Below are 57671 nucleotides of genomic sequence, written 5' to 3'. Positions count from 1 at the left end.
TCGCCGGCGGTCACCGTCACGATCCAGCTTTGCTCGGCGCTGCTGTACAAGCCAAACGCCGCCAGCTCGGCGTCGTCGGCATGGGGGGCGATGACCAGCACCCGCTTGTCACGGTAGTCGGGGTATTCGAAGGCCCACAGCACGGGTTCGCCGAGCAACCGGCAGAACCGTCCGCGCAAGCGCAGTTGCCCTTCGGACAGCACCGACGCCTGCCCGGTGAGATTGAGATAACGCAACCCGTCGACACCCCGCTCGAAAGTCTGACGATCGGGATTAGTGCCCCCCGCCAACTCGACCACGGGATCGAAAAAGCGTCCCAGCCAGGTGCTTTTAATGCGCAGTGCCAACACCAGCGTGGCGTCGTCGACCAGCATGACGCCCTCGTCCAGGCGCAACCGTTCGCCGTGCAGATGGACTTTTGGTTGCTGAGTGTAGGGCGCAAAGCTGTATTGGTAATCATCGCCTGGGGAATAGAACAAATGGTCGGCGAACCAGGCTTCATGGGCTACCCAGCCCAGCACCGCAATGACCAGCGGCAACCACCAGGTCACTAGCCAGCCAAGGGCCACTAACACGAAAAAGGCGATAAGCAGGCTCAGGCGCTTGTTGCGTCGATGGCGCTTTAGCAGCAGCTGTTTACGGCTGGTGGGCTGATTCATACAGTGAATACCGGGACAGGATTACACCAGCGATCCTTGTATTCCCGATCGGCTCGCCCGAAAGAGAATCGCAAGGGCTTGTCCAGCGCCCGGGCATGCTCCCAGGCACTTTGCGTATTGAGGAAACTCAGCACGCTGCCGGGACTGAATTCGCGGGTTTCAGGATCGACGCCACCGTTGATGTACTCGACGCTGATCCATTGCGGCGCTTCCACCCGGTAGACCAGTTGAATCGCGATCGGCGCATCATTGAGGAAAATGACCGAGCCAATCAGCAACTCACGCAACAGCTCGATGACCTCTGCCATGCGCTCGGCACCTGTGGCCGGGAAACCCCATCTGCGCTGGAACAGATCGCAGTAGATCGCTGCCAGTTCGCCGCTGGAAAACTCGGTGACTGGTCGCACGACGCCGCCGGCCTCTTCCAGAAGACGCAATTCACGGCGCTGGTTATAGCGGAACTTCTTCGACAATTCTTCAGGGGTGCGGGCCATGGCCAATTGCTCGGCTTGCAGCCTGATACCGGTGAACCTTCCTTCGCTCATCGCGCACAGGTAGCGTGCACGATGGCGCAGCGGCGCCTGGGCATCGGCGGCGGCCGGCAGGATCAGTTCTGCATTGCCCAGGTCGAACAGGCCTTTTTTACCCCGTCGCTTGAGCACATCCTTGGACAGCGCCAGGTCGCGACCCCAGGTCGGGATAGCAGCCTTGATTTCACCTTGCTGTTCCCATGCCAGATAACGCACCGGGATATCGGCCATGTGTGCCAGGCGTTCAACGACCATCGGATGGGTTGCGACACTGCCGCCATAACGATGCCAGGCATCGGCATAGGTCGCGGCATCGATTACTGCCCAGCCACGTTCGCGCCAGCCTTGAAGTCGGTTGAGCATCAGCCCCTCTTTGCCAGTTCGGTAACACGCGGCAAACGCCAGAAAGCGTCACCCACCGCGCGATCGGAGAAGCGTTCGCGCAAGCGATCAGTCATCAGTTCCGCGCATTGGCGGCGCTGGTGATCGTCCATCGCGGCCAGGTGCTGCAGCCCTTGGGCCAGATGCTCGGCATCACCCAGGGGGAACAGGATACCGACACCTTCGACCACTTCCCTGGCGCCGCCCGCTGCAGTGGCGAGCAGCGGCACGCCGGCGGCCATGGCTTCAAGCAGCACCATGCCGAACGGCTCATGATCGGAACTCAGGGCAAACACATCGAAAGCACGGAAATAACGACGAGCCTCGGGCACCTGGCCCAGGAACAGTACCCGGTCACCGACTCCCAACTCGCGGGCGAGCGCCTTGAGGTCCTGCTCCAGGCGACCGGTACCGAGGATCACCATCTGGCTGTTCACCGGCAAGCCAGGCAAAGCCTTGGCAAAACCGTGCAACAAGGTGGCCTGGTCCTTGTCGGGATGCAGGCGCCCGACGTTACCGACGATCCACGCATCCATCGCCAGGCCAAGGGTCTCCCGGGCTACCTGCCGCGACAGCTGGCTGTCTTGCAATGCCTGCACGTCGATGCGGTTGTAGAGCGTCTGGATTCGGGAATCCGGCCATTTCGGCAGGCATTTGCGCATATCGTCGCGCACGGCATCGGACACCCCGAGCAGGCTCAGGCGCTTGCGAAAAATATGCGCAAAAAGTTTGCGGGTGCCGCGCTTGTAATCGCCAAAGGCATGGTGCACGCCAATCACCGGCAACGAGGTACCGAGCAAGGCGATATAGATCGGTTTGAAGCGGTGGGCGATGCAGAAGCTGAAGTTGCGCGACGCGGCGATCTTGCGCAGATCCCGGATCGCGCCCAACTTCAGGCCACGAATGGACTTTGAACTGTACTCCATGAATAACACTTCATCGGAAGCACAGCCCGCAGCGACTTCGGCATCGGCCGTCCCGGTAAGAAACACCGTGGTCACCCGATAACCGGTCCCCGCGAACAGGCTGGCGTACTGCCGGGCGCAGTCCAGAAACGGCCCGTCATAGCCGTGACAGAACTGCAGCACATGGCGTTCAGCCGAGCGTGTCATATGCGTCAGCGCCCTCTTTGACCACCAGAATGTCTTCCATGATCAGATACTGCAGGTCGGAACCGAAGAACATGTTCAAGGCGTCGGTCGGTGAGCAAATCATCGGCTCGCCACGACGGTTAAGCGAGGTGTTGAGCGACACACCGTTGCCGGTCAGCACTTCCAGCGCCTTCATCATGTCGTAGTAACGCGGGTTGTATTCGCGCTTGAGCACTTGGGCCCGGGAAGTGCCGTCTTCGTGGACGACTTCCGGCACGCGGGTCTTCCACTCTTCAGCCACTTCAAAGGTGAAGGTCATGAACGGCGCCGGGTGATCGATCTTGATCATCTGCGGTGCAACGGTGTCGAGCATCGACGGGCAGAAAGGCCTCCAGCGCTCGCGGAATTTGATCTGGTGGTTGATGCGGTCAGCCACGCCAGTGGCACTCGGGCAACCAATGATCGAACGACCGCCCAACGCACGCGGGCCGAATTCCATCCGCCCCTGGAACCAGGCAACCGGATTGCCATCGACCATGATCCTGGCGATATTTTCCGGCATGTTCTCGAGCTTGCGCCACACCGGCTTGCTCGGGTGACGGGCGCATGCTGCCAGCACGTCTTCGTTGGTGTAGGACGGGCCGAGGTAGACGTGTTCCATCTTCTCGACTGGCACACCACGGGCGTGCGACACATAAGCCGCGGCACCGACTGCGGTACCGGCGTCGCCCGATGCAGGCTGGACGAACAGTTCCTTGACGTCGTCGCGGGCGATAATCTTCTGGTTCAGCTTGACGTTCAACGCACAGCCGCCAGCAAAGGCCAGCTTGCCGGTTTCCTTGAGCACGTCGCCCAGATAATGGTCGATCATCTGCAGCGCCAGCTTCTCGAACAGCGCCTGCATGCTCGCGGCGTAGTGGATGTAAGGCTCGTCGGCAATGTCGCCTTCGCGCTTTGGACCCAGCCACTCGATAAGTTTCGGCGAGAAGTAGAAACCTTTGCCTTTCTCTTTGTAGCGGCGCAGGCCGATCACGTTGGCGTAATCGGTGTTGATCACCAACTCGCCGTTCTCGAAGGACGCCAGGCGGGAAAAGTCATATTTGCTGGCATCGCCATAAGGCGCCATGCCCATGACCTTGAACTCTCCGTCGAGCATCTCGAAACCGAGGAACTCGGTGATCGCGCCATACAGGCCGCCCAGGGAGTCAGGATCGAAGAACTCCTTGATCTTGTGAATCTTCCCGTTCTCGCCATAACCGAAGAAGGTCGTGGCGTACTCACCCTTGCCGTCGATCCCCAGGATCGCGGTTTTCTCCTTGAAACCGGAGCAGTGGTAGGCGCTGGAGGCGTGGGCCAGGTGATGCTCGACCGGCTCGATCTTGATTTTCTTCGGATCGAAGCCCAGTTGCTCGAGGCACCAGACAATTTTGTTGCGATAACGCTTGTAGCGACGGTTGCCCATCAGGATCGCATCAAGTGCGCGATCCGGGGCGTACCAGTAACGCTTGGCGTAGTGCCAGCGAGCCTCGCCGAACAGGCTGATCGGGGCGAACGGAATCGCGACTACATCGACGTCGGACGGTTTGATGCCCGCCTGTTCGAGGCAGAACTTCGCCGATTCGTAGGGCATGCGGTTCTTTGCATGTTTATCGCGCACAAAGCGCTCTTCCTCAGCCGCCGCGACCAGCTTGCCGTCGATGTACAAGGCTGCGGAAGGATCATGGCTAAGGGCGCCGGACAGGCCAAGAATCGTCAATGCCACTGGGGTCTAGCCTCTTTAGTCTGCATGCAGGCGCAATGCGCCTCAAAAAATTGATGTGCCCTCGCAAGCGGCGAGAGACAGCTAAAGGGCGGGATTATAGCGTAAACAAGGCGGGAATGACCCAGCGCTTATTTGACTCGGACGATCAAGATCAAAAGATCGCAGCCTCGGCAGCTCCTGCAGCCGGGCGCGAAGGCGAGACCGGCACAAATCTCCGTAGGAGCTGCCGCAGGCTGCGATCTTCGCGCCTTATCAGACGCTGGAGATGTCTTTGGGCAGACGCTGATCGATGAGTTGGTAGAGGGCGCTGCTTTCTGGCCAGTTGCGCATGAATCGCGCCCGATCCCGCGCATAGGCCGGGGCGAAGCTGCCTGGCGAGCCGTGCTGGCACATGGAGTCCAGGTCTATCAATGCCCAGCGATCCTGATGCCAGAACAGGTTATGGCCTTTGAAATCGCCATGGCTGATGCGCTCGCCGATCAGTTCGGCGAACAGATGATCCAGCGCCAGCAGCTCGGCCTCGGGAGCGTCCCCGCTATCAACATAGGGGGCAAAACGTTCGATGATATCCGGACCTGGAAGGTATTCGGTAACCAGATACGCCCGACTGCGCAGCCAGAAAAAACGCTTCTCCAGCAAGGCCAGCGGCTTGGGCGTGGCAATGCCCAGGAAGGCCAGGCGATTGCCTTCGCGCCACGAATGCCACGCACGACTTGGGCGCCAGAAGCGCTTCAACCAATGGGCGAACCCCTTGATGTTGTATCGCTTGATAACCAGCGTTCTACCTTCTACCTCGACTTTTCCTACACTCGCCGCGCCACCGGTCTTGTACAGATGGCCTCGATCAAGTAACTCGTCCGCCTGCTCCAGCACTGGCAGCATCGCCGCCTCTTCCTCGCGCCGAATAGCCCTCAAGGCAAACGCCCCGCGCTGGACGCTGAAGAGCGTGCACTCGCGCCCAACCTTGATCAGGAAGTCCTTGAGGCGCCAGGCGCGAACCTTGTTGATCTGCTTCTGCAATGCCTCCATGGGCAAGGCATGCTCGCCATTGCTCAACAGGTAATACACCAGGAGCTCTTCGGTGAAAGGCTCGAGGGATTTGGGCAGTTGGGCGAAAAAAACCCCGAGATTTTCCAGTACTTTCTGCCGCGACAGTGGCTGCCCCGGCGTTTCGGCGCAGATTCCCGCGCCATCAATCAAATACAGACGGCCCCGCTGGCGCAGCAGGTTGTCCAGGTGCAGATCTTCCTGCCACAAGCCTTTGCGGTGCATCTGCCCGATCGCCCCCAGCGCAGCTGCCAGGACGGCCGACTGCTCGTCCGCGAGCATTGGCAAACTCTCGACCTGCTTCCACGCATCGCCCAGGCTCTCGGCGCCCTCGAGAAAATCGAACAGCAGCCAGCCGCCCTCGCCTTCCTTCAAGCCATCGGCCAGCAGCAAAGGGGTGGTCAAGCCTTGATCGGCGAGCAAGCGCACGCCATTGAGCTCGCGCTGGAAGTGCCGCGACGCTTTAGCGCCGACCAGTAACTTGGCCAGCACGGGACGGCCGCGCCAAACGCCAGCACCAACGTATCGCTGCCCAGGCAGCACGCGCAGCAAGCTCAGCAACTGCAAGTTGGCTGGCCCGGCGGCATCGGCCAGTGAGATGCTCAATGGCAGGCCCGGGTTACGCCCTGCATGCTTCAGTTCGGACAAACGCATCAGCGCGCCTCCTTGTGACCGCGCCGCGCACCCAGGCGCTGCAGCCAGCTGTCGATCAGTGAACTGGCCACTGGCTGATCCAGGTAAACCGCCAGCAACTCACGCACTTGTGCGTCGTTCCACAGCGGCGCACGACGCAGCAGAGGCTCTAGATCCTTCACCCGGTCGCGCTGCCCCAGCAGCAATGGCCGGGTCTTTTCCAGGTCAATCAGCTGGGCTTGATAACCGCTGGCGGTGGTTTGCAGGAAAATGTGCTTGGGATAAAAACAGCCGTGAACCTGGCGTGCACCGTGCAGGCGCCGAGCCAGCTGGCCACAGGCCTGGATGATTGCCGACTGCTCCACCTCGCCAAGTTGCGACCAGCGCTGCAACAGCGAGTCGAGGTCATCCCATCCATCCAGCGCACGAGTCAGCAGAATCGCCCGCACTTCGCCCTTGACCTTGCGCTCACCAAAGAACGCCGCTTTCAACGCCGGAATGCCCAGGCTTTCATAGCGACTGATATTGCGAAACTCCCGGGCGAAACTCGGCTCGCCAAAAGGCGCATGCAACGTACGCATTTGGTAATTGCACTGCCGCTTGAGGTAGTAGCCATGACCTTCCAGGTCCAGGCGAAACACGCTGCTCCAGCCACCGCGTGCGGTGTTCGGTTCGTCCACCGCTTCCAGTTGCCTGGCCCACAGCGCTTCGAAGGTGCCCAGACCATGGCGTTCAAGTAACGCGCGGTCATCAGCGGCGAGAAAATCAGTCATTCGCGACCCTCGAAAAATCTGACAACGTGACGAATGCGCTTCTTGTCCGCCTCATTCAGGCGATCACGTTGGCGGTACTGCAAGTAGAACCGCAGGCGCTGAGTGGCCGACAGCTGGTACTTGGCGACCTTGTCCAGGCACGCCAGGTCCTTGGTGATTCGATACTTGAGCCAAAAACCGCGCCAGAAGTCGCCGTTAGGGCAATCGATCAGGAACAGCCGGGCCTGATCGTCAATCAACAGGTTTCGCCACTTCAGGTCGTTGTGAGTGAACCGATGGTCGTGCATGGTCCGTGTATAGCCGGCCAACTGCCGGCTGACAACATCGACCCAGGCACGGTCATGGAGTTTCGGATCATGGCGCTCGGCCAGTGCCGACAGGTCTTCGGTACGCGGCAGCTCCCGGGTGATCATTGCACCTCGATCATAGGCCGCCCCCCGCCGCTCCAGGCCCCACGCCACGACTTCGGCGGTGGGAATACCCCACTTGGCGAACCGTTTAAGGTTCTGCCATTCGGCCTTGACCCGTGGTTTGCCCAGGTAACGACGCAGGCCCTTGCCGGCGCCAACGTAACGCTTGACGTAGTAATTGACGCCGTTGCGTTGAACGCGGATGACTTCGGACAGCGGATCGCGGGTCAGGCGCTCGCCCTGAAGTGCAAACACTGCATCAAGACTTCCGAAATCTTCTGCCAGCTCGCTGTACGCAGGCTCCAGGTTCCAACCCGACATCAGAGCGCATCTCCGTACCGCTGTTTACGATCGTAGAGTTTGTTCGCCTTGCCTTCGAGCCAGGCGAGCAAGGCTGCTTCCTGGCCCAGGACCTGCCGCAGCGGCTGCTGGAAGTAACCTTTGAGGAAGCGCAACTTGTCGCGACGGGTCAGGCCAATGTCCAGCGCCGAAAAGTACAGCGCGGCCAGGTCCTTGTTGCGCCAGCGCTGAGTGATTGCCGGGCGGGTCTGGGCCCGGTGCAGATCGATCACCGAAAGCTTGAAATCGTCAGCCTTCACCGGTTTGTCGGTGTGCAGCAGGAAATGGCAGATGTAGCAGTCGCGGTGGTTGACGCCGGCGCGGTGCATCATGCCGGTCATGCGCGCCACTTCGGCGATCAGCGCCCGCTTGAGTGTCGGTTCCGGCGGGTTCTTGACCCAATCGACGCTGTAGTCTTCGAGGCTGACGGTAGGTGCCAGCTCTTCGGTGACAATGAACGAGTGCTGGTCGGCCGGGTTGCTGCCTTTCTCCCCGTAAGCCACCGCCGTCATGCTCGGCACCCCCACTTCCTTGAGGCGCTGGATGGCCTTCCACTCCTGGCCGGCGCCGAGCACCGGCAGCTTGGCGGTGAGCAGGTTCTTGAAGATTTCGCCCCAGCCAATGCCACGGTGGATTTTCACGAAAAAACCGTGGCCGTCCACTTCAGTGCGCAAGGTGCGGCGCGCCTCAAGCTCGCGATACACCTCGCCCTCGAGACGCTCGACTTCGGTAAACGGGTCGCGTCCAGCCCAAAGGCTCTTGAACGGTTCAGCCAACATCAATTTCATTTCGCCTGCTCCGCCAGAATCACGTCGGCCGCGTGCTGCGGCATGCTGTAGAGGTCGGCCGTGTCGGCGAAGGCCAGACCGTTGCGACTCCAGGCCGCACGCGCCTGAGCGTCGTTCAGCATGTCGGCCAGGTAGTGGGTCAGTTGCGCCTGATCGAATGGTTCGTCCAACACCCGCCCCGCGTCCGCCTCGGCGATGTAATGGGCGTAACCGCAGACCGCGCTCACCAGCACCGGCAGACCAGCGACCAGGGCTTCAAGCAGAACGGTCCCGGTATTTTCGTTATAAGCCGGGTGGATCAACAGGTCCGCACCCAGCAAAAACCGCGGAATATCGCTGCGCCCCTTGAGGAAGGTCACGTTATCGCCGAGACCCAATGTCGCACTCTGCATCTGGAATATCTTGGGGTCGTCCTGGCCAATTACAAACAGCCGGGTACGTTTTTTCAGATCGGCAGGCAGTCCGGCCAGCGCCTTGAGGCTACGATCGACGCCCTTGGTCTTGAACCCGGAGCCGATCTGCACCAACAGCAGCTCATCGTCCTGCAAGTTGAACTCACGGCGGAATTCAGCGCGGATCTCGGCAGCGTTTGCCGGTGCGCGACGATCCTGGGAAATGCCCGGGGGCAGCAGATGAAAGCGCTCCAGCGGGGTGCCGTAATGCTTGATGAACAGCGGTTGCTGGACTTCGGAAATCATCAGGACTTCGGTCTTGGCGTCCTTGGCGAACACGGCGCGCTCGTACTCGGCGAAGTGGCGGTAGCGACCCCAGCGACGGTAGAGCGAGTTGCGCAGGTTCTGCGCCTTGTCTTCAAAGCAACCATCGGCGGCGTAGTAGACGTCCAGGCCCGGCATCTTGTTGAAGCCGATCAGACGATCCACAGGACGCCTGGCCAGATCCGCGGCCATCCACTCGCTGAGTTTCTCGTTGCGACGATGATTGAAGAACGCCTTGACCGGAGCTACCAGCACCTCAAAGCCCGGCGGAATATCGCCTTCCCAGATCAGCGTATAAACGCGGATCTGGTGGCCGCGCTGCTGGCATTCCAGGGCGATGCGCATAAAGTCGCGCTGCAGCCCCCCGAATGGAAAATATTTGTACAAGACGAATGCCAATTGCATCAGCGCAGCTCCTCAGCCAGTAACAACGTGCTCAGTCGGGTCGCGACACGCTCGGGATTCAAACGCGTGAAGCACAGCGGCCACTCGCGTTTCAGGTCAAACCGGCTGGCATCTTCGGCCGTCGGTTGATAGGTGCATTTCTTTTGCAGGCAGGGTGCGCAGGGGAAGTCGCTGGCGATGTGAATCTGCGACTTGCCGTAGGCGCCAGTCAGGCCCGGGTTGGTGGGGCCGAACAGCGACAATGTCGGGACGTCCAGCGCCGCTGCCAGATGGCCAAGACCGGTATCCACCGCCACGCAGGCCTGCGCCCCGGCCAGCACTTTGCCAACGCCCGCCAGGTTCAGTTTGGGCAGGACTTCAACGTGGCGCATGTCCTTGGCGATGCGCTCGGCGCGCGCTTTTTCGGCCGGGTTGCCCCAAGCCAGCTTCACGCCGACGCCCAGGTAGCCAACGCGCTCGGCCAGCTCTCGCCAATAGGCCTCGGGCCAGTGCTTGGTGTCCCAGGTGGTGCCGTGCAGGAACAAAACGTAGGGATTCTTGCGCGGCAGCTCGACCAGACGTTCGACGTTCAGGCCATAGTCGCCCAGGCCCTTGGGCAAGTCGTAGCCCAGGGCGATGGCGAACAATTGGCGTACTCGCTCCACGGCATGCTGGCCGCGGGCAACTGCCAGGCGCCGGTCATAGAAACGTGCCGCGATCGGCTCACGTGCCGAACCTTTATCGAGGCCTGCCACCGGCGCCTTGACATAACGAGTCAGCAAGGCACTTTTCAACAGGCCCTGGGCATCAATCACCAGATCATATTTTGTCGCGCGAATGCTTTGCTTGAAGCGCTTCCACTCGCCGCTCCTGATGGTCTGCCAGATGTTTTTGCGCCAGCGACGAATCGCGACCGGAATCACCTTGCCCACCGCAGGATGCCAGGTCGGGATCTCCGCGAAGCCCTCTTCCACCACCCAGTCGAATTGAATGCCGGGAATCGCCCGGGCCGCGTCCGTCAGCGCCGGTAACGCATGGATCACGTCACCGAGCGAAGACGTCTTGATCAACAGGACCCGCAAATTAATTGACCTCGACCACAGTGCCCTGCAACCGCTGCAAGGCTTCGTTCACCGCTTGCGGCATAAGCTGGCGCAGGCAGTTGTAATGACCGAAACGGCACGTACGGTCAAAGCAGGGGCTGCATTCGATGCCCAGGCGGACAATTTCGACATGCTCGGCCAGGGGGGGTGTGAACCCTGGAGAGGTGGAGCCATACACGGCCACCAGCGGTCGGTTCAACGCAGCGGCCACGTGCATCAGGCCGGAATCGTTGGACACCACCGAGTCGGCACAGGACAGCAAATCGATGGCCTCGGCCAGGGACGTTCCGCCGCTGAGGTTCACCGACTCTTCACGCAAGCCCGGGATCAGCCGGGCGCGGATGTCCTCGCCAACGGAGTGGTCGTTTTTCGAACCGAACAGCCACACCTGCCAACCCTCGCGAATCCTGGCTTCGGCAACCTGGGCGTAATGCTCGGAGGGCCAGCGCTTGGATTCGCCGAACTCGGCACCCGGGCACAGCGCCAGCACCGGGCGGTCCAGGGTCAGGCCGAACTTGGCCAGCGCCGCTTTCCGGGACACCGGGTCGATCTGCAGCGTCGGGCGTGGATAAGGTTTTGGCAGCTCGACGCCAGGCTCGAAGGCCAGGGCCATGAACCGCTCGATCATCAGCGGATAACGTTCCTTATCCAGCGTGCGTACGTCATTGAGCAAGCCGTAGCGGAATTCGCCGCGCCAGCCGGTGCGTTTCGCGATGCCGGCAAAGAACGGCACCAGCGCCGACTTCAACGAGTTGGGCAGCAGGATCGCCTGGTCGTACTGGCCAGCCAGGGATTTGCCGATGCGCCGCCGTGTAGCCAATTCCAAGGCACCGTGGCCGAGCGGAAAACTCAAGGCCTGACGGACTTCGGGCATGCGCTCCAGGATCGGCCGGCTCCACTCGGGGGCCAGGACGTCGATTTCGCATTGCGGGTGGCGTTGCTTGAGACACTGAAAGAGTGTCTGCGCCATCACCATGTCACCGACCCAACTGGGCCCAACGATCAGAATTTTCATGTGGTTTCCAAAAACGAACCGGGGAGGCCTACGCCTCCCCGCCTCGTGAATCAGCTTAGCCCCAGCTCACGCCAGATCCGCAATACCTGCCGTCGTTCGTCCACGAACTGATCGCCCGGTATTACTCCTGCATCCTTTTGCAAAGCCTGCCGGTGGGCGGCGGAGCGGTAGGCTTTATAGGCCTCGCGCAACAGGCTGGCATCTGCGGCAGGCATCAAGCCTTCCTCTTCCAGCCCTTCCAGAATACGGATGTTGTCGGTCCAGCGTAGCAATGACGGGTGCGTTTGCGACCACGCCAGGGCCGCGTATTGCACCATAAATTCAATATCGACGATACCTCCGGCGTCCTGCTTGAGATCGAACGGCGCCGTGGCCTCGAAGGCATTTGCCGCCGTGCCGGCCGCCGTACTCTTGCTGCCAAGATTATCGCGCATCTTCGCACGCATCTCGCTGACCTCCTGGCGCAAGGTTGGCAAGTCCCTGGCCTTGCCCAGCACCGTGGCTCGCACCTTCTCAAATGCCTGACCGACGTCCTGGCTACCTACCAGCACCCGCGCCCGCACCAATGCCTGGTGCTCCCATGTCCAGGCTTCGTTTTCCTGATAGCGCGAAAACGCGCCAAGCGAACTCACCAGCAACCCCGAGGCACCGGACGGTCGCAGGCGCATATCCACTTCATAGAGCTGGCCGGAGTTGGTCTGGGTCGTGAGCAGGTGAATGATGCGCTGCCCCAGCCGGGTGAAAAATTGCGCGCCATCGATGGATTTTGCCCCGTCGGTTTCCGCCTGCGGGTCGCCGTCATGAATAAACACCAGGTCCAGGTCCGAACCATGCCCGAGTTCCAGCCCGCCGACTTTGCCATAACCGACAATGATGAACCCGGGATCGCACAAGGTACCGTCGGTGCGCAGCGGAGTACCGTATTTGGCCACCGTCTGCCGCCAGGCCAGGGCCAGCACTTGCTCCAGAATGGCCTCGGCCAGCCAGGTCAGGTAGTCGCTGACCTTCATCAGCGGCAGGCTGCCGGCAATTTCCGATGCAGCCACCCGCAACCGGTGAGCCAGCTTGAAATGCCGCAAGGCTTCCATCTGCTGCTCAAGATCGTCCTCGGGAATGCGCGTCAGGCGCTCGCGCAATTCCGCCGCCAGCTCTGGCGCCAGGGGTGGTTTGAACAAGCGACCTTCATTGAGCAGCTCGTCGAGCAGCAGCGGAAACCGCGTGATCTGCTCGGCAATCCACGGGCTCGCGGCACACAAAGTCAACAGCCGACGCAGCGCCCCGGGGTTTTCGGTCAACAACACCAGATAGGCCGAACGACGGGCGACAGCCTCCACCAAGGGCAGCACCCGTTCCAGGACCAGGTCCGGGTTGGCGTGCTCCACCGCCTGGGCCAGCAACCGTGGAATAAAGGCATCAAGCCGCTCCCGACCGAGGCGCTGCATGGCACGCAACTGCGGGCTGCCGCGCAAACTGGCGAGTGCCTTCAGGGCCCTGGTGGCATCAGCAAACCCGCCCTCCTCCAGCTGCCGACAGGCGGCCTCTTCATCCTGGGCTTCCTCCCACAGCGGCAACCATTCCCCGCCGACCACCACTTCGCTTTCGGTGCCTTCCTCTTCGTCCGGGTCGGCAATGACCTGGCCGAAGTGCCAGGCCACCCGATTGCGCCAGTACATCAGTTGTTCATGGAACGCGGGCCAGTCGGCAAAACCCAGCATAAAGGCAATACGCGCCTGATCCTGCGCGCCGTCGGGCAACATCTGGGTCTGGCGGTCGGCAATCGCCTGTATCGCATGTTCGGTGTACCGCAGGAACTCGTAGCCTTCACGCAGTTCGCTGACCACGGCCGGCGGCAGGTAGCCCTGGCCTTCAAGAGTGCTCAGCACCTTCAACAGGGGACGCTGCTGCAGGCTCAAGTCCCGGCCGCCGTGGATCAGCTGGAAGGCCTGGGCGATAAACTCCACTTCACGGATCCCACCGGAGCCGAGCTTGATATTGTCAGCCATGCCCTTGCGCCGCACTTCCTGCTGGATCAGCTGCTTCATCGTGCGCAGCGCTTCGATAGCCGAAAAGTCCAGGTAGCGCCGGTAGACGAACGGGCGCAGCATCTCCTGCAATTGCGCACCGGCGACTTGATCACCCGCCACCACCCGCGACTTGATCATGGCGTAGCGCTCCCAGTCGCGGCCCTGATCCTGGTAATACTGCTCCAGCGCGTTGAAGCTCAGCACCAATGCACCCGCCGAACCGTATGGCCGCAGGCGCATGTCGACGCGGAAGACAAAACCGTCGACCGTCATCGGGTCCAGCGCCTTGATCAGGCGCTGACCCAACCGAATGAAGAACTCCTGGTTATCCAGCGAGCGTTTGACGCCCACTGTTTCGCCGCCCTCGGGATACGCGAAGATCAGGTCGATGTCCGAAGACAGGTTGAGCTCCACCGCACCGAGCTTTCCCATGCCAAGGATGACCATCTGCTGCGGCTCGCCACTGCGCCGACCCGTGGGCGCGCCGAACTGCTGGCAATGGCGCGCGTACAGCCATTGATAAGCCTGGTCGATACTGGCGTCGGCCATGTCCGAAAGATCGCGACAGGTCTGCACCAGATCGGCCTGGCGCGTCAGGTCACGCCAGATGATCCGTACCTGATGCCGGGTGCGCTGGCGGCGCAAGGCTCGCCCGAGTTCGTCGTCGGTCTCGGCCTGGTTCACCGCTGCGGCAATCTGCGCGCACAATTCACCCGAGGCAAAGTTACGGTCCAGCTCCCCGGACCGCACCAGCTCCAGCAGCATCGACGGGTCACGCACCGACTGTTCAATCACAAAGTCGCTGGCGGCGCTCACCCGGGCAAATTGTGCCCATCGCTCGGGAGGCCAGGCCGACAGACCATGATCATCCTCCAGCGCCTCGACGGCAGCACGAAACGACTGCTCGGCACGGGTGACCAATGGCAGGAGAATGGCGGGCAGTTCAGCCAGCGAAGGGAGGCTCATGGTCTATCCTTGATCGGCGTGGAACGGGCTGCATGTAGTGATTTTCGAAAAGGCACTACCTGATCGACTGTCGAACAAAGGTTATAAATAGCTGAAATTGTTTTAATGTTGGCAGCGATCATCAAGCTTTCACCTTTTTCGGTTGGCAAAAGACCAACCTTAACGATTATTCTCACAACGCAGCCGGAGGCCACAAGCCGCTCATCTGTAGTTTTACTACTCGTATATACATTCGGAATGCTGAAATGCTCGATGATTTGTAGTAAAACTACACGCCGCCGGAACCTACCTCTCGGCAATCCAAGAATTTATATCGTCTGCCCACAAGGCCAGTCGCAAACTCAGGCAACCGATTCTGGAAGCCTTTCCGCCCTGGAGCAAGCCATGCAAGACCTCGATCCCGTCGAAACCCAGGAATGGCTGGACGCCCTGGAATCGGTTCTCGACAAAGAAGGCGAAGACCGTGCCCACTATCTGATGACCCGTATGGGCGAACTTGCAACCCGCAGCGGTTCGCAGTTGCCTTACGCCATCACCACGCCATACCGCAACACCATTCCCGTCACCCACGAAGCACGCATGCCTGGCGACCTGTTCATGGAACGCCGCATTCGCTCGTTGGTACGCTGGAACGCGATGGCAATGGTAATGCGTACGAATTTGAAAGATTCGGACCTGGGCGGACACATCTCCAGCTTCGCTTCCAGTGCGACCCTGTACGACATCGGCTTCAACTACTTTTTCCAGGCCCCGACCGACGAACATGGCGGCGACCTGATCTACTTCCAGGGCCACACCTCGCCAGGCGTTTACGCCCGTGCGTTCATGGAAGGCCGCATCACCGAAGACCAGATGAACAATTTCCGTCAGGAAGTGGACGGCCAGGGCCTGTCGTCCTATCCGCACCCTTGGCTGATGCCTGATTTCTGGCAGTTCCCGACTGTATCCATGGGTCTGGGCCCGATCCAGGCGATCTACCAGGCGCGCTTCATGAAGTACCTGGAAGCTCGTGGCTTTATTCCGGAAGGCAAACAGAAAGTCTGGTGCTTCCTGGGCGACGGCGAGTGCGACGAGCCGGAATCCCTGGGCGCGATCTCGCTGGCTGGCCGCGAGAAGCTCGACAACCTGATCTTCGTCATCAACTGCAACCTGCAGCGCCTCGACGGCCCGGTTCGCGGCAACGGCAAGATCATCCAGGAACTCGAAGGCGTGTTCCGTGGTGCCCAGTGGAACGTGACCAAAGTCATTTGGGGCCGTTTCTGGGACCCGCTGCTGGCCAAGGACGTCGACGGTATCCTGCAACGTCGCATGGACGAAGTCATCGACGGCGAGTACCAGAACTACAAAGCCAAAGACGGCGCGTTCGTACGTGAACACTTCTTCAACTCGTCAGAACTCAAGGCGATGGTTGCTGATCTGTCCGACGACGAGATCTGGAAACTCAACCGTGGCGGCCACGACCCGTACAAGGTCTACGCGGCGTACCACGAAGCGGTCAACCACAAAGAACAGCCTACCGTCATCCTGGCCAAGACCATCAAGGGTTACGGCACCGGTGCTGGCGAAGCGAAGAACACTGCGCACAACACCAAGAAAGTCGATGTCGACAGCCTGAAGTTGTTCCGCGACCGCTTCGACATCCCGGTCAAGGACGAAGAACTGGAAAACCTGCCGTTTTTCAAACCAGAGCCAAACAGCGCCGAAGCCCGCTACCTGAGCGAGCGCCGCACTGCATTGGGCGGTTTCGTGCCACAGCGTCGCGCCAACAGCTTCAGCGTGCCGACCCCGTCGCTCGATACCCTCAAGGCCATCCTCGACGGCTCGGGCGACCGTGAAATTTCCACCACCATGGCCTTCGTGCGGATCCTCGCGCAACTGGTCAAGGACAAGGAAATCGGCCCGCGCATCGTTCCGATCATCCCGGACGAAGCCCGTACCTTCGGTATGGAAGGCATGTTCCGCCAACTGGGCATCTACTCCTCCGTCGGCCAGCTCTACGAGCCAGTCGATAAAGACCAGGTGATGTTCTACAAGGAAGACAAGAAGGGCCAGATCCTCGAAGAAGGCATCAACGAAGCGGGCGCCATGAGCTCCTTCATCGCTGCCGGTACTTCGTACTCCAGCCACAACCAGCCAATGTTGCCGTTCTACATCTTCTACTCGATGTTCGGCTTCCAGCGTATCGGCGACCTGGCCTGGGCTGCAGGCGACAGCCGTACCCGTGGCTTCCTGATCGGCGGCACCGCCGGCCGGACCACGCTGAACGGCGAAGGCCTGCAACACGAAGACGGTCACAGCCACATCCTGGCTGGCACCATCCCGAACTGCCGCACCTTTGATCCAACCTACGGCTACGAGCTGGCGGTGATCATCCAGGACGGCATGAAGAAGATGACCGAAGAGCAGCAGGACGTTTTCTATTACATCACTGTGATGAACGAGTCCTACCAGCAACCAGCCATGCCGGCCGGTGTCGAGGAAGGCATCATCAAGGGCATGTACCTGCTCGAAGAAGACACCCGCGAAGCGGCGCACCACGTTCAGCTGATGGGCTCCGGCACCATCCTGCGTGAAGTCCGTGAAGCAGCGAAGATCCTGCGTGAAGAGTTCAACATCGGCGCTGACGTCTGGAGCGTTACCAGCTTCAACGAACTGCGTCGCGATGGTCTGGCCGTAGAGCGCAGCAACCGCCTGCACCCGGGCCAGAAGCCGCAACTGAGCTACGTCGAAGAATGCCTGAACGGCCGTAAAGGCCCGGTCATCGCCTCTACCGACTACATGAAGCTGTTCGCTGAGCAAATCCGCCAGTGGGTCCCGTCCAAGGAATTCAAAGTCCTGGGCACCGACGGTTTCGGCCGCAGTGACAGCCGCAAGAAGCTGCGTCACTTCTTCGAAGTCGATCGTCAATTCGTGGTGTTGGCAGCCCTGGAAGCATTGGCTGACCGTGGTGATATCGAACCTAAAGTGGTGGCTGAAGCCATCGCCAAGTTCGGCATCAACCCGGAAAAACGCAACCCACTGGACTGCTGAGGAGACACTCTGTGAGCGAACTCATTCGCGTACCTGACATCGGCAGCGGTGAAGGTGAAGTAATCGAACTATTTGTGAAGGTCGGCGACCGTATCGAAGCCGAACAGAGCATTCTGACGCTTGAGTCGGACAAGGCGAGCATGGAAGTTCCTGCTCCCAAGGCCGGCATCGTCAAAAGCCTCAAGGTGAAGCTGGGCGACCGTCTGAAAGAAGGCGACGAACTGCTTGAGCTGGAAGTCGAGGGTGACGCGGCTGCGGCACCTGCGGCTGCCGCTGCGCCGGCAGCCAAGGCTGAAGAGCAACCGGCGGCAGCGCCTGCTGCAGCCGCTCCAGCTGCGGCGCCTGCTGCTGCCTCCGTACAGCAAGTGCATGTGCCGGACATCGGTTCGTCGGGCAAGGCCCAGATCATCGAGATCCAGGTCAAGGTCGGCGACACCGTCGAAGCTGATCAGTCGCTGATCACCCTGGAGTCCGACAAGGCGAGCATGGAAATCCCTTCGCCTGCCGCTGGCGTGGTCAAGAGCATCAGCGTCAAGCTCAATGACGAAGTGGGCACGGGCGACCTGATCCTGGATCTGGAAGTGGCTGGTGCTGCGGCCCCTGCTGCTGCCGCTCCGGCCCAGGCTGCTGCGCCTGCTGCCGCTGCACCTGCACCTGCCGCTGCAGCCCCGGCCGCACCGGTTGCCGACAGCGTCCAGGACATTCATGTGCCGGACATTGGTTCGTCGGGCAAAGCCAAGATCATCGAAGTACTGGTCAAGGCCGGCGACACCGTCACCGCCGACCAGTCGCTGATCACCCTGGAATCCGACAAGGCAAGCATGGAAATCCCATCGCCTGCCGCCGGCGTGGTGGAAAGCATTGCCGTCAAGCTGGATGACGAGGTGGGTACCGGTGACCTGATCCTCAAGCTCAAGGTCAAAGGTGCTGCGCCTGCTGCTGCCCCGGCAACCGCCGCTGCCGCACCGGCTCCTGCACCTGCACCTGCAGCGGCCAAGGCTGACGCTGCTCCGGCTGCCGCTGCGCCTGCCGCACCGGTTGCGGCCCCGGCCAAGCCGGGCGCCAAGGTTCACGCCGGCCCGGCGGTTCGCCAGCTGGCCCGTGAATTTGGTGTCGAGCTGAACGCGGTCGGCGCCAGCGGTCCACACGGTCGCATCCTGAAAGAAGACGTTCAGGTTTACGTCAAAGCCATGATGCAGAAGGCCAAGGAAGCACCGGCCGCTGCTGGCGGCGCAACCGGTGGCGCGGGCATTCCGCCGATTCCGGTCGTGGACTTCAGCCGCTTCGGCGAAACCGAAGAAGTGCCGATGACTCGCCTGATGCAGATCGGCGCTTCCAGCCTGCACCGCAGCTGGCTGAACATCCCGCACGTGACTCAGTTCGATTCGGCTGATATCACCGACCTGGAAGCGTTCCGTATTGCCCAGAAAGCCGTTGCAGAGAAGGCCGGCGTCAAGCTGACCATCCTGCCGCTGCTGCTCAAATCCTGTGCGCATCTGCTCAAGGAGCTGCCGGACTTCAACAGCTCGCTGGCGCCAAGCGGCAAGGCGATCATTCGCAAGAAGTACGTGAACATCGGCTTTGCGGTCGACACCCCTGAAGGCCTGCTGGTACCGGTCATCAAGAACGTCGACCAGAAGAGCCTGCTGCAGCTTGCGGCTGAAGCGGCTGCGCTGGCTGCCAAAGCCCGCGACAAGAAGCTCACCGCTGACGACATGCAAGGTGCCTGCTTCACCATTTCCAGCCTCGGGCACATTGGCGGCACCGGCTTCACGCCGATCGTCAACGCGCCGGAAGTGGCGATCCTCGGTGTCTCGAAGGCAACCATCCAGCCGGTCTGGGATGGCAAAGCCTTCCAGCCGAAACTGATGCTGCCACTGTCGCTGTCCTACGATCACCGTGTGATCAACGGCGCCGCTGCTGCACGCTTCACCAAGCGCCTGAGCGACCTGCTGGCCGACATCCGCACCATCCTGCTGTAACACCAGCCGGCCCTCCCTGGAGGGCCCGTTGCGTTTCGCGTTTTCCGAGCGCCACGCTCGTACCTCAACCCCGCCAATTTGGCGGGGCTTTTTTTTGCCTGAATGTTTTAACCAAGGCTTCCTGCAGCCGGGCGGTACAGGCTACCTGTTGCAGAGAATCGATATTCCGTTGTGCTGCCCCCGCCCCCCGGATCGCAGCCCTCGGTGCTGCGATTCTTTCGGGCAGAAAAATAATACTTTCGGCCCACGACTGCAGAATTCCCAATCCCTGCCGACATATTCTTATAGCACTTGGCCTCCATCTCTCTTGTCAGTCGGTGTCGCAATGATGCAACCTTGCGACACGCAACAGAAAAGAGGGCGCGAGCCCGGCGCGACCAGTACTTTCGCAGCGAGTCTCCCTTCATGAAAAGCCAACCCGATGCCGCCAGCCGTATGGCGGCCGAGGTAGTGACGCAATTGCCTGTGCCCTCGCGGCTCGGCATGCTGCGTTTCGAGCGGCTGAATGAAGCCAGCTGGGCGATGCTGTTTCTCGACCCCAACTGCGAACGACAATTTGGCCTGGCGGCGGTTGAGCTCTGCTCCCTGATCAGTTCGCCTTACGCCAGCCTGATGGAGCCGCAAGCGCGCCATCAACTGCATGATGCGATTCAGCAGCAGCTCACCGAAGCCTCCAGTTACCTGATCCGCTATACCCTGCACACCCCCGCCGGCGCCTTGAAGCTGCTGGAGCTGGGCGAAGCGTTCAAACAGCACAACCGGCAGCTGGTGCGCGGCTACCTGCTGGTGGTGGACGAACTGTTCGAAGGCAACCCTCTACTGGCCGCATTGGACCTGGAAACCCAGAACTCGCGCCTGCAAATCGCCCTTGAACTCAACCAGCGCACCCAGCAGGAACAGCTGATGCACCTGGAACGAGTGCGTGCGCAGCAAGACTTGATCCTTCTGCTGACGCGTCAGCGCTACACCAGCATCAACTCCCTGCAGGAAGCCGCCGAGCTGATCACCCGCAGTGCCTGCGATATCTACGAGGTCGATTGCGCCAGCCTGTGGAACCTCGAAGGGTCGATGCTGGTACCGATCTCGGCCTATCACCGAACGAGCCAGAAGCATCAGCTGCCGGACCCGATCGATGTCAGTGGTTTCCCTGACTATCTGGAAGCCCTGCACACCGGCCGCGCCATCGACGCCCACAATGTCATGCGCGACCCGCGCACCCGCGAGCTGGCCGAATGCCTGCAGCCACGGGATGTCATCGCCATGCTCGACGCCAGCGTTCGGGTCGACGGCCAGGTGGTCGGGGTGCTATGCCTTGAGCAGAACGCCACCGCCCGCGCCTGGCAGTCGGACGAAATAGCCTTTGCCGGCGAGCTGGCGGACCAGTTTGCCCAAGTGATCAGCAATCACAACCGCCGCACCGCCACCAGTGCCCTGCACCTGTTCCAGCGGGCCGTCGAGCAGAGCGCGAACGCCTTTCTGCTGGTCAATTGCGATGGCATCGTGGAGTACGTCAACCCCAGCTTTACCGCGATCACCCAGTACAGCACCGAGGAGGTTCACGGTCAGCAACTGTCCCAACTGCCGGCCCTGGAAAACCTCAGTGAATTGCTGTTCGACGCGACTTCAGCGCTGGCCAAGAGCAACAGCTGGCAGGGCGAATTCAAAAGCCGACGCAAAAACCTCGAGCCCTACTGGGGCCAGTTGTCGATCTCCAAGGTGTACGGCGACAACCGCGAGCTAACGCATTACATTGGCATTTACGAAGACATCACCCAGAGCAAACTCGCCCAGCAACGAATCGAACGCCTCGCCTACACAGACAACCTGACCAACCTCGGCAATCGACCCGCCTTCATCCGCAACCTCGACGAACGCTTCGCCCGGGATACCGATACGCCCATCAGCCTGCTGCTGGTGGACATCGACAACTTCAAGCGGATCAACGACAGCCTCGGCCACCAGACCGGCGACAAGCTGCTGATCAGCCTCGCCCGCCGGCTGCGCAACAGCCTGAGCCCCAGCGGCAGCCTGGCGCGTTTTGCCAGCAACGAATTCGCCGTGTTGCTGGACGACACGGACCTCTGCACCGGCCAACAGGTGGCCAACCAGCTGCTGGCGACGCTCGACAAGCCAATGTTCGTCGACAACCAGCTGATCAGCGTCACTGGCTCCGTCGGCCTGGCGTGTGCGCCGCTGCATGGCCGCGACCCGCAGACGCTGATGCGCAACGCCGGCCTGGCGCTGCACAAGGCCAAGGCCAACGGTAAGCATCAGGTTCAGGTGTTCACCGAGACGTTGAATGCCGAGGCCAGCTACAAACTGTTCGTCGAGAACAACCTGCGTCGCGCCCTGACCCAGAATGAACTGGACGTGTTCTACCAGCCCAAGCTGTGCCTGCGCAGTGGGCGCCTGCTGGGCATGGAAGCGCTGCTGCGCTGGAACCATCCAGACAAGGGCATGATCCGCCCCGACCAGTTCATCAGCGTCGCCGAGGAAACCGGCCTGATCATTCCGATCGGCAAATGGATTGCACGCCAGGCCTGCCGCATGAGCAAAGACCTGACTGCAGCCGGCCTGGGCAATTTGCAGGTAGCGATCAACCTGTCGCCCAAGCAGTTCTCCGACCCTGACCTGGTGGCATCCATCGCCAATATCCTCAAGGAAGAAGCGCTGCCGCCCAATCTGCTGGAGCTGGAACTGACGGAAGGCCTGCTGCTCGAAGCGACCGAAGACACGCACTTGCAACTCGACCAGCTCAAGCGCCTGGGCCTGACCCTGGCCATGGATGACTTCGGCACCGGCTATTCGTCGCTCAGCTACCTGAAAAAATTCCCGATCGATATCATCAAGATCGATCGAAGCTTCATCCACGAAATCCCGGACAACCAGGACGACATGGAAATCACCTCCGCAGTGATCGCCATGGCCCACAACCTGAAGCTCAAAGTAGTAGCCGAAGGCATAGAGACCGCCGAGCAGCTGGCCTTCCTGCGCCGCCACCGCTGTGACGTCGGTCAGGGCTACCTGTTCGACCGGCCAATCCCGGGCAGCGAGCTGATCGAGAAGCTCAAACGCTATCCACGTGGCCCGATTGCCTGAGACGCCCATGTGGGAGCCAGCCTGCTGGCGATAGCGTCGTGTCAGCCAGCGTCCACGTCACTGACGTACCGTATTGCGAGCAGGCTCACTCCTACAGGGGTAGTGCGTTAAACGGCATCATTGGGCACACTGGTGGTCTACCTATTACATCCAACCTGACTGAGAGGACTGATCATGGTTCTGCGCTCGGAAATACTGGTGAATAAAAACGTGCTCCCGACTAAAGAACAAGCTCTGCCTGGCCGCGAAACCCCTATGTCCCTGCCGGAGAAACATTTCGTCCACGACGCCCCGCTGCTGGGCCCGTTCGTCACCGACGTGGATTTCGCGATCTTCGGCCTGGGCTGCTTCTGGGGTGCGGAACGCAAATTCTGGCAGCGCGAAGGCGTGGTCAGTACGGTGGTCGGTTACGCCGGCGGCTTCACGCCCAACCCCACGTACGAAGAGGTCTGCTCGGGCCTGACTGGCCACAGCGAAGTGGTTCTGGTGGTCTACGAACCGGCGAAGGTCAGCTACGAAGCGCTGCTGAAAATGTTCTGGGAGCTGCACAACCCGACTCAAGGCATGCGCCAGGGCAACGACATCGGCACGCAGTATCGCTCGGTGATCTATGCCACCAACCCGACTCAACTGGAAGCGGCCAAGGCCAGCGCGAAAGTGTTTCAGGCTGAGCTGACCAAAGCCGGCAAAGGCACCATCACCACCGAAATCGAAGAAGCGCCGACGGTCTATTTCGCCGAGGCGTATCACCAGCAGTACCTGGCGAAAAACCCTGAAGGGTATTGCGGGATCGGCGGCACTGGCGTGACTTGCCCGATCTGATCGGACACCGCTTCCCCCTGTAGGAGCCAGCTTGCTGGCGATGGTCGTCAACGATAACGCGGGAAACCTGATACCCCGCAGTGCTCACTGGCTTCTCGCGAGCAAGCTCGCTCCTAGACGGGTGTTAGATCGCCGCTATTATTCGGCGATCAACCAGTCCATCTGCCAGCCGCCCTGGGTCTGCCCAAGCTTTTGCGCCAACCACGGCAGCAACTCGCGCAACTCCTCCTCGAGCCCCCATGGCGGATTGGCAATCGCCAGCCCGGAGCCGTTCAAGCTGTTTGGCGTATCCAGTGGATGCACCAGCAACTCTACCCGCAACAACTTCGGCGCGCCGGTGCCTGCGAGGTCTTGATAGAAGCGCCGCAACATGCGCTGGTCCTTGACCGGATACCAGATCGCCGCCACCGTCTGGCGCATCCGGCCGATAGCCTCTTTCAGCGACGCCGCACAGCGCTGCATCTCATCCAGCTGCTCGAACGGCGGGTCGATCAACATCACCGCACGCTTCTCCTGAACCGGCAACATGGCCCTAGGCACATGCCAGCCCTCGCCCAGGTGCACCTTGACCCGTCGATCGCCGGCCATGTTGTCCTTGAGCAACAGGCCATCCTCGGGGTGCTTCTCGTTGAGCATTACCCGATCCTGCGGTCGCGTAAGACGCCGCGCCAGCTCCGGCGACCCCGGGTAAAAGCGCAACTGGCCATCCGGGTTCATGTCATGCAACACCTTCATGTAATCGGCGGTCAATGCCGGCAAGTCCGGTTGATCCCAAAGACGCGCAATGCCTTCAAGGTACTCGCCGGTTCGGCTGGCCTGATCACCCTGCAGGTCATACAGGCCGATACCGGCGTGGGTATCGAGATAGGCAAACGGCTGCTCCTTGCGCGACATCAGGGCGATGAGGCGGGTCAAGGTCAGGTGTTTGAACACGTCGGCGTGATTGCCGGCATGGAAGGCGTGACGATAATTCATGATTGCTCCTGCGCAGGCCGGCAAGTTTACCCTGTACCGAGCGTAACGTCAGGGCTTCGCGGCCGAGCGGGCTGAGCACGCCCACTTCGCGCCTCGGGGGCATAAAAAAACGGCCCACCTCCAGAGGAAGCGGGCCGTTTTCAAGTTCGGCAAAGGCTCAGAGCATCAGCTCATCGCAATTACTTGTTCAGGCGGAAATCTGCCTCGGCTGCGGCGAAGCGCTGCAGCATGCCCGCCGTCGGTGCGCCGAGCTTGCTGACGATGTAGATCGCCAGGCTGGCGAAGATAAAGCCCGGGATGATTTCGTACAGGCCCAGCAGTTCGAAGTGCTTCCACACGATCACGGTGATCGCGCCGACCAGGATACCGGCCAGTGCGCCGTTGCGGGTCATGTCTTTCCAGATCACGGAAATCAGCACAACCGGACCGAACGCAGCACCAAAACCGGCCCAGGCATAGCTCACCAGGCCCAGTACGCGGTTTTCCGGGTTGGCGGCCATCGCGATGGCGATCAGGGCAACCAGCAGCACCATGGCGCGGCCGACCCAGACCAGCTCGACCTGGGAAGCGGATTTACGCAGGAAGGTCTTGTAGAAGTCTTCGGTCAGGGCGCTCGAGCACACCAGCAGCTGGCAGCTCAGGGTGCTCATCACCGCCGCAAGAATGGCCGACAGCAGTACACCGGCGATCCATGGGTTGAAGAGGATTTTCGCCAGTTCGATGAACACGCGCTCGTGGTTTTCAGTCACGGGACCGGCCAGTTCAGGGTGTGCCGAGAAGTACGCAATGCCGAAGAAACCGACAGCCACGGTGCCTCCCAGGCACAGGATCATCCAGGCCATGGAGATGCGACGCGCCTTGGCGATCGACTTGACCGAATCCGCCGCCATGAAACGCGCGAGGATGTGCGGCTGGCCGAAGTAACCCAGGCCCCAGCCCATCAGCGAGATGATGCCGATGAAGGTGGTGTTTTTCAGCATGTCGAAGTTGCTTGGATCTTGTGCTTCGATGGCCAGGAACGTGGTGTCGACGCCGCCGGTGGCCAGCAGCACGATGATTGGCGTCAGCAGCAGGGCGAAGATCATCAGCGTGGCTTGCACGGTGTCGGTCCAGCTCACTGCCAGGAAACCACCCACAAAGGTGTAGGCAATAGTCGCCGCAGCACCGGCCCACAGCGCAGTCTCGTAGGACATGCCGAAGGTGCTTTCGAACAGACGGGCGCCAGCCACGATGCCGGATGCGCAATAGATGGTGAAGAACACCAGAATCACGACCGCCGAGATAATCCGCAGCAGGCCGCTTTTGTCTTCAAAACGGCTGGAGAAGTAGTCCGGCAGGGTCAGCGCATCGCCGTTGTGCTCGGTCTGCACACGCAGACGGCCGGCGACGAACAGCCAGTTCAGGTAGGCACCGATGATCAGGCCGATGGCGATCCAGCTTTCGGAGAGACCGGACATGTAGATAGCGCCCGGCAGGCCCATCAGCAACCAGCCGCTCATATCGGAGGCGCCGGCGGACAATGCGGTTACCACGCTGCCCAGGCTACGACCGCCCAGAATGTAGTCGGAAAGGTTGTTGGTGGAGCGATAGGCCATAAAGCCGATCAGCACCATTGCTGCGATGTAGATCACGAACGTGATCAGGGTTGGATTGCTAACGCTCATTAAGTTACGCCCTGGCTTTGTTTTTATGTAGCGGCGGTTTTGGCTAACCGCTCGCAAACGACGACGTTTGACAGACGATTGTGGATCCCGCGCATTTATGACTGATGTTTCCCCAGGAAAGCCATCAGCCGGCACACCTGACTTTGGAGCCGGTTGCACCTTCGCCGCGAATGCTATTCAACAAAGCAAATAAGGTGCAACCTGTTTCTCGTGAATAAGTTGCACCTAGTCGGAATTATTTGCCAAATGCCGTTTCTTGCTCCCTTTTAGGGCGGTTTTCAACGATTGCTATAAGTAAAAGCACCAAGCAGGAGCAGTACGTTCGTACCGGAATTTATTTCCTGACGAACTGCCTGTAATTCCGACAAAAAAAGGGTTGCACCCGGTTGCACCTCGATCAGTGCAGGGCTAATCTTGCCGCCAGCTGATGCCACGCAGTTGTGGCAAACATGAGGATAAAAATATGGCTACCACCACTCTTGGGGTCAAACTTGACGACCCGACCCGCGAACGCCTGAAGGCTGCCGCGACCTCGATTGATCGCACGCCGCACTGGCTGATCAAGCAGGCCATCTTCAATTACCTGGAGAAACTCGAGGGTGGTGCAACCCTGACCGAACTGAACGGTTTGACCAAGGATTCCGACGACGCCGTCGATGCGCCTCTGGATCATGCTCATCAGTGCTTCCTGGAATTTGCTGAAAGCATCTTGCCGCAATCGGTACTGCGCGCCTCGATCACTGCCGCCTACCGCCGCCCTGAGCCAGAAGTCGTGCCGATGCTGATCGAGCAGGCTCGCCTGCCAGCGAGCATGGCCGAAGCCACCAACAAACTCGCCGCCTCGATTGCGGAAAAACTGCGCAACCAGAAGAGCGCCGGCGGCCGGGCCGGGATTGTCCAGGGCCTGCTGCAGGAATTTTCCCTGTCTTCCCAGGAAGGCGTGGCATTGATGTGCCTGGCCGAAGCGCTACTGCGTATCCCGGACAAAGGCACACGTGACGCACTGATCCGCGACAAGATCAGCACTGGCAACTGGCACCCGCACCTTGGCAACAGCCCTTCGCTGTTCGTTAACGCTGCCACCTGGGGCTTGCTGCTGACCGGCAAACTGGTCTCCACCCACAATGAAGCCGGCCTGACTTCGTCCCTGAGCCGCATCATCGGCAAGAGCGGCGAGCCGATGATCCGCAAGGGCGTCGACATGGCCATGCGCCTGATGGGCGAGCAGTTCGTCACCGGCGAAACCATTGCTGAAGCCCTGGCCAATGCGAGCAAGTTCGAAGCCAAAGGCTTCCGCTATTCATACGACATGCTGGGTGAAGCCGCGCTCACCGAGCACGACGCGCAGAAATACCTGGCGTCGTACGAACAGGCCATCCACTCGATCGGCAAAGCATCCCACGGTCGTGGGATTTATGAAGGTCCGGGTATCTCCATCAAGTTGTCGGCACTGCACCCGCGTTACAGCCGGGCGCAGTACGAGCGCGTGATGGAAGAACTGTATCCGCGCCTGCTGTCGCTGACCTTGCTGGCCAAGCAGTACGACATCGGCCTGAACATCGATGCCGAAGAAGCCGACCGCCTCGAGCTGTCGCTGGACCTGCTGGAGCGCCTGTGCTTCGAGCCGCAACTGACCGGCTGGAACGGCATCGGCTTCGTGATCCAGGCTTACCAGAAACGTTGCCCTTACGTGATCGACTACGTGATCGACCTGGCTCGTCGCAGCCGTCATCGCCTGATGATCCGCCTGGTGAAAGGCGCGTACTGGGACAGCGAAATCAAGCGCGCACAGGTCGAAGGCCTGGAAGGCTACCCGGTCTACACCCGCAAGGTGTACACCGACGTGTCCTACATTGCCTGCGCCCGCAAACTGCTGTCGGTACCGGAAGTCATCTACCCGCAATTCGCCACGCACAACGCCCACACCTTGTCGGCCATTTACCATATCGCCGGGCAGAACTATTACCCGGGGCAATACGAATTCCAGTGCCTGCACGGCATGGGCGAACCGCTGTATGAGCAGGTTGTAGGCAAGGTTTCCGAAGGCAAGCTGAACCGTCCGTGCCGTGTATACGCACCGGTCGGCACCCACGAAACACTGTTGGCGTACCTGGTACGTCGCCTGCTGGAAAACGGCGCGAACACCTCGTTCGTCAACCGCATCGCCGACCAGTCCATTTCGATCCAGGAGCTGGTGGCCGATCCAGTGGCCAGCATCGAGCAGATGGCGACGCTGGAAGGCGGCTTCGGCCTGCCACACCCGCGTATCCCGCTGCCGCGTGACCTGTATGGTGCCGAGCGCGCCAACTCCAGCGGCATCGACATGGCCAACGAACATCGCCTGGCCTCGTTGTCCTGCGCCCTGCTGGCCACCGCTCACAACAACTGGAAAGCCGCGCCGATGCTCGGTTGCGCCTCCAGCACTGAAACCCCTGCGCCGGTCCTGAACCCGTCGGATCTGCGTGACGTGGTCGGCCATGTGCAGGAAGCGACGGTCGAAGACGTCGACAACGCGATCCAGTGCGCCCTGAACGCGGCACCGATCTGGCAGGCCACCCCGCCCGCCGAACGCGCCGCGATTCTGGAACGTGCCGCCGACTTGATGGAAGGCGAGATCCAGCCGCTGATGGGCCTGCTGGCTCGCGAAGCCGGCAAGACTTTCGCCAACGCCATCGCCGAAGTGCGTGAAGCCGTGGACTTCCTGCGTTATTACGCGGTGCAGGCGCGCAACGATTTCACCAACGACGCACATCGCCCACTGGGTCCTGTGGTCTGCATCAGCCCGTGGAACTTCCCGCTGGCGATCTTCAGCGGCCAGGTCGCTGCAGCACTGGCGGCCGGCAACCCGGTATTGGCCAAGCCTGCCGAGCAAACTCCGCTGGTGGCCGCCCAGGCCGTGCGCCTGATGCTGGAGGCCGGCATTCCTGAGGGCGTCCTGCAGTTGCTGCCGGGCCGTGGCGAAACTGTGGGTGCCCGCCTGGTCGGCGACGATCGGGTCAAAGGCGTGATGTTCACCGGCTCCACCGAAGTCGCACGCTTGCTGCAGCGCAACGTCGCTGGTCGCCTGGATGCCCAGGGCCGTCCGATCCCGCTGATCGCCGAAACCGGCGGCCAGAACGCGATGATCGTCGACTCCTCGGCACTGACCGAACAGGTGGTCATAGACGTCGTTTCCTCGGCCTTCGACAGCGCCGGCCAACGTTGCTCGGCTCTGCGCGTGCTGTGCCTGCAGGAAGATTCCGCCGACCGCGTGATCGAAATGCTCAAGGGCGCCATGGCGGAATGCCGTCTTGGTAACCCGGAGCGCCTGTCCGTGGACATCGGCCCGGTGATCGACGCCGAAGCCAAGGCTGGGATCGAGAAGCACATCCAGGGCATGCGCGACAAAGGGCGCAATGTTTACCAGGTGGCGATCGCCAACAGCGAAGAAGTCAAACGCGGCACCTTCGTGATGCCGACCCTGATCGAGCTGGAAAGCTTCGACGAGCTGCAACGGGAGATCTTCGGCCCGGTATTGCACGTGGTCCGTTACAAGCGCAAGGACATCGACCAGTTGATCGGGCAGATCAATGCGTCCGGCTACGGCCTGACCCTGGGCGTGCACACGCGCATCGACGAGACCATCGCCAAGGTGATCGACAACGTCAACGCCGGTAACGTCTACGTCAACCGCAACATTGTCGGCGCAGTCGTAGGTGTTCAACCGTTCGGCGGCGAAGGCCTGTCGGGCACCGGCCCGAAAGCCGGTGGTCCGCTGTACCTGTACCGCCTGCTGTCGACTCGTCCTACCGACGCGATCGAACAATCCTTCGCTCGGGGCGATGCTCTCGCAGCACCGGACGTTCGCCTGCGCGACGCCATGAGCAAGCCGCTGACAGCCCTGAAAGCCTGGGCCGACAGCAACAAGTTCGCCGACCTGGCAACCTTGTGCGTGCAGTTCGCGACGCAATCGCAGAGCGGTATTACCCGTGTTCTGGCGGGCCCGACCGGCGAGCGCAACAGCTACGCCATCCTGCCGCGCGAACACGTACTGTGCCTGGCGGAAGTCGAAGGCGACCTGCTGACTCAACTGGCGGCCGTGCTGGCAGTCGGTGGTTCGGCCGTGTGGCCGGAAGCCGAATTGACGAGGGCCGTGTTCGCACGCCTGCCGAAGGACGTACAGGCTCGCATCAAGCTGGTTTCCGACTGGAGCAAGGACGAAGTGGTGTTTGATGCGGTTCTGCATCACGGCCATTCCGACCAGCTGCGTGCGGTCTGCCAGCAGGTGGCCAAGCGTGCAGGCGCGATTGTTGGCGTTCATGGGTTGTCCCAGGGCGAAACCAGCATTGCCCTGGAGCGTCTGGTGATCGAGCGGGCGTTGAGCGTCAACACCGCCGCGGCAGGTGGTAACGCCAGCCTGATGACGATCGGTTAACCGATAAGCCGGGCACCCTTTGGGGGTGCCTGGTGTTTAGAAGCAAGATCAAAAGATCGCAGCCTTCGGCAGCTCCTACAGAGAAATTCGATCCCCTGTAGGAGCTGCCGAAGGCTGCGATCTTTTACTTGTCCATCACCAGAATCAATCTTCCTGTTCACCCCGCCCTCCCCGCGTCTAGACTCGGCCCATTCCAAAAAAGGTAGGCCGCCATGTCCGAGACGTTGCTCAGTTCCCGCAATCTGGCTTTCGAGCTGTACGAAGTCCTCGATGCCGAAGGCCTGACCCGGCGCGAGCGTTTCGCCGAGCACAATCGTGAGACCTTCGATGCCGCCCTGGGCACCGCTCGCAGCATTGCCGAAAAATTCTTTGCGCCGCACAACCGCAAGGGCGACGAGAACGAACCCCGTTACGAGGACGGCCAGGCGATTCTGATCCCGGAAGTGAAACCCGCAGTGGACGCTTTTCTCGAAGCCGGTTTCCTCAATGCCGCGCGCAGTTTCGAAGCCGGTGGCATGCAATTGCCCACGCTGTTGTCCCAGGCCTGCTTCGCACACTTCCAGTCGGCAAACGCGGCGTCCACCTCTTACCCGTTCCTGACCATGGGCGCAGCCAACCTGATCGAAAGCTTCGGCACCGACGAGCAAAAGCGGCGTTTTCTGCAGCCGATGATCGACGGCCGTTTCTTCGGCACCATGGCATTGACCGAACCCCATGCCGGTTCCTCGCTGTCGGATATTCGCACCCGCGCCGAACCTGCATCCGATGGCACTTACCGGCTCAAGGGCAACAAGATTTTCATTTCCGGCGGCGATCACCCGCTGTCGGAAAACATCGTGCACATGGTGCTGGCCAAACTGCCGGACGCGCCGGCCGGGGTGAAGGGTATTTCGCTATTCATTGTCCCCAAATTCCTGGTCAACGACGACGGCAGCCTGGGCAAGCGCAACGATGTATTGCTGGCCGGTCTGTTCCATAAGATGGGCTGGCGCGGCACAACGTCCACGGCGCTGAACTTCGGCGATACCGGCGACTGCGTGGGTTATCTGGTGGGCAAACCGCACCACGGCCTGAGCTACATGTTCCAGATGATGAACGAAGCGCGGATCGGCGTCGGCATGGGCGCCGTCATGCTCGGCTACGCCGGCTATCTGTACTCGCTGGAATACGCGCGCGAGCGGCCACAGGGCCGGGTGCCCGACAGCAAGGATCCCAATACCGCACCCGTGGCGATCATCCAGCACGCCGACGTCAAGCGCATGTTGCTGACGCAGAAGGCGTATGTGGAAGGCTCTTTCGACCTCGGCCTGTACGCGGCGCGGTTGTTCGATGACACCACCACGCTTGAGACTGAAAGCGAGCGCAAGCAGGCGCATGAACTGCTGGACCTGCTGACGCCAATCGTCAAATCCTGGCCGTCGGAGTTTTGCCTCAAGGCCAATGAACTGGCGATCCAGATCCTCGGCGGTCACGGTTACACCCGCGAATACCCGGTAGAGCAGTACTACCGCGATAACCGTTTGAATCCGATCCACGAAGGCACTCATGGTATTCAGTCGCTGGATCTACTGGGGCGCAAGCTGGCGCAGAACGGTGGGTCCGGGCTCAAGCAACTGATCCGCCTGATCGCCAACACGGCCGAGCGAGCTCAGGCTTACGAGTCGTTAACGCCGTTGCGTGAACCGCTGGAGAAGCTGGTGGCGCGCCTGCAAACCGTGACCATTGGCCTGCTGACCGACCTGGGTCAAGGCAAGGTCAACAGCAGCCTGGCCAACTCTGCCCTGTACTTGAAAGTGTTCGGGCACACGGTGATCGGCTGGCGCTGGCTGGAGCAGGCGATTCGCGCCGAAGAAGGCTTGGCCAGGGGCAATGCAGCGGATGTCAGCTTCTATAAAGGCAAGCTGCAGGCGGCGCGGTACTTCCTCACCTGGGAAGTGCCGGGCTGCCACCATGAGCTGGCGATTCTTGAGGCCCGGGATGATGCGTGCCTTGGGATGCAGGATGAGTGGTTTTAACCAAAGCCTAAAGTAGTGCTGCTCAAATCCAATCGCGGGCAAGCCCGCTCCCACGGGATCTGTGTGTTGAACACCCTCTCCGTGAACAACACAGATTCCTGTGGGAGCGGGCTTGCCCGCGATGGCGTCGACCCAGTCACCGCCTTAATCAGCTCAGCTTGAAACTGCCCATCTGCCGCGCCAGATCATCCGCCAACCGCTGCAACGTCTGGCAATCCTCACGGCAAGCCCTGACCTCACCCGCTGTCGCCCGCGCCAGGTCGGAAATTCCCTGTACGTTGCGGTTGATCTCCTCAGTGACTGCCGACTGCTCTTCGGTCGCCGTCGCTACCTGATGGTTCATGTCGCTGATCCGTTCGACCTGACCAGTAATCGCGGTCAACGACGCCCCCGTCCGCTGGCTTGACTCAACGCCGGTACCGGTGGCCGCCTGTCCGGAATGCATCGAAGACACCGCATTCTCCGCGCCTTGCTTCAGGCTGCCGATCATCTGCTGGATCTCATCGGTGGACGTCTGCGTGCGTCGGGCCAACGTGCGCACCTCATCCGCCACCACCGCAAACCCTCGCCCCATATCGCCAGCGCGAGCCGCTTCAATCGCAGCATTGAGCGCCAACAGGTTAGTTTGCTCGGAAATCCCGCGAATCACCGCCAACACCTGATCGATAGACCCTACCTGATGCGCCAGCTCACCCACAGCTGCCGCGGCGAGGCCAATTTCGTCGGACATGCTCTCGATATGACGAATGGACCCGCCCACCACTTCCCGCGCCTGCATCGCCTCGTCCCGTGCACTTTGCGACGCGACGGCAGCGTTACCGGCGTTCTGCGCGATTTCCTGTACGGTCAGGCCCATCTCATGCACGGCAGTGGCGACCATGTCGGTCATTTCCTGCTGGCGGCCGGAACGCTCGGCGGTATTGTCCACGACCCTGGCAACCTGTCCTACAGCTGTGCGCAGGCGCTCGCTGGTCGTCAGCACCTCGCCGATCATGTCGCGCTGGCTGTCCAGGAAGCGATTGAAGCCCCGCGCCAGATCACCGAGCTCATCGGCCCGGCTGGAGTCCAGACGTTGAGTCAAATCTCCACCACCGCTACCGATGGCAACCAGCGCCGCTGTTACCTGGCGAATCGGCCGCACCAGGCCACGGGCCAGCAATACCACTAACAGCAGGCATACCAGGGCGACGGCAAGGCCAATGCCGCCACTCATCCACATGGCACGGCGGGCTTCAGCGTAGATCTGCGACTGCGGCACTTCGGCCACCAGTGTCCAGCCCAAATCCCTCAAGGGCAGGCTCAGTGCCAGAAAATCTTCGTCTTCGCGCATGAAGTCAGTGCTGGTGGCAGTTGTTTGACCCATGACGGACCGGGCGGCTGCCTCACCCATCTGCTCGGACAGTGTGCGTTTGCCACTGAACCGAGCTTCGGGATGAACCTGGATCAAGCCGTCGGAACGCACCAGGTAGACCTTGCCGCGCTCACCAAAGCTGTAGTTGTGGATCAGCTCGGAAAGCTCCTTCATGCTCAGGCCAAGCCCTGCAACGCCCACGACCTTACCGGCCTGCTCGACCTTGAGGTCGATGAACAGCGCCAACTCTCCTGTCGCGGTGTCATTGTCGATATTGAGCGTGCGCGGCTGCTCGCTGTCCAGAAATGAGTAGAACCAGGCGTCCTTGGGGTTGGCACGGCTGAGCGTGCGGTCCAGGCCCTTCTCGGTGTAGTAATGGCTGGACCCGGTGCCCACTATCAATGCAGTGAAGGCCTTGTGCTCGGCGCGAATACCTTCCAGGTAGCTGACAAAACCCGGCGCCTGGGCACTGTTTTCGCCCCCGGCCAGCCAGTCGCGCACCATGCTGTTGCTGGCGATGTCCTTGGCGGCAGTGAGCGGTTGAACAAGGATGCGTTCGATGTCGTTGCGCATCGCTTCGATGCTGGACGGCAGCGCCTGTTCGACCAGATAACTCTGGGCCAGACGATTGACCACGAGGGTATAAATGCCAACCACGATCAGCACGCTGACCAGCAGGGCGGTACCCATGCTCAGGATCAGTTGCCATTGAATACTGCGACGCCAGAACTGCATGGAGCACCCCCAAAGAATAAGAGGCTGGAACACTGCAACAGCCGTGCCGATTGTATACAAGACAATCGACAATTTATTCTTTGGTTGTGCGCAAAGCCGATCAGGCTTGATTGATGGTCTTGGCGATCACTTCAACCGTGGCGCTGACTTGCTCTTGATAACGGTCGAGTTCGAGCTGGTGTTGCTTGCGCATCTCGATCTGCTGAGAGCACAGGTTCATCGCCGCCAGCACGAGCAGCCGGTCACCGATCAGCGTCGGGTACCTCTTCTTCGTGTCAGCCAGTGCAGCCTTCAACATCATGGCGGCGTCCAGCAGGGTTTGCTCCTCCCCGGCCGGCGCCCTGATCGAATAGTCCTCCCCCAGGATGGAGACGACTTTTACCCCGGCGGCACCCTGACTCATGCGCTGACAGGGCCGGCGCTGACACGCTCGACCAGGGCCTGGATACGCGCTGCGGTAGCGCCGTGTTTCTCTTCCTGTTCCATCAGGTTCAGTTGCAGGTTTTCGTTTTCATCTTTGGCCTGGGCCAATTCTGCGCTCAGGGTCTGGTTCGTGGCGAGCAACGCCTGGTTCTGTTGTACCAGGTCGCTGACCAGCTGTTCCAATTGGCTAAGGGAGGCTTCCAACATTTTGATTTTCCAAGCATTTTCAAAGGGCGCGTACGATAAAGAAAAGTCACCACGGATGCCAGGGTTATTCAGGCGCAAGGCCTTGATTTTCCTGGCGGGCGACCCTTCTCGCGAGCTTTAAAGACTGTGATTGGCGGATCTGGTTCCTGCACTTCGTCGATAACCCTTGTTGCAGGCACGAGCTTGCTCGCAACGAACGAAAGACCACCGCATATCCCTCGATGCTCGCGTCATCGTTCACGACCATCGCGAGCGAGCTCCTACAGGGAGTGTGCTGTGGATGCGACAAATACGCACAGGCACTCAAGACTTCAGTCTGATGACCGATAAGCCCTCCATACGACAGTCTCAGCGCCGCATGGATGCGCCTTTTCCGGTACACACCATGTCTCTTCGTAATATGAATATCGCTCCGCGGGCCTTCCTCGGTTTTGCCCTGATTGGCGGTTTGATGCTGGTTCTGGGGGTGTTTGCCTTGAACCAGATGAGCAAGATCCGCGCGGCGGGCGAAGACATCGCCTCCGCCAGCGTGCCTAGCGTGAAAAGCCTCGACGAGTTCACGCAATTGACGCTGCGCCTGCGGGTCCTGTCCTACCGCTTGCTGACCAACCGCGAACCCGACGTGCAGCAGAAAACCTATGAGCTGTTCGAGCTGCGTCATCAGCAGATCCGCGCGGCGCAGAAAGTCTATGAACCGCTGATCGACGGGCCGGTCGAGCGGGCAGCCTACGACCAGTACCTGCAACTGCTGGGGCAATACCGTCAGCTTGAGGAGCAGATGAAGAGCCTGTCGCGCAACAATCAGGTCGAAGACCTGCGCAAAATGCTCAACACCGAATTGCTGGCCAATTCCGAGGCGGTCAACACGGCACTCGCCAGGTTGCTGGAGATCAATACCCAGCAGATCGCTGAAACGAGCCACGAAGCTGCCGAGCAGTATTCCTCAGCATTCAACCTGGTTGTCGGGCTGCTGGTCCTGGCCTCAGGCCTGACGCTGCTGTTCGCCTGGTTGTTGACCAACAGCATTACCAAGCCGATCGCCAATGCCCTGCATGCTGCCGAAGCCATCGCCGAGGGCAACCTGACTCGCCCGATCACCGTCGATGGCGAAGATGAAGCCGGCCGCCTGTTGCTGGCCATGTCGAAGATGCAGGAAAAACTGCGCGACACGTTGCAGCGAATTTCCGGTTCGGCGACTCAACTGGCCTCCGCCGCTGAAGAGCTCAACAGCGTCACCGATGAAAGCGCCCGCGGCCTGACCCAGCAGAACAACGAAATCGAACAGGCCGCCACTGCGGTGAACGAAATGACCAGCGCCGTTGAAGAAGTTGCACGCAACGCGGTCAGCACCTCCGAAGCGTCGAAAAACGCCACCACCTCTGCCGGCGACGGCCGCGACCTGGTTCAGGAAACCGTCAGCGCCATTGAACGCATGAGCGCCGACGTGCAGAGCACCGCAAGCCTGATCGGCGACCTGGCCAACGAGTCCAGGGATATTGGCAAAGTCCTGGATGTGATTCGTGGGCTGGCTGACCAGACCAACCTGCTGGCGCTGAACGCCGCGATCGAAGCGGCCCGCGCCGGTGAGGCCGGTCGCGGTTTTGCCGTGGTGGCGGACGAAGTTCGTGCACTGGCCCATCGTACGCAGCAATCGACCAGCGAAATCGAACGCATGATCGGCAGCATCCAGAGCGGTACCGAGCATGCGGTGAATTCGATGCGCAACAGCACCGAGCGTGCCGAATCGACCCTGAACATTGCCCGCGGAGCCGGACTGTCGCTGGACACGATCAACAATGCCATTGTCGAGATCAACGAGCGCAACCTGGTGATCGCCAGCGCGGCGGAAGAACAGGCGCAGGTGGCGCGGGAAGTGGATCGCAACCTGGTGAACATCCGGGACCTGTCGGTGCAGTCGGCAACCGGGGCGAGCCAGACCAGCGCGGCCAGTAATGAGCTATCGCGCCTGGCGGTTGATCTGAATGGAATGGTGGGACGCTTCCACCTTTAACACGCCAAGGCAGTCCCCCGTGGGAGCTGGCTTCCCAGCTCCCACGGGGGACTGCGCCAAGGCGGATTCAGCTGTTGGGCATTGATCCGCAAAAGCTTTTTGACAGCATCACATTTCAACAGGTTAGAATCGCTGGCACGCAGACTGCATGGTCAGTTTGTGCCCGCCTTTCAGCTTTCCTGGAGTACTGCCTTTGAATGCGACGACCATCAACAGCCTGTTCTTGATCGGCGCGTTGCTGGTAGGTGCGAGCATTCTGGTGAGTTCACTTTCGTCGCGCCTGGGCATCCCTATCCTGGTGATCATCCTGGCGGTGGGCATGGCGGCCGGGGTCGACGGCGGCGGTATCATTTTCGATAACTACCCCACAGCCTATCTGGTCGGCAACCTGGCACTGGCCGTCATCTTGCTCGACGGTGGCCTGCGAACAAGGGTGTCCAGTTTCCGCGTGGCCTTGTGGCCAGCACTGTCCCTGGCCACGGTCGGGGTGCTGATCACCACTGGCTTGACCGGCATGGCGGCCGCCTGGCTGTTCGACCTGAACATGATCCAGGGCTTGCTGATCGGCGCCATCGTCGGCTCCACCGATGCGGCGGCGGTGTTCTCGCTGCTGGGCGGCAAGGGCCTGAACGAGCGGGTAAGCGCCAGCCTCGAGATCGAATCCGGCAGCAACGACCCGATGGCGGTGTTCCTCACCGTCACCCTCATCGACATGCTTGCCAGCGGCGAGACCGGGCTGCACTGGAACCTGCTGGGGCATCTGGTGCGCGAGTTCGGCATCGGCGGCGTCATTGGCCTGGGTGGCGGCTGGGTCATGTTGCAGCTGGTCAACCGAATCAACCTGGCCAACGGCCTGTACCCGATCCTGGTGATCGCTGGCGGGCTTGCGGTGTTCGCGCTGACCAACGCGCTGCACGGCAGCGGCTTCCTCGCGGTGTACCTGTGTGGCCTGGTGATCGGCAACCGTCCGGTGCGCAGCCGTCACGGTATCCTGCACATGCTCGACGGCATGGCGTGGCTGGCGCAGATCGGGATGTTCCTGGTGCTCGGCCTGCTGGTAACGCCACACGACTTGCTGCCGATCGCCTTGCCCGCCCTGGGCCTGGCGCTGTGGATGATCCTGTTTGCACGGCCGCTGTCGGTGATGGTTGGCCTGCTGCCATTCAAGGCCTTCCACGGCCGCGAAAAAGCCTTTATCTCCTGGGTGGGGCTGCGCGGCGCGGTGCCGATCATCCTGGCGGTGTTCCCGCTGATGGCCGGCCTGCCCAACGCCCAGCTCTACTTCAACCTCGCATTCTTTATCGTACTGGTGTCGCTGCTGGTGCAGGGCACGAGCCTGCCCTGGGTGGCGAAGTTGCTCAAGGTCACCGTTCCACCTGAGCCGTTGCCGATTTCCCGGGCCGCGCTGGAAGTGCATGTGACCAGCGAATGGGAGCTGTTCGTTTATCGCCTTGGGGCCGAGAAATGGTGCATCGGCTCGCCCCTTCGCGAGCTGAAAATGCCCGAAGGCACGCGCATTGCGGCCCTGTTTCGTGGCCAGCAACTGCTCCATCCGTCGGGTAGTACGGTGCTGGAAGTCGATGATTTGCTCTGTGTTATCGGCCACGAACACAACCTCCCGGCGCTTGGAAAACTCTTCAGCCAGGCCCCGCAACGGGGGCTGGATTTGCGCTTTTTCGGCGACTTCGTACTCGAAGGAGATGCCCAGCTGGCTGCGGTTGCGGCCCTGTACGGGTTGAAGGTCGAAGGCATCGATCCGGACATGTCCCTGGGCCGCTTCATCGCGCAAAAAGTTGGCGGCGCGCCAGTAGTGGGTGACCAGGTGGAGTGGAACAACACCATCTGGACCGTCGCGGTCATGGACGGGAACAAGATTGGCAAAGTCGGCGTCAGATTCCCCGAAGGAAGTCGCCCGGGTCCGGGACTCTTCCTCTAAACTCCACACTTCGCCAGCTTTCGATCGGTCTCTATGTCAACCCTGCGCACCTATTTCTTCATGGCCCTGCTGGGCTTGAGCCTCTCTGTCGGTACGCTGCAAGCCGCCGAACCGCCCACCAGCGAAGCCGTGCAGGCGAGCCTGGACAAGATTGCCGACCGCAAGCTGCCGGAAGCCGATCAGAAGGCCCTGCAGAGCATCCTGCAAAACACCCTCACCCAGCTGGGTAATCAGCGCGATTACGAGCAGAAACTGGCAGCGCTCAAGCAGCAGCTGGCTACCGCGCCCAAGCAGAACATAGAAAACCAGCGCGAACTGGTGCGCCTCAAGGGCACCAAGGTCCTGCCGGTGGAGCAGCGCTTCGCCAACCTGTCGATCCAGCAGCTGGAGCAAATGCTCACCGAGCGCTCTACCCAACAGAGCGATCTGCAAAAAGCCCTCGCCGATGCCAACAGCCTGGTCATCACCGCCCAGACCCGGCCCGAGCGTGCCCAGGCAGAAATCTCCGCCAGCCAGACCCGCATCCAGCAGATCAACAACATCCTCAAGGCCGGCAAGGACGCGGGTAAAACCCTGAGCGGCGAACAGCGCGACCAGCTCAACGCCGAACTTGCGGCACTCAACGCGCTGATCCCCCTGCGTCGCCAGGAATTGGCGGGCAACAGCCAGTTGCAGGACCTGGGTAACAGCCAGCATGACTTGCTTACCGAGAAATCGGATCGCCTGGATCAGGAAATCCAGGAGCTGCAGAACCTGATCAACCAGAAGCGCCTGGCACAGTCCCAGGAGACGGTGACGCAACAGTCCATCGAGGCACAAAAAGCCGGGGGCAGCAGTTTGCTGGCCACGGAAAGCTCGATCAACTTGAAGCTGTCCGACTACCTGCTCAAAACCACCGACCGTCTCAACATCGTCACCCAACAGAACCTGCAGACCAAACAGCAACTCGACAGCGTCACCCAGAGCGACTCGGCCCTGGACGAGCAGATCAACGTGCTCAAGGGCAGCCTGCTGCTGTCAAAAATCCTCTACAAGCAGAAACAGGCTTTGCCGCGGCTCAAGCTGGACCGCGATCTGGCGGACCAGATCGCCGACATCCGTCTGTATCAGTTTGATGTCAGCCAGCAACGGGAGCTGCTGAGCAACCCGACCATCTATGTCGACAACCTGCTGTCCACCCAACAGCCGGAACAGGTTACCCCGCAGTTGCGCAAGAGCCTGCTGGAACTGGCCAATACCCGGGCGGACCTGCTGGAGCGGCTGAACCGCGAACTGAGTGCCGTACTCAACGAATCCATTACCCTGCAACTCAACCAGAAACAACTGCTGAGTACCGCGCAAAACCTGCGCGCCACCCTCGACGAGCAGATGTTCTGGATCCCAAGCAACAAGCCACTGGACTTCGAGTGGATGCACGGCGTGCCGGAGCGCCTGCAGCGTCAGGTCACCACCCTGCCGTGGGCTTCGAGCCTGAGCGAACTGTCCGACGGGCTGACCCAGCGACCATTGCTGTTCCTGCCCCTGGCATTGCTGATCGGCGCGCTGCTGTGGCGCCGCAAGAGCCTGTATGCCCGCTTGAACAAGGTTCACCAGGACATCGGCCACTTCAAGCGTGACAGTCAGTGGCACACGCCGCAGGCTATTTTGATCAACATCCTGCTGGCGATGCCGGTGTCACTGGGCCTGGCCCTTTGCGGCCTGGCGCTGCAGATCGACGCCCGCGGGCAGAACGCCAATATGGGCGCGGCGCTGTTGCAGATGGCGCAAGCCTGGCTGGTGTTCTACACCGCCTACCGCATATTGGCCCCGGGTGGCGTGGCGGAACTGCATTTCCGCTGGGAGAAGCCACAGGTCGAGTTCCTGCAGGGCTGGGTGCGTCGACTCGGTTTGGTCGTGATGGCCCTGGTTGCCGTGGTGGCGGTCGCCGAGCTGCAACCGGCGGCGCTGGCCGATGATGTGCTGGGCATGCCGGTGGTGCTGACCTGTTATGCGCTAATGGCCTGGTTGCTCAGCCGCCTGCTGATCAGCAGCCCGACTCACCAGAATGCCTCGCTGTTCCGCAAGGCCGTGGGCATCCTGTTTACCGCGCTGCCCATCGCGCTGTTCGTCGCGGTGTGCTTTGGCTATTACTACACGGCGCTCAAACTCAGTGATCGGCTGATCAACACGTTGTACCTGCTGATGTTCTGGCTGGTCATTGAAGCTACGTTCGTGCGCGGCCTCAGCGTTGCCGCCCGACGCCTGGCCTATCAGCGCGCCCTGGCCAAGCGCCAGGCCGCCAAGGAAGCGGGTGATGGCGAGGCGGTGATCGAAGAGCCGACCCTGGACATCGAGAAGGTCAACGAACAGTCGCTGCGCCTGATCCGCCTGGCGTTGCTGGGCGGGTTCATGGCAGCGCTGTACTGGGTCTGGTCGGACCTGATCACCGTGTTCTCGTATCTGGACAACATTACCCTATACGAATACACCAGCGGCACCGGCGCCAACATGAGCATGGTGCCTATCAGCATCGGCGACATGCTCGGCGCACTGATCATCATCGGTATTACCTTCGCCCTCGCTCGCAACTTGCCGGGGCTGCTCGAAGTGCTGGTGTTGTCCAAGCTGAACCTGGCGCAGGGCAGTGCCTACGCCACCACCACGCTGTTGTCCTATGTGATTGCAGGCGTCGGTTTCGTCTCGACCCTGTCGACCCTTGGGGTGAGCTGGGACAAATTGCAATGGCTGGTGGCAGCGCTATCGGTCGGCCTGGGTTTTGGTATGCAGGAGATCTTCGCCAACTTCATCTCCGGCATCATGATCCTGTTCGAACGTCCCGTGCGGATTGGCGACACCATCACCATCGGCAACCTGTCGGGTACGGTGAGCAAGATCCGCATCCGCGCCACCACCATCACCGACTTCGACCGCAAGGACATCATCGTCCCGAACAAGACGTTCATTACCGGCCAACTGATCAACTGGTCCCTGACGGACACCATCACCCGGGTGACGCTCAAGCTTGGCGTCGACTACGGTTCGGACCTGGACCTGGTCAAAGAGCTGCTGCTCAAGGCTGCCGGGGAAAACCCGCGGGTCCTGAAGGATCCCGAACCCCATGTGTACTTCCTCAACTTCGGCGAGAGCACCCTCGACCATGAGTTGCGCATGCATGTGCGTGACCTTGGCGACCGCAACCCGGTGCTCGACGAGGTCAACCGCTTCATCAATCGCGAGTTCAAGAAACAGCACATCAACATTTCGTTCCGGCAGATGGAGGTCTACCTCAAGAACCTCCACGGCCAGGAATACAAGATGGTGCCGATTGAACCGGAAGCCAAAACCATTGTGCCGCTGGTCGATGGCAAACCACCGCAGGAACCGCCTGCCGCCAAGCTCGACTAACCCGCCTATCCCTAGCAGAATGCTCGGACATTCTGCTGGAGATGGCCGGTGAAAGCCCTCGACGAACTGACCTTCGATAATCGCTTCGCCCGCTTGGGCGACGCGTTTTCTGCCCATGTGTTGCCCGAGCCGATCGACAATCCACGCCTGGTGGTGGTCAGCCCTTCTGCCATGGCGCTGCTCGACCTCGACCCGGCCGTAGCTCAGACCCGGGAGTTTGCCGAGCTGTTCAGCGGCCACAAGCTCTGGGCCGACGCAGTGCCCAGGGCGATGGTGTACTCCGGCCATCAGTTCGGCTCCTACAACCCCCAGCTGGGCGACGGTCGCGGTCTATTGCTCGGCGAGGTCTATAACCAGGCCGGCGAGCACTGGGACCTGCACCTCAAGGGCGCCGGCCAGACGCCGTTTTCGCGCATGGGTGATGGTCGCGCAGTCCTGCGTTCCTCGATCCGCGAATTCCTCGCCTCGGAAGCCCTGCACGCCCTGAACATTCCCACGACCCGCGCGTTGTGCGTGATCGGCTCGGACACCCCGGTCTGGCGCGAAAAGCAGGAACGCGCGGCCATGGTCCTGCGCCTGTCACCCAGCCACATCCGCTTCGGGCATTTCGAGTATTTCTACTACACCAAGCGTCCCGAACAGCAGGACGAGCTGGGCCAGCATGTACTCTCCATGCACTTTCCCGAATGCCTGGAACAGCCCGAACCCTACCTGGCGATGTTTCGCGAGATCGTCGAACGCAATGCCGAGCTGATCGCCAAGTGGCAGGCCTACGGCTTCTGCCATGGGGTGATGAACACCGATAACATGTCGATCCTGGGCATCACCTTCGACTTCGGGCCTTTCGCATTCCTGGATGACTTCGATGCCAACTTCATCTGTAACCACTCCGATGATCAGGGCCGTTATTCCTTCAGCAATCAGGTGCCGATCGGCCAGTGGAACCTCAGCGCGCTGGCCCAGGCGCTGACGCCGTTCATCAGCGTCGAGGCCCTGCGAGAAACCCTCGGCCTGTACCTGCCGCTGTACCAGGCCCATTACCTGGACCTGATGCGCCGCCGGCTCGGCCTGACTACCGCCGAGGACGATGACCAGAAACTGCTCGAACACCTGCTGCAACTGATGCAGAACAGCGCGGTCGACTACACCCTGTTCTTTCGCCGCCTCGGCGATGAATCACCGGAGCTGGCCGTCGCCCGATTGCGCGATGACTTTGTCGACATCAAGGGCTTCGATGCCTGGGCCGAGCTGTATGTTGCGCGGGTTGCTCGCGAAGGCACGGTCGATCAGGAACAACGCCGCCAACGGATGCATGCGGTGAACCCGCTGTATATCCTGCGCAACTACCTGGCACAGAAAGCCATCGATGCTGCCGAGAGCGGGGACTATTCAGAAGTCCGCCGACTGCATGCGGTGCTGAGCAATCCATTCGAGCAGCAGCCAGGGATGGAGGCCTACGCCGAACGGCCGCCAGAGTGGGGCAAGCATCTGGAGATCAGTTGTTCTTCGTGATGGTTGTCAGATAAACGTTTCGATCGACACCCCGAAGCGTTCAGCCAGCCAGCGGACCTGCCGCAGGTTGAGCTGACGCTTGCCGCTCAGGATTTCCGACACGACCGACTGCGCTCCCACACCCGCACGTTCGCTCTGACTCAGGCCGTGCTCGCGCATCAAATAAGTCCTCTGCGGTTTGAATCAGCCTGGTTTCACCGGAATACGCTGCACGATTGAAAACAGGAGTAAACGTCTCCAAATCAGTCAAATCGGCTTCTTATCAGGATCCTTGCTCATGACCGAACCACTGCTCATCCCCTGCCCCCATTGCAACGGGCTCAATCGGATCCCGGCCGGGCGCCTGGCTGATCAGCCGAAATGCGGTCGCTGCAAAGCGCCAGTGTTGTTGAAGAGCCCTTTTGAACTCAAGCAAGGTGATTACGCCAGCCAGATCAAGGGTGATTTGCCATTGTTGGTAGACGTCTGGGCCGACTGGTGTGGCCCGTGCAAGTCATTTGCGCCGGTGTTCGAACAGGCGGCCGCGCAACTGGCAGGCAAATGCCGGCTGGCCAAGCTGGACAGCGAGGCCAACCAGCAGTTGTCGGCTCAACTGGGGATTCGCTCGATTCCCAGCTTGATTCTGTTCAAGAACGGGCGGGAAGTGGCGCGCCAGAGCGGGGCGTTTGCATTGCCACAGTTGATGAGCTGGTTGCGTAGCCAGGGGATCTGACCACCGCCTAAAAGATCGCAGCCTTCGGCAGCTCCTACAGAACCATGGTCCATCTCGGACCCTGCAGGAGCTGCCGAGGCTGCGATCTTTTGATCTTCAGGCGTTTTCCAGCAGGTTATGCAGCTCCACAAACTGCCGGGTCAACTTGTGCCGTGGGTCCAGATGAATCAGCGGCGTATTGGCCTGGTGCGACTCACGCATCCGCACCGACGTGCCCAGGTATACCGGCAGCACCGGCAACCCTTCAGCGATCAGCTCGTCAAGAATTTGCTGGGGCAGGCTCGCGCGGGCCTGGAACTGGTTGACCACAATGCCTTCTACTTCCAGGCCCTCGTTGTGGTCTTCCTTCAACTCTTCGATCTCCGCCAATAACCCATAAAGCGCCTGACGCGAGAAGCTGTCGCAATCGAAGGGTATGAGCACGCGATCGGCGGCAATCAGCGCCGATACCGCATAGAAGTTAAGAGCCGGGGGCGTGTCCAGGTAGATCCTGTCGTAATCCTCGGATAACTCGTCCAGCAGTTTGCGCAGCTTGTTGATCTTGTGTTTCGCCTCGAGCTTGGGCTGCAAGTCCGCCAATTCTGCGGTGGCGGTAATGACATGGAGGTTATCGAAGGGTGTTTCGTAGATATCGACCTGGTTTTTCTTGGAAAACGGCCCGGAGGACAGGGTTTGCTTGAAAAAATCGGCAATTCCCATCGGGATATCATTGCCGGTAAGTCCGGTCAGGTATTGAGTGGAGTTGGCTTGGGCATCGAGATCCACCAATAGGGTGCGATAGCCCTCGCTGGCGCTGACCGCCGCCAGATTGCAGGCAATGCTGGATTTGCCTACGCCACCTTTTTGATTAAACACCACGCGCCGCATGTCGAAACCTCCGTGTATCAAAGAATGACCGAGTGTAGTGGTCCCAAGCGTCGCTTCGCTACCTCGTTGGGAATTGGACTACAGGGTCATGCGAAAACTCTGAATAAAAAAGGGCCAAGATCAGACAGGATGATCGGATCAAGCCGACATACACGCTGGTCCCGATATGGATAATGCCAAATGATATTTACCGAGGAACCAGCCGGTCCATTTTCCTTGAGCAAAATGTAACCAGCATTTGCTACCCGCTGGCTGCACCGGGATAATGCGCGCCACCTGGCGCTTGACGCCGCGCCATGCTTGTCGCTGGTTCCGTGACTCACCGCGTCAAAAAAGCCCTCAGGGCGGGATGAATGTCTGTGATCAATTTCAACATCGCCCAATGGCGCGCATGGGCCCCTGGGCTCGAAAGCGTGGACGATTGGCAGGCCTGGAGTCGCCAACCGGTGGTCCTGCAGGCCAGCGATGCAGCCCCGGACGTCTCATTTCTGCCCGCCATGCAGCGACGCCGGCTCAGCCGCCTGGCGCGCATGGCCTTCAGTGTCGGCTGGCCGCTGGCCGATGGTCGCAAAGACCTGCCTCTGGTCTTTGTTTCCCGCCATGGTGAAACACCGCGCACGTTCGACATCCTTAGCGACCTGGCCGCCGATCAGCCGCTGTCACCGACCCAGTTCAGCCTGTCCGTGCACAACGCGATCATTGGACTGTGGTCGATCATGCGCGCAGAGACCAGCGAGATGACCGCCCTGGCTGCTGCCGGCGACGGGCTTGAACACGGCATGCTGGAAGCCGTGGCGTTGATCGGCGAAGGCGCGCCGGCCGTGTTGCTGGTGATCACCGAAGAACAGCCGCCGCAGGCCTACTCGCGGTGGATCGACGACGTGCCGTTCCCTTATGCACTGGGCCTTCTGATCACACCCGGCAACGATTGGCAGCTGTCCCTGAACAGCGCTACGGATAAAGTGTCAAACGCTCACTGGCCCCATGCCCTGAATCTCTTGCATACCCTGCTCGGCCAGCAGACTACCTGCCAACATGCGTGGAAAAATCGTGTATGGACCTGGCAACGCAACCCTTGACCGAAAAGAGCCGCGACGCCTATTACTGGCGACTGCTGGCGACCGCCGCAAGCTTCGCCCTGTTCGGGCTGGGCGGGCTGTGCCTGCGTCTGGTGATTTTCCCCGTGCTCAACTGCCTGCCCGGGGATCCGCAGACCCACCGCCTGCGTGCGCGGCGAACCGTAAGTCGCTGCTTCTGGTTTTTTGTGCGGTTCATGGCGCGAGCCGGCGTGTTGACCTACGATATCCAGGGCGCCGAAAAACTCGGCAGGCCGGGGCAAATGATTATTGCCAACCACCCGTCGCTGATCGATGTGGTGTTCCTGATTGGGCTGGTGCGCCACACCAACTGCGTGGTCAAGCAAAGCCTGTGGGAAAACCCTTTCACTCGCGGCCCTCTGCGCAGCACCGAATACATCAGCAACGACGGCAGCATGGACATGCTCGACGCCGCCGCCGACGCGTTGAAAAGCGGCCAGACGCTGATCATCTTCCCCGAAGGCACCCGCACCCAGCCCGGCCAATCGCCGGCCTTTCATCGGGGCGCCGCTTCCATTGCCCTGCGCGGTGCGAAAATCCTCACCCCGGTCACCATCAAGGTCAATCCCAGCACCTTGACCAAAGCCGAACCCTGGTATCGCATCCCCAAACGCCGTGTGCACTTCAGTTTCCATGTCGGGGCCGATATAGACCCACAGGCCTTTGCCGCCTGCGGCCCTGCACCGCAAGCCTCGCGCAAGCTGAACGATTACTTGCATTCCTACTACATCAAGGAGCTCGCCGAAGATGAGCGATCTACACCGTGAAATCAAACAACTGATCATCGACGCCCTGGGCCTTGAAGACATCAGCGCGCAAGACATCGGCGACGACCAGACCCTGTTCGGCGAAGGCCTGGGCCTGGATTCGGTCGATGCACTGGAGCTCGGCCTGGCCATCCAGAAAAAATACGGCATCAAGATCGACGCCGACGCCAAAGACACACGCAATCATTTCAGCAATGTGGCGAGCCTTGCGGCGTTCGTTACTGCAAAACAGGCAGCTTGAGACCGGACCATGCAAACTCGTGACGACATTTTCAACACCTTGCGCGATGCCTTGGTCGAACTCTTCGAACTGGACCCTGAACGCGTGAAGCTCGAATCCAATCTTTATCAGGATCTGGAGATCGACAGTATTGACGCCGTGGACCTGATCGATCACATCAAACGTCAGACCGGCAAGAAAATCGCCGCCGAGGAGTTCAAAACGGTACGTACCGTCAGTGACGTGGTCGAAGCGGTCTACCGCCTGGTTCAACCGGCCGCATGAGGCGACTGATCGGCCTCGGCTTGCTGCTGGCGGGCCTGCTGTACCCCTTCGCGGTGTATTTCGGCATGGAACACTTTGCCCCTTGGCAGTTTGGCCTGCTGTTGGGAAGCCTCTGGCTGGGGCGCGCGCTGCTCGGCCCGCGCAAACCCGGCAGCCTGTGGATGGCCGTCACCGCGATCATTTTTTGCCTGCTGCTGGCATTGTTCGACAGCCCACTGTTGTTGCGCTGGTATCCGGTGCTCATCAGCGGGTTCATGCTCGGTTTGTTTGGCCTGAGCCTGAAATACGGTCCGCCGATGGTCGAGCGCCTGGCACGGTTGCGTGAGCCGCAACTGCCGCCCCGGGCCATTGTTTATACCCGCCAGGTGACGATCGCCTGGAGTGCGTTTTTTCTCTGTAACGGCTTGCTGGCGACAGCCCTGACTCTTTGGGCGCCACTGAACTGGTGGATGTTGTACACCGGCCTGATCTCCTATGGATTGATGGGCCTGATGTTTGCCATTGAATGGCTGATACGACAACGGGTACGAGGCCACCCATGAACTGGATTAAACTTGAGCAACTGCTGCTCAAGGCTCAACCGGAGCGCGCCGTGACGGCCGGGCCGGTGCTGACCCACGCCCAGCTGTGCGAACGCGCACTGCGCCTGGCTGCCGGCCTCGAAAGCCAGGGCATACGGCGCGTTGCCGTGCACCTGGAAGACGCCGCCGACCTGGCCGTCGCCCTGCTTGGCGCCTGGCGCGCCGGCGCCAGCGTGCTACTTCCGGCCGACCTGCAACCCGTTACCCGGCAACGCTGGTCCACGCAAGTCGACCTGTGGCTGACCGACCTGGCCGACGACGCCCATCTGGAGGATTACCGGGGTGCGCCCCTGGGTGCAGTCGAGTTCGACCTGGACCAATGCCAACTCAGCCTGTGCACTTCAGGTTCCAGTGGCGAGCCCAAGCGCATCGACAAAACCCTGGGCCAGTTGGCCAATGAAGTGCAGGCCCTGGAGACCCTCTGGGGTGCCGACCTTGGCCAGGCCTGCATCATCGGCAGCGTCGCCACCCAGCACATCTATGGGTTGCTCTTCCGGGTGCTGTGGCCGCTGTGCGCCGGTCGGCCGTTCGTGCGCAAGCAGCTGGCGTTTCCGGAAGATCTGCAGCGCGCCAGCCGCGAGTGCCCGACCTTCGCCTGGGTCGCCAGCCCGGCGCTGCTCAAGCGCATGGGCGACAACCTTGACTGGCCCGCCCTGAGTGCAGTTCGCCGGGTATTTTCTTCTGGTGGCGCCTTGCCGGCCGAAGCGGCGCGAAGCCTGCACCAGCGCCTGCAGCAATGGCCGACGGAAATCCTCGGCAGCTCGGAAACCGGCGGTATTGCCTGGCGCCAGGCCGATGAGCCCTGGCAGCCATTTGCCGACGTTGAACTGGCGCTGGACAGTGACGGTGCGTTGCTTGTCAGCTCTCCCTACATGCCCCCAGGCCACGTTGAACATACCGCCGATGCTGCGCAAATTGCCGCCGACGGCCGTTTTGAGCTCCAGGGGCGGCTGGACCGAATCGTCAAACTGGAAGAAAAACGTATCTCGCTTCCAATGCTCGAACAGGCGCTGAGCACCCATGATTGGGTGGCTGAAGCACGCATGGGTGTGGTGCAGGAAAACCGCGCGTCGCTGGGCACGCTGCTGGTCTTGAGCGAGTCAGGCTTGCACGCGTTGCGCAACCAGGGCCGGCGCGCCGTTACCGAGGAGCTGCGCCAGCACCTGGGCCTGCACTGCGAAACCCTGGCGTTGCCGCGACGCTGGCGTTTTCTGCGACAACTGCCGTTCAACAGCCAGGGCAAGCTGCCGCAAGCGGATGTCGAGGGGTTATTGCTGGCTGCTCGACCGAAATTGCCAGAAGTCCTGCAACAGATCGAAGACGATGGCGAGTGGAGCCTGCAATTGGCGGTGCCACCGGACCTGGCGTTCTTCAGCGGCCATTTCCCCAAGGCACCGGTGTTGCCCGGTGTGGTGCAGGTCGATTGGGCCCTCGCCCTGGGCCAACGATTGATGAACCTGCCGGAAAAATTCGCCGGTATGGAAGTCCTGAAATTCCAGCAACTGGTGCGCCCGGGGGATCAGGTCCAGTTGCACCTGCGTTTTGATCCGGTGCGCGGCAAGCTGTATTTCGCTTATCGCAATGAAACCGCGACCTGTTCCAGTGGACGGATTCTGCTGGAGGCGGCGAGCGATGCCTGATTCTGGCAAGTGCTGCGCACTCAATCGCCCAGGGGGACGTGCTCATGCATAACCCTTGCGCCGTCATCCCGGTCTACAACCACGAAACCGCGATTACCACCGTGGTCGAGGCGGTACTTGGCAGCGGTCTTCCCTGCATCCTGGTGGACGATGCCAGTGCCCCGTCCTGTGCAAAAGTGCTCGATCACCTGGCGCTGCGCGAAAAGGTATTCCTGATTCGCCTCGCCGCCAATCAGGGCAAGGGCGGTGCGGTCATGACCGGTCTGCGCGAAGCGGCGCGCCTGGGGTTTACTCACGCATTGCAGGTAGACGCCGACGGCCAGCACGACCTGCAGGACATCGGCACCTTCATCGAGCAGTCTCGCGCCCACCCCGAGGCGGTGATCTGCGGTTACCCGCAATACGACGCCAGCGTCCCCAAGGGCCGCCTGTATGCCCGCTACCTGACCCACGTGATGGTCTGGATCAACACCCTGTCGCTGCAGATTCGCGACTCGATGTGCGGCTTTCGCGTGTATCCGTTGCCGCCCGTGCTGGCCTTGATCGACTCGGCGAAAATCGGCAAGCGCATGGATTTCGACTCGGACATCCTGGTGCGCCTGGCCTGGCGCAATCAACCGATGCTGTGGCGGCCCACCCGGGTGCATTATCCGCTGGATGGCGTTTCACACTTTCGCCTGCTCCACGACAACGTACTGATTTCGAGCATGCACACGCGGCTGTTTTTCGGCATGTTGTTGCGCGCGCCGGCGATGCTCTGGCAGCGGTGGCGCACATGAGCAGCAACAACAAGGCGCACTGGGCCGACCGTGAGGAGCGCGGCAGTTTCTGGTTGATGAAGATCACGGCATTCGGTGCCCGGGTGCTGGGCCGGCGCCTGTTGAGCCCACTGTTGTATGGCATTGTCCTGTACTTTTTCCTCTTTGGTCGAAGCGCTCGCCACAGCGCCTGGCAATACCAGCAACGGCTTGCCGACTGGAGCGGGCGCAGCGACTTGCGCCCGACCCACTGGCGCGTCTTCGGCCAATTCATGGCATTTGCCGACTCGATGCTCGACAAACTCGACGTCTGGAACGGCAAGCTGAGCATCGAGCAGATCGAAATCATCGACCCGGCCCTGCTGCGCGATCAATTGCGTGGCTCCCGCGGCCAAATGCTGGTGGGTGCGCACCTGGGCAATCTCGAGGTGTGCCGCGCCTTGGCGGAGATCGGCGAAAAGGTCACCATGAACGTGCTGGTGCACACCAAGCATGCCGAGCAGTTCAACCGATTGCTGGGCGAAGCCGGCGCGACCAACTTGCGCCTGATTCAGGTGAGCGAGCTGGACCCGGTGATCATGCTGCAACTGCACGAGCGCCTGGAACGGGGCGAATGGCTGGCAATTGCCGGCGATCGTGTCCCCCTGCACGGCGGGCGTAGCGTCACGGTGGACTTTCTCGGCCATCAGGCCGCATTTCCCCAGGGCCCATGGCTGCTGGCTGGCCTGCTCAAATGCCCGGTAAACCTGTTGTTGTGCCTGAAGAAGCCAACGGGCGATTATCGACTGACACTCGAGCCGTTCACCGATGCCGTGACCTGGAAACGCAGCGAGCGCGAACAGGTCATTCATCAGTGGGCGAGCCGCTACGCCGAACGCTTGGGTCACTATTGCCTCGAAGCACCACAACAATGGTTCAACTTTTACCCTTTCTGGAAGACCGATGACGACGCCAACGCTTGAGCCGGTAACCTTCGGCGAACTCCCCCTGCGTATTGAAGATGTGCGGGCCCTGGCCAACCGCCAGGTGCCTGTGCAGTTGCAAGGCGACGCCCTGTTTCGCCAGCGCATCGCCAAAGGCGCGCAGTTCCTGGATTCGCTGCTGGACAAGGAAGGGGTGATTTACGGCGTGACTACCGGCTATGGCGACTCCTGCGTAGTCGCGGTGCCGCTGCATCACGTCGAGGCGCTGCCTCGTCACCTGTACACATTCCACGGTTGCGGCCTGGGCAAGTTACTCGACGCCCAGGCGACCCGCGCCGTGCTCGCTGCACGCTTGCAGTCGCTGTGCCAGGGTGTGTCGGGGGTTCGCGTGGAACTGCTGGAACGCCTCCAGGCCTTCCTTGCACACGACATCCTGCCGCTGATACCGGAGGAAGGCTCGGTGGGCGCCAGCGGCGACCTGACTCCGTTGTCGTATGTCGCCGCGACGTTATCCGGCGAGCGCGAAGTCATGTTTCGTGGCGAACGCCGGCCAGCGGCCGACGTCCATCGCGAACTGGGCTGGGAACCCCTGGTGCTCAGGCCCAAGGAAGCCCTGGCATTGATGAACGGTACCGCCGTCATGACGGGCCTGGCCTGCCTGGCCTACGCGCGAGCCGATTACCTGCTGCAACTGGCCACCCGCATCACCGCAATGAACGTGGTGGCGCTGCAAGGCAATCCGGAACACTTCGACGAGCGCCTGTTCGCCGCGAAACCGCATCCGGGGCAGATGCAGGTCGCTGCATGGCTGCGCAAGGACCTGGCTATCGACGCTCCCACCGCACCGCTGCATCGCCTGCAGGATCGCTATTCCCTGCGGTGTGCGCCCCACGTGCTCGGCGTATTGGCCGATAGCCTGAACTGGTTGCGCTCGTTCATCGAAATAGAACTCAACAGTGCCAACGACAATCCGATCATCGACGCTGAAGCCGAGCGGGTGCTGCACGGCGGTCATTTCTACGGCGGCCACATCGCCTTCGCGATGGATAGCCTGAAAAACCTGGTTGCCAACGTCGCCGACCTGCTCGATCGTCAGCTCGCGCTGTTGGTCGACGAGCGCTACAACCATGGCTTGCCGAGTAATCTGTCGGGTGCCACGGCTGATCGGGCGATGCTCAATCACGGCTTCAAGGCGGTGCAGATCGGTACGAGCGCGTGGACCGCAGAAGCCCTGAAGAACACCATGCCGGCCAGCGTCTTTTCCCGCTCCACCGAGTGCCACAATCAGGACAAGGTGAGCATGGGCACCATCGCTGCACGGGATGCCATTCGCGTGCTGGAGCTGACCGAACAAGTGGCTGCCGCGACGCTGCTGGCCGCCAACCAGGGCGTCTGGTTACGCAGTAAAGCCGAGGACGCGCGTACATTGCCGCCGGCACTTGCCGCCATGCACGCGCAGCTGGCTAAAGATTTCCCGCCGGTCATCGAGGACCGGGCCCTGGAGAGCGAGTTGCGCCTGTGCCTGCAGCGTATCGCCGAACAACACTGGAGGCTGCATGCGTAGCAAGGGCGTCCTTCACATCGATACGCAAATCCTCGTGCCGTTTTTCGACGTCGACACCATGCACGTCGTCTGGCACGGCCATTACATCAAATACCTGGAAGTCGCCCGCTGTGCGTTGCTGGACCGCATCGGCCACAACTATAGCGCCATGGTCGAGTCGGGCTACGCCTGGCCGGTGATCGACCTGCAGCTGCGGTATGTACGTGGCGCGGTGTTCGGTCAGAAGCTCAACGTCCGGGCGAACCTGGTGGAATGGGAGAACCGGTTGAAGATCAACTACCTGATCACTGACCTGGAAACCGGCGAACGCCTGACCCGCGCCGTATCCGTACAGGTCGCCGTCGATATGAGCAATCGCGAAATGCAACTGGCTTCACCGAAGATCTTTACAGATGCAGTGGAAAAGGTGCTCGAATGAACTGGCGGACAACCTGCTGCAAATTTCTGGTGGCAGGCGTCATGCTGCTGGGTACTTCACTGGCCCAGGCTTTTGATCTGCAGCAGCTCAGCGATCAACTGGGCAAACCTGACGTGATCCACGGCAGTTTCATCCAGGAAAAACACCTGCGCGCCCTGCCCCAGCCGCTGACCAGCAAGGGCACATTCGTCCTGGCGAAAAACCACGGCCTGCTCTGGCTGCTCAGAACACCGCTGCAGCAGGATTATCGGATCACCGCCAAGGGCATCGCCCGGCGCGACGGCAACGGCTGGCAAATGCTGCCGGGCAAGAGCGCCGGAGCCGAGCAGAACCGATTGTTCCTCGCGGTGCTGCAAGGTGACAGCAGCGGGCTGCAACGAGACTTCGACCTGTCGCTCAGTGGCGATGCAAAGGACTGGAAGTTGACCCTGATCCCGCGTTCGCTGCTGTTAAAGCAGGTGTTCAACCAGATCAACATTACCGGGGCCGAGTTGGTGCACAGTATCGAACTGCTGGAAACCCAAGGCGACAGCACCCTTTTACGCATGCAGGACAGTACCGCCGCGCAACCGTTGAGCGACTCGGAGCAACATGACTTTGCCGAGTGAACGCAGGCTCCCGCAGATTTTCCTGATCCTGCTACTGGTGGTACTGGCGCTGGCCGGTTGGCAATGGCGTAACGGCCCACCGCTGTCGGCCAACCTGATGGAGCTGGTACCAGGCACGGCACCGGATGCACTGGAGTCACGCGCCGAGCAGCGCATGCAGGAACCCTTGAACCGCGAGATGCTGGTACTGGTCGGCCACGCTGATCGGCAACAGGCTGTGGCCATGGCGCAGCAACTCGGCGAGCAATGGCAAGCCAGCGGCCTGTTCGAAAAGGTCCAGTGGAACCTGCAAGCCGACTTGCCGGCGCTGCGCACCCAGCTGCTGCAGGGTCGCCTGGCGATGCTCTCGTTCGAAGATCGCCAGCAGTTGATCGAGCACCCCGACGCGTTCATCCAGCAGCGCGTGCAAGGCCTCTTCGACCCCTTCACCGGCTTCAGCCTGGTACCCAGCCAGGAAGACTGGCTGGGGTTGACCGGACGCATCCAGAACAGCCAGCCCCAACACGGCGCCGTACAACTGGACATCGGCAGCGGTGCGCTGGTGGCTGATACTGACGGCATAAGCTGGGTGCTGCTGCGCGCGCGCACCACTGGCAATGCATTCGACATGAAGCTGCCCCTGCAGGTCGCCGAACTGCTCCAAAGCAGCCGTGCCGAAGCCGCCCAGGCCAAGGTACAACTGTTGGCGGCGAGCGGCCTGCTCTATGCCGCAAACGGCCAGCAGCAAGCCACCCGCGAAATGACCTGGGTCGGCGGCGGCGCCACGATCGGCATTCTATTGCTGCTGTTGCTGGCCTTCCGGCGCTGGCGCGTCTTGCTCGCCTTCGTCCCGGTGCTGGTGGGCATGCTCTTCGGTGCAGTGGCCTGCGTCGCCCTGTTCGGCCATATGCATGTGATGACTCTGGTGCTCGGTTCGAGCCTGATCGGCGTGGCGGTCGACTACCCGCTGCATTACCTGTCCAAAAGCTGGAGCCTGAAACCCTGGCGCAGCTGGCCAGCCCTGCGCCTGACCTTGCCCGGCCTGACGCTGAGCCTGATCACCAGTTGCATCGGTTACCTCGCCCTGGCCTGGACTCCGTTTCCAGCGCTGACCCAGATCGCGGTGTTCTCCGCAGCGGGTCTGATCGGCGCCTACTTGTGCGCGGTATGCCTGCTACCGGCATTGCTGAAGGGTGTCCAATTGCGCCCTGCTCAATGGCCGTTAAGGGTTTGCGAAAGCTTGCTGCTGTGCCGCGAAGCACTGCTCAAGCGGGCCAGCACCCCGGTATTGCTGGCAGTGCTGGTCGCCTTCTGCGTCGCCGGCCTGCTACAGCTCGACAGCAAGAACGATATTCGCCAATGGGTCGGCGCGCCCCAGCAGCTGACGGACGAAGCCCAGACCATTGCCCGGATCACCGGCTATCAGCCCACCAGCCAGTTCTTCCTGGTGCGCGCGGCCGATCAGCAGCAATTACTCGAACGCCAGAACGCGCTGAGCGAGCGACTCGATCAACTGGTCAACCTGGAGAAACTCCAGGGTTACCTGTCCCTCAATCAACTGGTCAGCCCGCCCAGCGAACAGGTACAGGTTCGCGAAGCGCTGAACAAACTGGCGCAACACTGGCAGCCGTTGCTTGATCTCGGCGTGCCGGTGGCAGCACTGCAAGCCGAACTCGAAAGCTTGCGCGCGTTGCCGATCCAGGATGTCGACACGGCGCTACGCGGCCCGCTGGCAGAGCCCTATCGCGCCCTGTGGCTGGGTTCGACCGATGACGGAGGCGTAGCGGCTATGGTGAGCCTGCAAGGCTTGAATAACCCCGCGTTGCTGCAGGTTCAGGCCCTGGGCCTGCCGGGTGTGGAGCTGGTCGATCGCCTGGGTGAATTGAACAGCGTCTTCGCCGCGACCCAGATCAGCGCCGCCGAGTTGAAACTGGCCTCCTGCGTGCTGATCGTGCTGGTGCTGATCCTGCCGTTCGGCCTTGGCGGCGCCTTGCGCATTGTCACTCTGCCGCTGCTGGCCGCGGTGTGCAGCCTGGCCAGTCTGGGGTGGCTGGGGCAGCCGCTGACCTTGTTCAGCCTGTTTGGCCTGCTGTTGGTCACCGCCATCAGCGTCGACTACGCGATCCTCATGCGCGAGCAGGTGGGTGGGGCGGCAGTGAGCCTGCTGGGCACCTTGCTGGCGGCGCTGACCACTTGGCTGTCCTTCGGTCTGCTGGCCGTGTCGAGCACGCCGGCGGTGAGCAACTTCGGCCTGTCGGTGAGCCTGGGGCTGGTGTTCAGTTTCATGCTGGCGCCGTGGGCTGGCCGCCAGAGTCATGCGGTTGCAACGGCGGAGTCGGTGGCATGATGATCGCCCTGTTCTGGATCCTGGCCCTGAGTCTGTTTGCCCTGGCGACCTACGTCGGGCGCCGCTTTGGCCTGATCCCTATTGTCAGCCAGTTGCTGCTGGCCACCATCGGTTTGCCGCTGTTGATGTACTTCTGGATCGAGCCCGGCTGGCAATTGAGTGGCGCCCAGCTTATCTCCCCGGCCTGGCTGAAAAACCTCTACAGCCTGAGTTTTGCCCTGTTACTGGGGCATATCCTCAGTGACGTCATCGACCTGCGTCTGGACCGCCAGAGCCTGAAAATTGCCCTGCCGAGTTTCTGCATGCCCTTCGCTTGCGGACTGGCTACTGCGGTATGGCTGTTGCCCGCGCAGCCCTGGATCAGCTCGCTGGCTGTCGGCCTGCTGTTCGCCATCACCGCAATTCCGGTGTTGTACCTCTACTTGCGGCACATCAACTACCCGAGCACTGCAACGCGGCGCCTGGTGCAGACCGCCATCCTGATCGACCTCACGTGCTGGACCCTGTTCGCCATCGCCCAGGGCAGCCTGCACTTGAGCAGTCTGCTGCTGCCATTGGCAGGAGCCTGCCTGCCGTTACTGCTGAGCCTGCTCGGCATGCGCCAACCGTTGTTGCACAGCGGCTGTTTCTTCGCGCTGCTGGTGGTTGCCGAACACTTCAAGCTCAATGCACTGATTCTCGGCATCGGCTACCTGCTGTGCATGGCGGCCTTGAAAGTGCCATT

42 protein-coding genes and 2 pseudogenes (2 of these 44 running past the window's edge) are annotated in these 57671 nt (G+C 61.1%); 24 read left to right on the top strand and 20 right to left on the bottom strand.

Going from position 1 to position 57671, the window contains the following annotated elements; all coding sequences use genetic code 11:
* The 12 genes from HYI44_RS10080 to glnE form a co-directional block, all read right to left on the bottom strand.
* Window positions 1-659, bottom strand: partial view of a PIG-L deacetylase family protein gene (locus tag HYI44_RS10080; RefSeq protein ID WP_225569332.1) — the beginning only. The gene continues 784 nt to the left of window position 1, outside the view; only the first 659 of its 1443 coding nucleotides appear in the window; it begins with the start codon at window positions 657-659; the stop codon falls past the left edge of the window.
* Window positions 656-1552 (bottom strand): antimicrobial resistance protein Mig-14, encoded by an 897-nt coding sequence (locus tag HYI44_RS10075; RefSeq protein ID WP_045061882.1) that lies wholly within the window; start codon window positions 1550-1552, stop codon window positions 656-658. The genes HYI44_RS10080 and HYI44_RS10075 overlap by 4 nt, the downstream gene beginning before the upstream one ends.
* Entirely contained in the window at window positions 1552-2682 is a 1131-nt protein-coding gene (locus tag HYI44_RS10070; RefSeq protein ID WP_225569331.1) for a glycosyltransferase, read from the bottom strand. The genes HYI44_RS10075 and HYI44_RS10070 overlap by 1 nt, the downstream gene beginning before the upstream one ends.
* Window positions 2666-4423, bottom strand: coding sequence for a carbamoyltransferase (locus HYI44_RS10065; RefSeq protein WP_045061884.1), 1758 nt, complete (start codon window positions 4421-4423; stop codon window positions 2666-2668). The genes HYI44_RS10070 and HYI44_RS10065 overlap by 17 nt, the downstream gene beginning before the upstream one ends.
* 252 nt (window positions 4424-4675) lie before the next feature.
* A complete protein-coding gene (locus HYI44_RS10060) occupies window positions 4676-6124 on the bottom strand; it encodes a lipopolysaccharide kinase InaA family protein (protein ID WP_225569330.1) in 1449 nt (482 codons plus the stop codon).
* Window positions 6124-6876: a lipopolysaccharide kinase InaA family protein gene (locus tag HYI44_RS10055; RefSeq protein ID WP_225569329.1), complete on the bottom strand. Its 753-nt coding sequence runs from the start codon at window positions 6874-6876 to the stop codon at window positions 6124-6126. The genes HYI44_RS10060 and HYI44_RS10055 overlap by 1 nt, the downstream gene beginning before the upstream one ends.
* Window positions 6873-7607: a lipopolysaccharide kinase InaA family protein gene (locus tag HYI44_RS10050; RefSeq protein ID WP_122841528.1), complete on the bottom strand. Its 735-nt coding sequence runs from the start codon at window positions 7605-7607 to the stop codon at window positions 6873-6875. The genes HYI44_RS10055 and HYI44_RS10050 overlap by 4 nt, the downstream gene beginning before the upstream one ends.
* Window positions 7607-8413: a lipopolysaccharide core heptose(I) kinase RfaP gene (gene rfaP / locus HYI44_RS10045; protein ID WP_225569328.1), complete on the bottom strand. Its 807-nt coding sequence runs from the start codon at window positions 8411-8413 to the stop codon at window positions 7607-7609. Before rfaP ends, HYI44_RS10050 begins: the two co-directional genes overlap by 1 nt.
* Window positions 8410-9534 (bottom strand): glycosyltransferase family 4 protein, encoded by a 1125-nt coding sequence (locus HYI44_RS10040; protein WP_122841526.1) that lies wholly within the window; start codon window positions 9532-9534, stop codon window positions 8410-8412. The genes rfaP and HYI44_RS10040 overlap by 4 nt, the downstream gene beginning before the upstream one ends.
* Complete coding sequence (gene waaC / locus HYI44_RS10035) at window positions 9534-10595, bottom strand: lipopolysaccharide heptosyltransferase I (protein WP_122841525.1); 1062 nt, start codon at window positions 10593-10595, stop codon at window positions 9534-9536. Before waaC ends, HYI44_RS10040 begins: the two co-directional genes overlap by 1 nt.
* Before the next feature lies 1 nt (window position 10596).
* Window positions 10597-11631, bottom strand: a complete 1035-nt coding sequence (gene waaF / locus HYI44_RS10030; RefSeq protein WP_122841524.1) for a lipopolysaccharide heptosyltransferase II — start codon at window positions 11629-11631, stop codon at window positions 10597-10599.
* Between the two features lie 50 nt (window positions 11632-11681).
* Entirely contained in the window at window positions 11682-14621 is a 2940-nt protein-coding gene (glnE, locus tag HYI44_RS10025) for a bifunctional [glutamate--ammonia ligase]-adenylyl-L-tyrosine phosphorylase/[glutamate--ammonia-ligase] adenylyltransferase (RefSeq protein WP_225569327.1), read from the bottom strand.
* A gap of 384 nt (window positions 14622-15005) precedes the next feature.
* Here glnE and aceE point away from each other — a divergent pair, with 384 nt between their 5' ends.
* The 4 genes from aceE (at window position 15006) to msrA (ending at window position 23554) form a co-directional block, all read left to right on the top strand.
* Window positions 15006-17651 (top strand): pyruvate dehydrogenase (acetyl-transferring), homodimeric type, encoded by a 2646-nt coding sequence (aceE, locus tag HYI44_RS10020; protein WP_225569326.1) that lies wholly within the window; start codon window positions 15006-15008, stop codon window positions 17649-17651.
* Between the two features lie 11 nt (window positions 17652-17662).
* A complete protein-coding gene (aceF, locus tag HYI44_RS10015) occupies window positions 17663-19633 on the top strand; it encodes a dihydrolipoyllysine-residue acetyltransferase (RefSeq protein WP_225569325.1) in 1971 nt (656 codons plus the stop codon).
* A 405-nt stretch (window positions 19634-20038) separates the two neighbouring features.
* Window positions 20039-22732: a GGDEF and EAL domain-containing protein gene (locus HYI44_RS10010; RefSeq protein ID WP_225569324.1), complete on the top strand. Its 2694-nt coding sequence runs from the start codon at window positions 20039-20041 to the stop codon at window positions 22730-22732.
* A 174-nt stretch (window positions 22733-22906) separates the two neighbouring features.
* Window positions 22907-23554 (top strand): peptide-methionine (S)-S-oxide reductase MsrA, encoded by a 648-nt coding sequence (gene msrA, locus HYI44_RS10005; RefSeq protein WP_045061896.1) that lies wholly within the window; start codon window positions 22907-22909, stop codon window positions 23552-23554.
* A 138-nt stretch (window positions 23555-23692) separates the two neighbouring features.
* On the opposite strand, the gene HYI44_RS10000 is transcribed toward msrA, so the two are convergent.
* On the bottom strand, window positions 23693-24529 hold the full coding sequence (locus HYI44_RS10000; RefSeq protein ID WP_225569323.1) for a 23S rRNA (adenine(2030)-N(6))-methyltransferase RlmJ: 837 nt from the start codon (window positions 24527-24529) through the stop codon (window positions 23693-23695).
* Between the two features lie 179 nt (window positions 24530-24708).
* On the bottom strand, window positions 24709-26193 hold the full coding sequence (gene putP / locus HYI44_RS09995) for a sodium/proline symporter PutP (RefSeq protein WP_122841518.1): 1485 nt from the start codon (window positions 26191-26193) through the stop codon (window positions 24709-24711).
* A 463-nt stretch (window positions 26194-26656) separates the two neighbouring features.
* Here putP and putA point away from each other — a divergent pair, with 463 nt between their 5' ends.
* Both putA and HYI44_RS09985 read left to right on the top strand, forming a co-directional pair.
* A complete protein-coding gene (gene putA, locus HYI44_RS09990; protein ID WP_122841517.1) occupies window positions 26657-30607 on the top strand; it encodes a trifunctional transcriptional regulator/proline dehydrogenase/L-glutamate gamma-semialdehyde dehydrogenase in 3951 nt (1316 codons plus the stop codon).
* Window positions 30608-30819: 212 nt separating this feature from the next.
* The gene (locus HYI44_RS09985) at window positions 30820-32622 is read left to right on the top strand and encodes an acyl-CoA dehydrogenase (RefSeq protein WP_225569322.1); all 1803 of its coding nucleotides are present in this window, start codon (window positions 30820-30822) and stop codon (window positions 32620-32622) included.
* Between the two features lie 148 nt (window positions 32623-32770).
* On the opposite strand, the gene HYI44_RS29555 is transcribed toward HYI44_RS09985, so the two are convergent.
* The 4 genes and pseudogenes from HYI44_RS29555 to HYI44_RS09970 form a co-directional block, all read right to left on the bottom strand.
* Window positions 32771-33502, bottom strand: a complete 732-nt coding sequence (locus HYI44_RS29555; protein WP_412548481.1) for a methyl-accepting chemotaxis protein — start codon at window positions 33500-33502, stop codon at window positions 32771-32773.
* 132 nt (window positions 33503-33634) lie between these two features.
* A pseudogene (locus HYI44_RS29550) lies at window positions 33635-34663 on the bottom strand (cache domain-containing protein); the annotation flags it as partial.
* A gap of 145 nt (window positions 34664-34808) precedes the next feature.
* On the bottom strand, window positions 34809-35111 hold the full coding sequence (locus HYI44_RS09975) for a cell division protein ZapA (protein ID WP_045061902.1): 303 nt from the start codon (window positions 35109-35111) through the stop codon (window positions 34809-34811).
* A complete protein-coding gene (locus tag HYI44_RS09970) occupies window positions 35108-35338 on the bottom strand; it encodes a hypothetical protein (RefSeq protein ID WP_045061903.1) in 231 nt (76 codons plus the stop codon). Before HYI44_RS09970 ends, HYI44_RS09975 begins: the two co-directional genes overlap by 4 nt.
* A gap of 385 nt (window positions 35339-35723) precedes the next feature.
* Here HYI44_RS09970 and HYI44_RS09965 point away from each other — a divergent pair, with 385 nt between their 5' ends.
* The 4 genes from HYI44_RS09965 to selO all read left to right on the top strand — a co-directional run bounded on the left by HYI44_RS09965 (window position 35724) and on the right by selO (window position 44181).
* Entirely contained in the window at window positions 35724-37349 is a 1626-nt protein-coding gene (locus tag HYI44_RS09965) for a methyl-accepting chemotaxis protein (RefSeq protein WP_225569320.1), read from the top strand.
* Between the two features lie 193 nt (window positions 37350-37542).
* Window positions 37543-39285 carry a potassium/proton antiporter gene (locus tag HYI44_RS09960; protein ID WP_122841513.1) on the top strand — a complete coding sequence of 581 codons (1743 nt, stop codon included), beginning with the start codon at window positions 37543-37545 and terminating at the stop codon, window positions 39283-39285.
* Between the two features lie 33 nt (window positions 39286-39318).
* Window positions 39319-42669 (top strand): mechanosensitive channel MscK, encoded by a 3351-nt coding sequence (gene mscK, locus HYI44_RS09955; RefSeq protein ID WP_225569319.1) that lies wholly within the window; start codon window positions 39319-39321, stop codon window positions 42667-42669.
* A gap of 48 nt (window positions 42670-42717) precedes the next feature.
* Complete coding sequence (gene selO, locus HYI44_RS09950) at window positions 42718-44181, top strand: protein adenylyltransferase SelO (protein ID WP_225569318.1); 1464 nt, start codon at window positions 42718-42720, stop codon at window positions 44179-44181.
* Window positions 44182-44187: 6 nt separating this feature from the next.
* Here the strand turns inward: selO and HYI44_RS09945 are convergent.
* Window positions 44188-44346: pseudogene (locus HYI44_RS09945) on the bottom strand (helix-turn-helix domain-containing protein); the annotation flags it as partial.
* Window positions 44347-44458: 112 nt separating this feature from the next.
* Between HYI44_RS09945 and trxC the strand changes: the two are divergent.
* A complete protein-coding gene (gene trxC / locus HYI44_RS09940; protein WP_201149616.1) occupies window positions 44459-44893 on the top strand; it encodes a thioredoxin TrxC in 435 nt (144 codons plus the stop codon).
* 96 nt (window positions 44894-44989) lie between these two features.
* Here the strand turns inward: trxC and HYI44_RS09935 are convergent, their stop codons facing one another.
* Window positions 44990-45760, bottom strand: coding sequence for a ParA family protein (locus HYI44_RS09935; RefSeq protein WP_122841509.1), 771 nt, complete (start codon window positions 45758-45760; stop codon window positions 44990-44992).
* 353 nt (window positions 45761-46113) lie between these two features.
* Here HYI44_RS09935 and HYI44_RS09930 point away from each other — a divergent pair, with 353 nt between their 5' ends.
* The 13 genes in view from HYI44_RS09930 to HYI44_RS09870 are tightly spaced (at most 44 nt apart) and all read left to right on the top strand, a layout consistent with a single transcriptional unit that may run on beyond the window.
* Entirely contained in the window at window positions 46114-46839 is a 726-nt protein-coding gene (locus HYI44_RS09930) for a beta-ketoacyl synthase chain length factor (protein WP_225569317.1), read from the top strand.
* On the top strand, window positions 46815-47624 hold the full coding sequence (locus HYI44_RS09925) for a lysophospholipid acyltransferase family protein (protein ID WP_225569316.1): 810 nt from the start codon (window positions 46815-46817) through the stop codon (window positions 47622-47624). Before HYI44_RS09930 ends, HYI44_RS09925 begins: the two co-directional genes overlap by 25 nt.
* The gene (locus tag HYI44_RS09920; RefSeq protein ID WP_122841506.1) at window positions 47605-47865 is read left to right on the top strand and encodes a phosphopantetheine-binding protein; all 261 of its coding nucleotides are present in this window, start codon (window positions 47605-47607) and stop codon (window positions 47863-47865) included. Before HYI44_RS09925 ends, HYI44_RS09920 begins: the two co-directional genes overlap by 20 nt.
* Window positions 47866-47874: 9 nt before the next feature.
* Window positions 47875-48129, top strand: coding sequence for an acyl carrier protein (locus HYI44_RS09915; RefSeq protein ID WP_045061913.1), 255 nt, complete (start codon window positions 47875-47877; stop codon window positions 48127-48129).
* Window positions 48126-48671 (top strand): hypothetical protein, encoded by a 546-nt coding sequence (locus HYI44_RS09910; protein ID WP_225569315.1) that lies wholly within the window; start codon window positions 48126-48128, stop codon window positions 48669-48671. Before HYI44_RS09915 ends, HYI44_RS09910 begins: the two co-directional genes overlap by 4 nt.
* Complete coding sequence (locus HYI44_RS09905) at window positions 48668-50350, top strand: acyl-CoA synthetase family protein (RefSeq protein ID WP_225569314.1); 1683 nt, start codon at window positions 48668-48670, stop codon at window positions 50348-50350. The genes HYI44_RS09910 and HYI44_RS09905 overlap by 4 nt, the downstream gene beginning before the upstream one ends.
* A gap of 44 nt (window positions 50351-50394) precedes the next feature.
* The gene (locus tag HYI44_RS09900; protein WP_122841675.1) at window positions 50395-51129 is read left to right on the top strand and encodes a glycosyltransferase family 2 protein; all 735 of its coding nucleotides are present in this window, start codon (window positions 50395-50397) and stop codon (window positions 51127-51129) included.
* A complete protein-coding gene (locus HYI44_RS09895; protein WP_225569313.1) occupies window positions 51126-52070 on the top strand; it encodes a glycosyl transferase in 945 nt (314 codons plus the stop codon). Before HYI44_RS09900 ends, HYI44_RS09895 begins: the two co-directional genes overlap by 4 nt.
* Complete coding sequence (locus tag HYI44_RS09890) at window positions 52051-53595, top strand: HAL/PAL/TAL family ammonia-lyase (RefSeq protein WP_225569312.1); 1545 nt, start codon at window positions 52051-52053, stop codon at window positions 53593-53595. The genes HYI44_RS09895 and HYI44_RS09890 overlap by 20 nt, the downstream gene beginning before the upstream one ends.
* Complete coding sequence (locus tag HYI44_RS09885) at window positions 53588-54013, top strand: acyl-CoA thioesterase (RefSeq protein ID WP_045061919.1); 426 nt, start codon at window positions 53588-53590, stop codon at window positions 54011-54013. Before HYI44_RS09890 ends, HYI44_RS09885 begins: the two co-directional genes overlap by 8 nt.
* Window positions 54010-54621 carry an outer membrane lipoprotein carrier protein LolA gene (locus tag HYI44_RS09880; protein WP_225569311.1) on the top strand — a complete coding sequence of 204 codons (612 nt, stop codon included), beginning with the start codon at window positions 54010-54012 and terminating at the stop codon, window positions 54619-54621. Before HYI44_RS09885 ends, HYI44_RS09880 begins: the two co-directional genes overlap by 4 nt.
* Window positions 54605-56947 carry an MMPL family transporter gene (locus tag HYI44_RS09875; RefSeq protein WP_225569310.1) on the top strand — a complete coding sequence of 781 codons (2343 nt, stop codon included), beginning with the start codon at window positions 54605-54607 and terminating at the stop codon, window positions 56945-56947. The genes HYI44_RS09880 and HYI44_RS09875 overlap by 17 nt, the downstream gene beginning before the upstream one ends.
* Window positions 56944-57671: the 5' portion of a sodium:proton antiporter gene (locus HYI44_RS09870; protein WP_225569309.1), read on the top strand. Its footprint extends 433 nt past the window's final position; only the first 728 of its 1161 coding nucleotides appear in the window; it begins with the start codon at window positions 56944-56946; the stop codon falls past the right edge of the window. Before HYI44_RS09875 ends, HYI44_RS09870 begins: the two co-directional genes overlap by 4 nt.

Source organism: Pseudomonas sp. Y24-6 (genome assembly GCF_020295325.1).
Taxonomy (GTDB): domain Bacteria; phylum Pseudomonadota; class Gammaproteobacteria; order Pseudomonadales; family Pseudomonadaceae; genus Aquipseudomonas; species Aquipseudomonas gregormendelii.
Note: the sequence above shows the minus strand (reverse complement) of the source record. Positions and strands in the feature narration are given on the sequence as shown.

Excerpts from the sequence above, each read along its gene's own strand:
- HYI44_RS10075 (WP_045061882.1), bottom strand. The coding sequence starts at position 1,552 with ATGCTCAACCGACTTCAAGGCTGGCGCGAACGTGGCTGGGCAGTAATC.
- HYI44_RS10070 (WP_225569331.1), bottom strand. The coding sequence starts at position 2,682 with ATGACACGCTCGGCTGAACGCCATGTGCTGCAGTTCTGTCACGGCTAT.
- HYI44_RS10060 (WP_225569330.1), bottom strand. The coding sequence starts at position 6,124 with ATGCGTTTGTCCGAACTGAAGCATGCAGGGCGTAACCCGGGCCTGCCA.
- HYI44_RS10055 (WP_225569329.1), bottom strand. The coding sequence starts at position 6,876 with ATGACTGATTTTCTCGCCGCTGATGACCGCGCGTTACTTGAACGCCAT.
- HYI44_RS10050 (WP_122841528.1), bottom strand. The coding sequence starts at position 7,607 with ATGTCGGGTTGGAACCTGGAGCCTGCGTACAGCGAGCTGGCAGAAGAT.
- rfaP (WP_225569328.1), bottom strand. The coding sequence starts at position 8,413 with ATGAAATTGATGTTGGCTGAACCGTTCAAGAGCCTTTGGGCTGGACGC.
- HYI44_RS10040 (WP_122841526.1), bottom strand. The coding sequence starts at position 9,534 with ATGCAATTGGCATTCGTCTTGTACAAATATTTTCCATTCGGGGGGCTG.
- waaF (WP_122841524.1), bottom strand. The coding sequence starts at position 11,631 with ATGAAAATTCTGATCGTTGGGCCCAGTTGGGTCGGTGACATGGTGATG.
- glnE (WP_225569327.1), bottom strand. The coding sequence starts at position 14,621 with ATGAGCCTCCCTTCGCTGGCTGAACTGCCCGCCATTCTCCTGCCATTG.
- aceE (WP_225569326.1), top strand. The coding sequence starts at position 15,006 with ATGCAAGACCTCGATCCCGTCGAAACCCAGGAATGGCTGGACGCCCTG.
- HYI44_RS10010 (WP_225569324.1), top strand. The coding sequence starts at position 20,039 with ATGAAAAGCCAACCCGATGCCGCCAGCCGTATGGCGGCCGAGGTAGTG.
- msrA (WP_045061896.1), top strand. The coding sequence starts at position 22,907 with ATGGTTCTGCGCTCGGAAATACTGGTGAATAAAAACGTGCTCCCGACT.
- HYI44_RS10000 (WP_225569323.1), bottom strand. The coding sequence starts at position 24,529 with ATGAATTATCGTCACGCCTTCCATGCCGGCAATCACGCCGACGTGTTC.
- putP (WP_122841518.1), bottom strand. The coding sequence starts at position 26,193 with ATGAGCGTTAGCAATCCAACCCTGATCACGTTCGTGATCTACATCGCA.
- putA (WP_122841517.1), top strand. The coding sequence starts at position 26,657 with ATGGCTACCACCACTCTTGGGGTCAAACTTGACGACCCGACCCGCGAA.
- HYI44_RS09985 (WP_225569322.1), top strand. The coding sequence starts at position 30,820 with ATGTCCGAGACGTTGCTCAGTTCCCGCAATCTGGCTTTCGAGCTGTAC.
- HYI44_RS29555 (WP_412548481.1), bottom strand. The coding sequence starts at position 33,502 with ATGGTCGCCACTGCCGTGCATGAGATGGGCCTGACCGTACAGGAAATC.
- HYI44_RS09975 (WP_045061902.1), bottom strand. The coding sequence starts at position 35,111 with ATGAGTCAGGGTGCCGCCGGGGTAAAAGTCGTCTCCATCCTGGGGGAG.
- HYI44_RS09970 (WP_045061903.1), bottom strand. The coding sequence starts at position 35,338 with ATGTTGGAAGCCTCCCTTAGCCAATTGGAACAGCTGGTCAGCGACCTG.
- HYI44_RS09965 (WP_225569320.1), top strand. The coding sequence starts at position 35,724 with ATGTCTCTTCGTAATATGAATATCGCTCCGCGGGCCTTCCTCGGTTTT.
- mscK (WP_225569319.1), top strand. The coding sequence starts at position 39,319 with ATGTCAACCCTGCGCACCTATTTCTTCATGGCCCTGCTGGGCTTGAGC.
- trxC (WP_201149616.1), top strand. The coding sequence starts at position 44,459 with ATGACCGAACCACTGCTCATCCCCTGCCCCCATTGCAACGGGCTCAAT.
- HYI44_RS09935 (WP_122841509.1), bottom strand. The coding sequence starts at position 45,760 with ATGCGGCGCGTGGTGTTTAATCAAAAAGGTGGCGTAGGCAAATCCAGC.
- HYI44_RS09930 (WP_225569317.1), top strand. The coding sequence starts at position 46,114 with ATGTCTGTGATCAATTTCAACATCGCCCAATGGCGCGCATGGGCCCCT.
- HYI44_RS09925 (WP_225569316.1), top strand. The coding sequence starts at position 46,815 with ATGGACCTGGCAACGCAACCCTTGACCGAAAAGAGCCGCGACGCCTAT.
- HYI44_RS09920 (WP_122841506.1), top strand. The coding sequence starts at position 47,605 with ATGAGCGATCTACACCGTGAAATCAAACAACTGATCATCGACGCCCTG.
- HYI44_RS09915 (WP_045061913.1), top strand. The coding sequence starts at position 47,875 with ATGCAAACTCGTGACGACATTTTCAACACCTTGCGCGATGCCTTGGTC.
- HYI44_RS09910 (WP_225569315.1), top strand. The coding sequence starts at position 48,126 with ATGAGGCGACTGATCGGCCTCGGCTTGCTGCTGGCGGGCCTGCTGTAC.
- HYI44_RS09905 (WP_225569314.1), top strand. The coding sequence starts at position 48,668 with ATGAACTGGATTAAACTTGAGCAACTGCTGCTCAAGGCTCAACCGGAG.
- HYI44_RS09900 (WP_122841675.1), top strand. The coding sequence starts at position 50,395 with ATGCATAACCCTTGCGCCGTCATCCCGGTCTACAACCACGAAACCGCG.
- HYI44_RS09895 (WP_225569313.1), top strand. The coding sequence starts at position 51,126 with ATGAGCAGCAACAACAAGGCGCACTGGGCCGACCGTGAGGAGCGCGGC.
- HYI44_RS09890 (WP_225569312.1), top strand. The coding sequence starts at position 52,051 with ATGACGACGCCAACGCTTGAGCCGGTAACCTTCGGCGAACTCCCCCTG.
- HYI44_RS09885 (WP_045061919.1), top strand. The coding sequence starts at position 53,588 with ATGCGTAGCAAGGGCGTCCTTCACATCGATACGCAAATCCTCGTGCCG.
- HYI44_RS09880 (WP_225569311.1), top strand. The coding sequence starts at position 54,010 with ATGAACTGGCGGACAACCTGCTGCAAATTTCTGGTGGCAGGCGTCATG.
- HYI44_RS09875 (WP_225569310.1), top strand. The coding sequence starts at position 54,605 with ATGACTTTGCCGAGTGAACGCAGGCTCCCGCAGATTTTCCTGATCCTG.